The sequence below is a fragment of the Pseudomonas onubensis genome (genome assembly GCF_965653655.1).
In the GTDB taxonomy this organism is placed as follows: Bacteria; Pseudomonadota; Gammaproteobacteria; order Pseudomonadales; family Pseudomonadaceae; genus Aquipseudomonas.
Genome location: NZ_CBFHAZ010000018.1, coordinates 1 through 57,671, shown reverse-complemented (window position 1 = coordinate 57,671; position 57,671 = coordinate 1). Strand labels below are relative to the sequence as shown.

The following is a 57,671-nucleotide window of genomic DNA, read 5'->3' as shown; positions in this document are numbered from 1 at the left end:
AGCGGCCATAACGGCATGCGATACGGATGCTCGCGATCACGCAGCAGCACCCGGCTCATCAGCGCGCTCAACGCCACCACCAGGTACACCAGGATGATCAGCAATACACTGAAGGTCGTCAGGTCCGCCAGGTTCGAGCTGAAACTCAACAGCGCCGAAGGCACCGCCAAAAACAGCGTGGCCAACCACGGTGAATCCCAGCGTGGGTGAATGCGCGTAAACAGCGCGTTGATGCGCGGCGTCCACAGTGCATCACGGCCGCTGCTGAAGACCACGCGGCCAATCTGGATGACGATGGCGACAATCGCGTTGAACACCGACAGGAAGATCCCGGCGCTGACCAGGCGTGACAGGGTTTCATTGCCGTGGCTGCTCAGCAGATAGCCAATCGGGTCGGGGCTGCTGATCATCTCGCTCAGCGACGGCGCGCCGATCAACAGCGCGGTGATCGGCACCAACTCGATCACCACCACCAGCCCCAGCGACCACAGCACCGCCTTGTGCACGCCTTTACCCCCACACTTCATGTCTTCGGCCAGCAATACCGCAGGACCATACCCGTTGAACGAGAACAGGCCGATGCCCACGGCGCCAATCACCAGTGCCCAGGGCGCCAGGTGCAGCACACCGTTTTCGACGATCTGCGGCTGGAACAGCACGCTGGCCGGCTGTACCGGGTTGCCAAAGCCGATAAACACGATCACCAGCAACGCCGCCACTTCCAACAGCAGGCAGGTGCCGGTAATCCAGGCATTGAGCTTGATATTGAGGACGCCCAGGGCGTAGCTGCACACCACGATGACCAGGGCGACGGTTTGCGAGTCGAATTTTGTGCCCAGGGCATTATTCAGGTACGTCGCGGCGCCGGTGGCCAAGACCGGCGGTATAAACAACAGCATCACCAGCACCGTCAGAAACGTCGCATAACCGGCCATGCCGCCAAACACCCGTTTGGCATACACATATTCACCACCGGCGCTGTTATGGGCACGACCCAGTTCGGCGTAACAGAAGGCGAACATCAGCGCGAGCAAGGCGGCCATCACAAACGCCAGGAACACACCACTGCCCGCCTGCTGGATGGCAAACGGTGCAATCACGAATACGGAGCTGGCCGGCGTGACCGCCGAAACCGTGATGGCCACCACATCAAAAACACTCAGCGTTGGCTTGAGCACGCCGTCTGGCGCGGGGGAAGCACTCATATCGTTATCCTCTGTGGTTATTTTTGGTAGGAGGCAGAAACGAAAAAAGTCGGGCGGTTGCGAGATATGTTTCCCGCTGGATGACGGCAAAGTAAACGCTGTGTTTATGCAGGCCAATGCCCCTATTGGCGTACTCCCCTTGACGATACCCGGCAAAAGCCGAACCCTTGGCCGATCTATTGAGGGCTGGAGCCGTGTTTATGAGCCTGTTCAGAGAGGTCGGCATGCATGCTGGCCTGGGCCGCACCGTCGCACACCTGGGCACTGAGCGCTTCTGGAAGCAGTTGGTGCTGTTGCTGCACCAATGCCTGCCGTTCGATAACGCCCTGGCGATTTTTTACCCCGTCGATGGCCCGCCCCTGGCCCTGGAAGAATACGACGCCCAGCCCAGCAGCAAACCAGCCTCGATGCTGGTGTACCTTAATGGCCTATACCTGATCGACCCGTTTTACCAGGCCTACCGCGAAGGGTATGCCAGCGGCGTGTATCGCCTGGAGGAAGTGGCACCGGACCATTTTCGCCAGAGTGAATACTTCCTCAACTACTTCCACGACAACGTGCTCGAAGACGAGGTGCAGTTCATTCTGCAATTGCCGGGTACGGGAACACTGTCGTTATCGCTGGGCATGCAGCGGCGCTTTAACTTCGAAGAAACCGGTTTGATGACCACTCTGGCGGCCTGGGTGCTGCCGTTGATGCAGCAGCACTGGCAGCAAAGCACCCAGCGTGCGCCGGCGATGGACACGCAAATTCGCGATGCACTCAGCCATTTTGGCAGCGGTGTGCTGTCGGAGCGCGAGCTGGAAGTGGCGCGCCTGGTGTTGCGAGGGTTCTCGTCCAAGGCCATGGCCGAGCGCTTGAAGATCTCGCCGGATACCGTGAAGGTGCACCGGCGACACCTGTACGCCAAGCTGGATATTTCTTCGCAGCCAGAGCTGTTTTCGTTGTTTATCCAGTCGTTGGGGCATGATCTGGAAAACCCCTGAGAACCGGGACGCAGAGCGTCCCTTGCTGCATTCCCACGCAGAGCGTGGGAACGATCAAAGCCAGCTCCCACAGGGGCTCGGTGTAACCCCTAGCGCCCGGTACGAATAGTGTTCCATACCCGCGTACGAATCCGGTCGATGTTCAGCGGCATGGCTTCAAGCGCAAACAACTTGCCCATCATTTCCGCGCTTGGGTACACCTTGGTGTCGGCCTTGATCACCGGGTCTACCAGGCTGTCTGCAGCGGTGTTGCCGTTGGCGTAATGCACGTAGTTGGTGATGCTGGCCATCACTTCCGGGCGCAGCAGGTAGTTCATGAACGCGTAACCGGCTTTTTCATCGGGGGCATCGGCAGGCATGGCGACCATGTCGAACCAGATGGCGGCGCCTTCCTTGGGAATGTTGTAGCCGATGTTCACGCCGTTCCTGGCTTCCTTGGCGCGGCTTTCAGCTTGCAGGATGTCGCCGGAGAAGCCGACGGCCACGCAAATGTCGCCATTGGCCAGGTCTGCGGTGTATTTCGAGGAATGGAAGTAAGCCACATACGGGCGCACTTTCATCAGCAGGTCTTCAGCTTTTTTGTAGTCTTCGGCCTTCTTGCTGTGGGGCGGCAGGCCCAGGTAATTAAGCGCCGCCGGCAGCAGTTCCGGGCCGTTGTCGAGAATCGCCACGCCGCATTTTTGCAGCTTGGCCATGTTCTCGGGTTTGAAGATCAGGTCCCAGGAGTCCACGGGCGCGTTATCGCCGAGCACCGCCTTGACCTTGTCGATGTTGTAGCCGATGCCGGTGCTGCCCCACAGGTAGGGGAAACCATGCTCGTTGCCCGGGTCGTTGTTTTGCAGGGCCTTGAGCAGCACCGGGTTGAGGTTTTTCCAGTTGGGCAGCTGGCTCTTGTCGAGTTTTTTAAGCGCGCCGCCCTGGATCTGCCGGGCCATGAAGTGGTTGGACGGAAACACCACGTCATAGCCGGATTTTCCGGTCATCAACTTGCCGTCGAGGGTTTCGTTGCTGTCGTACACGTCGTAGGTGAAACCGATGCCGGTTTCTTTCTGGAAGTTCTTGGTGGTGTCCGGCGCGATGTAGTCCGACCAGTTGTAGATCTTCACCGTCTCGGCGGCCTGGCTGATAGCGGCCACCAACATCAAGGGCAACAGGGCAATGGCTTTCATGGTTCGATTTCCTGGCGGTTTTAGGGCTGTTTTTATGGCAGGCGATCAAGGATCAAAGCGTTACAGGATCAATACGTAGGTCTTGCGCACGGTTTCGTGGATATCCCAGATACCGGTGCTGTTCGCCGGCAACATCAGTGCATCGCCGGCTTGTAGGTGAACGACTTCACCGCTGTCGGGGGTGAAGGTGCAGCGGCCCTGGATAAAGTGGCAAAACTCCTGGGATTTGATCTGTCGGCGCCAGCGGCCTGGGGTGCATTGCCAGATGCCGGTTTCGACGCCATCGTTGCGCTCAACGCTTAAGGTCGAGGCCACGGCGATGGGCTCGCCCAAGGGCACGGCCACCGGTGACGAGTCCGGCAGGTGGGCGTTCAGCGCGTCTTTGAAATGAGTAATGCTCATGGGTTTTCCCGTGTGAGTGAAACGTCTCAGTGCATGAAACCTTCCATGAACCCGGCCACGCCGGTCGCCAATTTGCGCCGCCAAGGCGCGGTGTTGGGGTTGGCCAACACCTGGTCTTCATGGACAAAACTGCGAATGATCGCGTTGTAACCCAGCCAGCGGCACGGCTCGGGCTCCCAGGCCGTGAGCGCGTCCAGGCCACGCTCGCGAATCACCCAGGGCTGCGTGGTCAGCGGCGTATCGAGGCCCAGAATCATGTCGGCCAGCGTACGGCCCCCGAGGTTGGTGGCGCCGACGCCCTCCCCGCCATAACCACCGGACAGCGCGATGCCGGTTTTGTGATCGCAGAGCATGTGCGGCCGGAAGTTGCGCGACATGCCGAGGTTGCCGCCCCAGGAGTGGGTAATCCTGGTGTGTTTGAGCTGCGGGAAGAGTTCGCTGAACAGGTAGCGACGCAGCTCCACCTCGTCGGTGGTCAGGTCAAAGTTGTGGCGCAGCTTGCCGGCAAACTGATAGCCGCCACGGGCGCCGAATATCAGGCGGTCATCGGCCGAACGCTGGCCGTAGGTGACCTGGCGGCTGCTTTCGCCAAAGGCCTGGCCTCGGTTCAGGCCAATCTCATCCCAGGTGCTGGCCGGCAACGGCTCAGTGGCGACAATCAGGCTTTGCACCGGTAACTGATAGCGCCCCAACGGCGGCAACGTGGTGGCGTAACCCTCAACCGCCGGTACTACCCACGCGGCGCGCACGCTGGCATTGGCCGTGCGCACGCTGCCGGACTGCCAATGGGCCACGGGGCTGTTCTCATAGATTGTCACGCCCATGTTCTCCACCACCCGCGCCAGGCCACGCACCAGTTTGGCGGGGTTGATGGTCGCGACATGGGGTGCATAGATACCGCCATATGGCTTGGCGATGCGGATTTGCTCGGCCAGCTGTTGCGGGCTCAGCCAGCGGTAATCCTCTTCGGTGAGGCCCTGGGCGTGGAGCGTGGCCAGGTAACGGCGCAGGCTGCCTTCCTGCTCCGGATAGCGCGCCGCGCAGTACAGCACGCCGCCCTTGCGGTAGTCGCAGTCGATGCCTTCACGGGCCAGTACCTGGGCGACTTCGTCGGGGATGCCATGCAGCAGGTCAAACGAGGCGCGCCGTTGTTGCGGTGACAGGCTGGCCAGCAGGCGGTCTTCACCCAACAGGTTGCCCATCAACCAGCCGCCATTGCGGCCCGATGCCCCGAAGCCTGCGGTCTGCGCTTCGATAATCGCGATGTTCAGCTCAGGAGCCTGGCGCTTGAGGTAGTAGGCGGTCCATAGCCCGGTGTAGCCGGCGCCGATAATCGCGACATTGACGTCCAGGTCGTGCGCAAGGGACGGCCGCGCGACCAGCGGGTCGTCCAGCTGGTCCATCCATAAACTGATGTTGCGCCATGCCGGCATGCCAAGCTCCCCACCCTCATTTCGATAGGCTGGATCCTAGAGCGTGGTGTTATTGGCTGTCTTGCGCGCGTGCACGCAGAGAAATTTGTTTGACGTAAGCCTTGGGCGATTGCCCGGTGTGCTGGCGGAACGCGCTGTAAAACGCCGACAAGGAGTTGAAACCCGCAGCAAACGCCAGGTCATCGACCTTTATCGGCGGCACAGCCTTATCCAGCGCGGCCAGCAGGTGCTGGAGCCGAGCCTGGTTGACGTAGCGGTAGAAGCTCTGCCCCAGCACCTGGTTAAGCAGGTACGAAATCTGGTTGCGGCTGTACCCGCATTCCGTGGCTACCCGTTGCAGGTCCAGGTCCGGGTCGAGATAGGCTTGCTTGAGTTCGAAGTACTGCTGAAGATCCTTGGCCATATGCCCCAATTGCTGGGGCGACAGGCCCAGGCGGCTGACCGTCGGGCGCAGGGCCTGGGCCGGCTGCTCATGCACCAGGGAGGCGTACTCGTTGACGCGCCAGATCAACCCATCGCGCACGGTGATCGCCTCACTGGTGCGAAATGACACCAGGCCCTGCCCGCCGCGCAGGGTAATGCGGTACTGGATAAACGCGGTGTCGCCGTCGGCGCGAATGCGGTCAATGTGCTCGATCGCCTCGTCGGCGCCACGCGGCATGCTGGCTTGCAGGTACTCACGCAGCTCGGCGTAGCCCACAACGCGGTTTTGAAAGAAATCGTGGTACTGAATATCGGGGTGGTAGTAGGACATCACGCCATCCAGGTCACGATGGCGCCAGCACAGGTGATGGCGCAGCACCAGATCGCCGGTGGCTTGGGTTTGTTCGCACTCTTCGCTCAAGACGGGTTGCATGGAAGGCTCTGCGGCGGGAATGCCTGGGAGATTGCCGAATTTGCCGGCGGCATTCAATGGTCAATTGGAACTTCTGACTAATGGCCTTTTGCCTAGTTTTGGGTAAGACATGACCTACGTCATATAACCGCAAAAGAACTGCCGAACGGCCGCTAAAAAGTCACCGCGCGCTTGCGAACGAATGCTATTTTGAACTTCTTGATGCCACGACCAGTGAAGGTCATGGCCCCTGCCGCGAGCTAAAGGAAGCGCTCAATGAACAAGGTGGGCAACATGAACAAAGTGACATTTCCCAATGCCTGCCAGCTGATGCGCTGGCATTTCCATCCGATGGGCTTCGAGGGCAGTATGGACGCCCCAGGCAGCATGGTCGCGCGCCTGTTCGACCGGGCCAGCGGCGAGACGCTGATCGCGATTGCCGGCATTCCTTGCTCCACGGTGATGAATGCGGCCGATGTGGAACGCATCATCGAGGCGGTGGAGGATGAGCTGGAGTGTTTTGTGCCGCCGCTGTCGTTGCGGGCGTGAACCCGGCTCTGCCGGCATAGGTGTTCAGTGTGGGAGCGGGCTTGCTGTGGCGAGGGAGCTTGCTCCCGTTCGACAGCGCAGCTGGAGCCGGCTTTTTGGGGGCGCTTCGCACCCCAGCGCAAGTAAGCTTGCTCGCCACACTTATAGAGCTGTGCTTAGCTGCTAGCTGCGCCGATCATCAAAAAATGCCTTTCGCCCATCGACCCGCTCCGAAGCCCTCGGCACATTCACGCCCTGGCCTTCCGGCTTCTCCACATACCAGTAGCAATGGCCCACCGCCCGGGTGATGCCGACATAGGCCAGGCGCAGCACTTCGTCTTTCTGCGCGCTGTCGTAAGGCTCGCTGTCGCCGTCCTTGCCCAGTCCCGCCATGCGGTAAGCCTGGTTTTTGTAAGGCGAGCTGGTGACGTGCTGGCAATCCCCAAGCAGGAATACCGCGTCAGCTTGCAGGCCCTTGGCACTGTGATAAGTCAGCTGTTTGAGCCGGCGTTCCGGTGGCGCCAAGCTAGAATCAACATTAACTACAGACTGAATATGCTCCTGAATCAATAACTTATCGCTACTTTTTCGATAAAGCATTAGCACCGTCTCACCGCGTTGGTAGTGCTCAAGCAATTGCCGCCCCAGCGCGGCGTCGTCCCGTTCCAGTACCACTACGGGCTGCAAAGCCTTGGGCTCGCCACTGGCCTTGGCCTTCTTGCCGGGGATCGCGGAGGCCGTGCGTACCACATGCTCGGCAGCGTCGATGATGTGCTGGTGGCTGCGGTAGTTTTCGCTGAGCATCACGCGTGTGGTGCTGGGCGACGGGAACTCCTGGTTAAACGCCATAAAGTACTTGGGCGAACTGCCGCGCCAGCCATAGATCGACTGCCAGTCATCACCCACGCACAGCAAGGACGAGCGTTGCGCGCCACGCCCCACATGCATCGCCGGACCACGGCTGCGAATCTCGCGCAGGCTGGCGCGAATCCACGACACAATCTGCGGCGATACGTCCTGGAACTCGTCGATCATCAGGTGCGACATCGGCCGTAGCAATGGATCACTGAGCAGCTTGAGGTTTTCCGGAGTGTTCTCACCGAACAGCGAGAACATGCGGTTATAGGTCATGATGGGCGGCGATTGATCAAGCAAGTGATCTTCCAGCGCCTTCCAGAAAATGCTCAAGGCTTCGAAGTAGCCCCGGTCCGGGTCGTCCTTGGCGAAGCTCATTTGCCCCACAGCCGTGGGCACATCCAGCCCCAGGTTTTCGATAAACCCGGCAGCCATCACGAAGCTGTCCAGCAGCGGCGCCGAAGCCAGCTCGCCCTTGACCTTGTAATCAAAGCCAGGCCCGGCACTGGCATCGCCTGCCAGACTGCTTAAAAGGCGTTTTGATGATTCGTAGTTATCTATCCATATCAGCGGCTTGCGACAGAAAGCTTGAAACAGGGTGCGCTTTACTGCCCACTCGGCGCGCACGGAAAGCTTTGAATTCGGCCGGCTGATTTGCGCGTTTTCCCGCGGATCAAAACCCAGCACCACCCAGGCATCCAGTTCCGGGATATAACCGTGACAGTGAAATTGCGCACCATTGATTTCGAAGGTCTGGCGACTGGGCTCTATGCCCTTGATCGGCCAGGCGCCGGCGCGAAACCACAGATCCTCGATCACGTCGCAGAGTTCTTCATCGCGCTTGGCCGCCAGTTCGGTGACAGCGATGCGTTTTTGCACGTCCGGGTGGTCGCGCTCCAGTTCCTTGAGTTGCAGGCCATGGCGTGCCAGTGGTGCGATCAGCTCGCGAAAGCGCGCATGACGGCCATGCAGCCGGTGATAACAGCTGTTCATCTGTTGGCGCTGGGCGTCGCTGATACGCAGGTCGAAGGGGTTGCTGTCCGCGTCCTCGACACCGCTGCTGAGGTTTTCAAACGCCTGCAGCCGTTCGAAGCCTGGCAAGCTACGTACCATCGGCAGGATGCGTGAATGGAAGGTACGCACCACGGCCTGAGCTTCTTTGAAACCAAGGGGCTGGCCCCACAGGCTGAGAACTTCCATGAGCTTGTTGATGAAGTCTTTGCGCGATTCGCGGGTGAAGGTCACCACGGTTATCGAACTCAGCTCAAAGCCCAGGTAGTGGGTCAGTAAGAGAATGCGCAGCACCAGCGAGGTGGATTTGCCCGCGCCGGCACCGGCAATCACCGAGGTCGAGGGCGTGTCACTGAAGATCATCTTCCACTGCGCAGTACTGGGCTGAGCGTAGGCCGGCAGCAGGCGTGCTACGTCAGCCTTCATGCGCTTCTTCACGTCGGCCGTGAGGGGCAGGCGCCAATCGTCGAACAGGCTGTCATCCACTCCCGGTGCGCGGTGCTCATCGGGGCGCAAGTCGCGGATCAGCAACACTTGCCGACCTTCCTCGAGGCCGTCGGCCTTGCCTTCGCGGTAGCCATATTCCACACCCGCTTCGTGCCCGCTGCGAAAGCCGTCAGCCTGGCCGTGCAGCCAGGAAAACCGATGCTGAGCACGCAGACGTGTCAGGCCATGGCCAAACAAACGGGCGGCGAGCCGTTTCAGCAGGGGCATTTCTGCCAGGGGACGCAGTTCGGGGGGCAGATCAGGTGTTTGTTGCGGCACGCGGACTCCAGCGATGAGGATGGTTTTGGCGAAGCTGCCATGGTCGCCGGAATCGGCGCGCAGTTCCAGCCAATTGCTTTGTTGTCATGCAGTTAGACGGTGAAGTAAAAGTCAAAACACCAGCAATCAATCGAATGAATAGATGGGAATCAGGCACTTTTTACGCTTTTTATCGATTATCTGCTGCTGGATGATAACCACCATCCACAGGAGACCCATCATGCTTGAACTTCGACCTTTCAATACCCTGGGCGGCGCCCATCATGGCTGGCTCGATGCCCATCATCACTTTTCCTTCGCCGAGTACCACGACCCCAAGCGTATGCACTGGGGCAACCTGCGGGTGTGGAACGACGACATCATTGCGCCCGGCACGGGCTTCCCGCAGCACGCGCACCGCGACATGGAAATCATCACGTATGTGCGTGAGGGCGCCATCAGCCATGCCGACAACCTCGGCAATAAAGGCCGCACCGAAGCAGGCGACGTGCAGGTCATGAGCGCCGGCACCGGGATTGCCCACAGTGAATACAACCTGGAAGCCACGCCGGCCAAGATCTTCCAGATCTGGATCATCCCGAATGAAGCCGGGCTGCCGCCTTCCTGGGGTGCCAAGCCGTTTCCCAAAGGTAATCGCGAGGGTTTTGTGACCCTGGCCAGCGGCAAGGCCGGTGACACTGAAAGCTTGCGCATTCGGGCAGATGCACGTCTGGTGGCGGCTAATTTGAAGGCTGGGGAAAGTGCCGAGTATCGGCTGGACAGCGGGCGTCGGGCGTATCTGGTGCCGGCAACCGGGGTGATAGAAGTCAATGGCTTGCGCGCACAAGCTCGAGACGGGGTAGCGGTTGAAGATGAGCAGGTTTTGCGGGTGACGGCGGTTGAGGACAGCGAAATCGTCTTGGTAGATCTGGCTTAACACAAAGCAATGTGGGAGCGGGCTTGCTCGCGAATACGGTGGTTCAGTCAATATATCCAGCGACTGACACGCCGTATTCGCGAGCAAGCCCGCTCCCACATGTTTGGATCTGCGGTGTTACTGGGAGATGGCGCCGTCTACCAGCACTTGCGCCTCTTCCACCAACTGCTTGAGGTGGTCTTCACCCACAAAGCTTTCGGCGTAGATCTTGTAGATGTCCTCGGTGCCCGATGGCCGCGCGGCGAACCAGCCGTTTTCGGTCATCACTTTCAAGCCGCCGATTGCCTGGTTATTACCTGGCGCGTGGCTGAGGATCTGCTGGATGCTCTCTCCTGCCAGTTGCGTGGAGGTGACCTGCTCCGGCGACAGCTTGCCCAGCAGCGCTTTCTGCGCCGGGGTCGCCTTGGCGTCGACACGAATCGCGAACGGCTCGCCCAGCGCATCCGTCAGGCCACGGTAGATCTGGCTGGGGTCCTGGCCTTTGCGCGAGGTCATTTCAGCGGCCAGCAAGGCCGGGATCAGGCCGTCTTTGTCGGTGCTCCACACCGTGCCGTCCTTGCGCAGGAACGAGGCGCCGGCACTTTCTTCGCCGCCAAAGCCCAGCGAGCCTTCGAACAGGCCATCGGCAAACCACTTGAAGCCCACCGGCACCTCATACAGGCGCCGGCCGATACGCGCCGCAACGCGATCAATCAAGCCGCTGCTGACCACGGTCTTGCCTACGGCGGCATCGGCGCGCCACTGCGGACGGTTCTGGAACAGGTAATCAATCGACACGGCGAGGTAGTTGTTCGGTGCCAGCAGGCCACCGGAGGGCGTAACAATGCCGTGGCGGTCGTGGTCCGGGTCGCAGGCGAAGGCGACGTCGAAACGTTCCTTGAGGCCGATCAAGCCTTGCATCGCATAGCTGGAGGACGGGTCCATGCGGATCTGACCGTCCCAATCGACGCTCATGAAGCGGAACGTCGAGTCGACCTCGGTGTTCACCACGTCCAGGTTCAAACGGTAGTGTTCGGCAATCGCCGACCAGTAGCGCACCCCTGCTCCGCCCAACGGATCCACGCCCAGGCGCAGGTCGGCGCTGCGGATGGCGTCCATGTCGATCACATTGACCAGGTCGGCCACGTAGCTGTTGAGGTAGTCATGGCGATGGGTAGTGTCGGCCTTGAGCGCCTGGGCATGGGTAATGCGTTTAACCCCGGCCAGCTGGTTGGCCAGCAACTCGTTGGCCTTGGCTTCGATCCACTTGGTTACGTGGGTATCGGCCGGGCCACCATTGGGCGGGTTGTACTTGTAGCCGCCGCTTTGTGGCGGGTTGTGCGACGGCGTAATCACAATGCCGTCTGCCAGGCCGCTGGTACGGCCACGGTTGTAGCAAATGATAGCGTGGGAAATGGCCGGGGTCGGCGTGTATTCATCGCCTTCAGCCAGCATTACGTGCACGCCGTTGGCGGCCAACACTTCCAGGGCGCTGGCGCCCGCCGGGGTCGACAGCGCGTGGGTGTCCAGGCCGACGAACAAGGGGCCGTTGATGCCCTGGGCTTCACGGTACAGGCAAATGGCCTGGCTGATGGCAAGCACGTGCCATTCGTTGAAACTCAGCTCGAACGAGCTGCCACGGTGCCCGGAAGTACCAAAGGCCACGCGCTGGGTGGAGATCGCTGCATCAGGCTGGCCGGTGTAATAGGCCGTGACCAGTCGCGGGATATCCACCAGCAACTGGGCTGGCGCCGGCTTGCCCGCAAAAGGACTGATTGTCATGCATAAACCTCGAAAAAGAAGGATTCGGAAAAAATGACAGTTTACTGAGAGTTGGACTACTGCGCGACGGTATTGATCCTACAAACCACAGAGAAGTTTCATGAATCTAGCTGATCTGTGCATCACGCAACGCCTCGCCCACCAATGCCAAGGCGATGTTCAGGTTGGGCTGCCCGTGGAAGGTGTTGCTCAGCCGCAGATGCTGGTGGTGCAGGCCGCACACGCTGAACAACTCACCCGGCGCTACGACGACCTGACGCGCCAGCAAGTAGTGGAAAGCCTTGCGCATGTCCACCGCCCGGGAGGCGCCCAACCAAAAGGTGGCCCCGCCCGCCGGCATCCGGTAAGTCACTTGATCACCCAGGTGCTGGCCCAGAAGTTCGCTCATTTCGCCCGCCTGGTCACGCAGCAGCCCGCGCAAGTGGTGCAGGTGCTGGTCGATTTTGCCGCTGTGGTACAAGCGCGCAATCGCGCGCTGGCGAATGGAGGACAGCCGGAACGAGCGCAGCAGGAACTGGCGCTGCAATTCAGCGCTCAAGTGCCGCGACAGCGCGTAGCCAAACGGTGCCTCTGGGCCGAGTATTTTCTCGAACGAGGCAAACACCACCAAACGCTCAGGGTTGACCAGATCGCGCAGGGCAGTCGATGCCGGCTTGAATCCCAATTCGCCGCAGGTGTCGTTTTCCAATAGCCAGCAATCGTACCGATCGAGCAGTTGTGCCACCTCCAGACGGTCCTGGGCCTGCAAGGCAAAGGCTGACGGCAGGCTGATAGACGACGACAGCAAAACCAATTGCACCGACTCGTTACGCAGCATCTCTTCGAGCACTGCCAGTTCCAGGCGGCCATCACCACTCCAGGGCAGCTCAAGGATACGTACCCCGGCATCCTGCAGAAGGCGCAGAATCGACCACTCGCAAGGCGACTCGACCACCACCGTGGTACCGCGCAAACCCAATACTTCGACCAGGATGTCGAGTACACCGCGCAAGTCTGCGCCGATGTACACGTCATCAGCATGCCAGTAACGAGTCGGTGATGAGGTGTAGCGAGCCGCCAGCGCCGCCCTCAGCTCCCATACCCCGCAGGGCTGGGACCAAGGCTGCAGGTGCCCTGGATACTGACGCACCAGCTCGCGCTCAAGACGTAGCAAGGCGCCGTCCAGAGAGGCCAGCAAGGCGGGCTCATCACCGCTGAGGACTGTCATGCCCGGGCGCCGGGACGCCACATAGAGGCGCTCGAGCAAATCTCCGCTGGGACAGGTCACTGGGCCACCGGCAAGCGGCCAAGCGTAATACCCCGACTTGGCCACCGAATACACCCTGCCCTCCTTTTCCAGTAGCGAATACGCATACTGAATGGTGGAGATCGACACCTTGAGTCGCTGAGATAACTGGCGCAACGACGGCAGCTTTACGCGCGTATCCGTGCTGACCTCGTTAATCAGGTTGATCATGTAGCGATAGACCGCCTGATACGCAAAGTCAGCCTGTCGCGCGCCCCGCAGCGTCATCGTCCAGACAGCTGAAAGGCCATGCCATCACGGGCTTGAGACCTTTGCACAGGCGCATTGCGGGCACCGCCGGGGGACAGGTTCATCGGCCGCTTGCGGTACAGATGCTGGAGCAAAGGCAACGGCAACCCACTGGCATCGGCGACCCATTGTTGCAACATCTCGGCGGCAGGCTTGCCCTGCAATACCTTGTGCAGCTCGGGCAACGCCACCAGCATGCCAGGGTGGCACTGACGCAAGTAACCTTCCAGCCGTTCGCCGTGATGAATGAAGGGTGAAAACAACAGACAGATCAGCTGGTTTTCGTCCAGGCCGAAGAACTGCTGAGCATAATTGCTCGACAATGCACGCTCTTCGCGACTGGCCACCTGGTTCACCAGCTCTTCGGGCACCTGCCGGCGACGCAGGTAATTGCGCGCCTGCCCCAGGAACTCCTCGACGCCCTCCTCGTAATGCAACTCGCGCAGGCACTCAGCCTGCAGGCCGCGCAGGTGCGCCATCAAAGGTGGGTTGGCAAAGCTTGGGTGGCTGAAGTGAAAGCCCAGCGGATCCGGCGTATAAGCCATGAAATCGATGAGCAATGGCGCGCTGGCGCGGTCAATGCCTTCGAGCAAGTCGGCAATCCCGATATAGGCCAGGTGGCGATACCCACCCGGGCTGACGTCAGCCTTGGGCACATAGTGCTCGCCATACAGGTCACGGTAGAAGTCGCCGCTCCACTCATCCATGCGCGTAAACAAGCCGCCGAGCGATGTCGGCTTGCCTTTGGCAGCCTTGACGCTTTTGGCCTGGGCAGCCTTTTTCAGCCAGGCCAGCAACTGGCTCTGTTTGCGCGCGGAGTCGCCACTGACCAATGCGTGCACGCCACCGTTCCAGGCGGTGACACGCTGATAGAAATCCCCCAGTGCCAGGTAGGCATCGTTGCACAGCGTGGCGCGAACATCGCCGGAGGTCAGATGCCCCACCATCAACATGTTGCGCTGGTGAGCTTCACAGCCGCGGCTGGAGGCCGGGCGCTGATGATTGAAGGGCAACACCTGTTCGTTTTCGACCATCAACAACTCGACCCGGTCGTCATCATGGAAAAACAGCCGGCTGTAACCGCGATGAATCGCCTCAAGGGTGTCCTGCGTCATGCCGGCGTGGCGCAACGTCGCCACCCGTAGCTGGAACGTCTTGGGCGCACGCGCGGCAATACTCAACTGTGCCGCACGCAGTAACGCCAAGGTGTAGGTGCTGACCTCACCACCGCCATGGGCCACCAGCACTTTGTAATCGCCCACTTGCTCCATGCCGCCGGCGGCCACGACAATACGCTGAATCAACAATTGAAGTGCGGTGCGCTCTGCGCGTGTGAAATACCCCACCAAGCGTTGTTGAACTTGCTGGTAAACATAATTCATGGCCTGTTCGTGAATAGCGCTCATAGTTCTACTACCTGAGTTGAAATATCAGTTCAAAACAACTACCGAGCGTAGTTGCCCGACCTATTGCATGTGTAAGAACGTTGCCTGCGGCGCAGTGTGTGCGACAGATAAACACTAGCACCCGGTAACAAATCGATAAGAGCTGCTTAATGGGCTCTCCCCCGGAGCGTTCGTGGCACCGGATGGCCGTACCGCAAGCATCCTGACGATTGGCAGCAATGCTCCTAGGAATATTCAGACAGGCTCCTACAGCCGTTTAACCTTGAATTCAAAGATCCATCTGACAAATAAAAATTGTCAAACTTCAATCTCCATCCATGCATCGCTTGAAACCCGCCCTTGGAGTGCACACCGCCTCGCGTCCTGGCAGAGGTCGCGCCACTCGTAGTTGCAGGAAGTACCCGCCAATGAATCAAAACGTCATTCATTACTCAGTCCTTGAGTTGAAAGTGAAGTGGCAATTATCAGGGCAGAAATAATGATTAACAGATACAGAAGTTGGCCGAAAAGCAGTTCAGATAGTTACCGGGCCAAATACGCAGGGCGCAGACACAACAACGCCGCGCTGAATTTCAGGGCGGCGACGGGAAAAAGGGCATCGTTTGTGGGGCCGGACGGCCGTTGCGCGTTTCAGACAACGCGCGGATTCAACCCTGTCAAATGGCGCATTTGCCCCATGCGCCCAGGGTTTGCAAGACTCATTTACGAATCTTCCTACACCTCAAACAGCCTCAACCTGCAACGCTACGCGCTCGCGGCACGGGCATTCGTCCATGTAACGGTGTGCTTCTACAAACTGGCTGAACGCAAACACTGTGGTTTTCAGTGGCACCAGCACGCGGTCGGCCGTCAGTTGGTTGATGTCACGCAAGGCGCGTTGCAAGGCAACGTGGTCCTGAATGATGCCCAGCTCCGGCTTACCGGTGAAGTTACCGATACAGTGCACAAAGAACTGGATGTTCTTCTGGAACGCTGCACAGGCCGGGAATGGCGTCTGGTTGCCACCTTGCAAGCCGTAGAGCACCAGGCTGCCACGTGGCGCCAGCACATCACCGAGCAACGACATCTGCGGGCCGCCCAAGCCATCGAACACCACATCCACGCCGCGGTTATCGGTGAACTTGTTGATTTGCATCAGCAGGTCCTGCTCTTCGGTGACGATGACCTTTTCCGCCCCCAGCGACAGCAGGTATTCACGCTCGGAACTGTCTTTGGTCGCGGCGATCACCCGCACGCCCAGCGCCTTGCCCAATTGCACAAACGAAGGGCCTGCACAGTGGCTGGCGTCCGTCACCAGGGCAAACTGGCCGGGTTTGACCCGCGCCAGATCCATATAGGCAAAGTAGGCGATCAGCAGCGGCGTGTAATGCACGCTGGCTTCAATCGGGCTCAGCACATCCGGATAACGGGTCAGCGCCGAACGCGGCAACACGATTTGCTCGCCATATACCGGGTAATCATTGGGGCTTTCGGCCGGAAAACTGGCGACTTTATCGCCTACCGCCAAGTCATCCACGCCCTCACCGAGGGCCACCACCACACCGGCCATCTCATGGCCAAGGCCGGACGGCAGACGTGCATGGGAAGACGCCAGGTTCTGGCGCCACAGAATGTCATACCAGCTGATGCCAATCGCTTCGACACGCACCTGCACTTCGCCCGGTGCGGGCTGCGCGGCTGCATGCTCTTCGCATTTGAGCACCTCGGCCGGACCAAACTTGTGAAAACGGATCGTGCGGGACATCGCAAACCTCGTCAAAGTAACCTCTAATGCCATGAACTCTATCTGGGCTTTCCGGGTAAGACCACCGGTCGCCATTAATAGTCGACATGCCTGTCATTGATTCCGCAAGTGAGGCATTGGCCTCAAGTATCGTAGGAAAACTGAATTATCCGGTGCAGAGTACCAGCCTTTCCCCGTAAGATTCATGCCGGTCATTGTTTACATGTGGCCGCTCACGTCAAGTTTGCTGACTCTTCCAGGACACAAGATGAACCGTAACGACCTGCGTCGTGTCGACCTTAACCTCTTGATCGTATTCGAAACCTTGATGCATGAGCGCAGTGTGACCCGCGCTGCCGAGAAATTGTTCCTTGGCCAGCCGGCCATCAGCGCGGCGTTGTCGCGCCTGCGCGGGCTGTTCGATGACCCGTTGTTCGTGCGCACCGGGCGCAGCATGGAGCCGACCGCACGCGCGGTGGAAATCTTCGCCCTGCTCTCCCCGGCCCTGGACTCGATTTCCACCGCCGTCAGCCGCGCCGCCGAGTTCGACCCGGCCACCAGCACCGCCGTGTTCCGTATCGGCCTGTCCGACGACGTTGAATTTGCCCTGCTGCCGCAACTGCTCAAGCGCCTGCGTGCCGAGGCGCCAGGCATTGTGCTGGTGGTGCGCCGCGTCAACTACATCCTGATGCCAGGCCTGCTCGCTTCCGGGGAAATTTCCATCGGCGTCAGCTACACCGCCGACCTGCCGGCCAACGCCAAACGCAAGGTGCTGCGCCGCAGCCTGCCGAAACTGCTGCGTGCCGACAGCGTGCCCGGCTCCCTGAGCCTGGACGACTTCTGCGCCCGCCCTCACGCCCTCGTGTCCTTCGCGGGCGACCTGAGCGGGTTTATTGATGAAGAACTGGAAAAACTCGACCGCAAACGCCACGTGGTACTGGCCGTGCCGCAATTCAACGGTCTGGGCACACTGCTGGCCGGCACCGACATCCTCGCCACCGTACCGGATTACGCCGCCGAGGCACTGACCGCAGCGGGCGGTTTGCGCGCCGAAGACCCACCGTTGCCGGTGCGCACGTTTGAGCTGCATATGGCGTGGCGTGGGTCGCAGGATAATGATCCGGGGGAGCGGTGGTTGCGGTCGCGGATTCAGATGTTTTTTGGCGACCCCGATAGCTTGTAACTGAATTTCACAAAGATCCAAAAAACGTTTATTAACAGCTGGTTACCACGACTTTTAGTCCACTGCCATCTGTCTAAATCCAATGGATTCCAGGGTGTTTGGGGGCATAATTGGGGGCAAAATTTTGGTTTTGAAAAATTATGCCCCCACCGATGGCAACTGCTAATGCTGCTGTTTTCAGACGAAAACTCAGCGATGCTTTCATCCGCACCTTGGCCGAACCCGGTAAGCACGCCGACGGCGAAGTCCCTGGCCTCTACTTGGAGGTAAGGGCGTCGAGCAAGCCAGGAAAAGCCCCTTCCAAGGTCTGGCGCTTTAAGTATCGGCTGCACGGCAAGGAAAACCGGTTCTCCATCGGTGCTTATCCCGACATCGGATTGAAAGAGGCGCGCGACATTGCTCGCAGCGCACGCCGAGACGTGGCCAACCACATCGCTCCGCTCAAGGCCAAGACGACCAGGATCAAGGCACAGTTGCTCAATGAAGAGCGCACCTTCGCTTACGTGGCCGATCAATGGTTGGCGTTCAAGTCTGCCGAACTGGTGACCAAATCCATGGCGGGGTTTCGCGGGGCGCTGAATAACCACATCTTGCCAGCCATTGGCAAACAGCCCGTCAGCGAGATCAAGCTGGAACACATCACCACAATCATTACCGAGTTGCGTCGCCAGCGCACCATGGCCATGGCCCGGCGCGTGCGTACCATCATCCGTGCCGTCCTGGGCTTTGCCGAAGGGCGCGGATGGGTGGAACGTAATGTGGCACTTAGCAACATTGAGGAGTTGAAGATCCACCATGTCGTGACCAACAACCCAGCGATCGAAAGGCCAGCGGACCTAGGCCGGTTTCTTCTACGCCTCGATGACTGCAACGAAGTGTGTCACTCGGCGTCCGTGGCTAGTGGCCACTATTGTTTTGTCGGCGGATCATAGCCAGATCGGAAACCGGGCGGCAAGGGGGTGAACTGGAAAATAAAAAATATTTTTGAAAACACAGGATAGGACGAGGCGTTTGGGGGAGATTTAGATTAAGGCCTTGCGCGCCTTGTTTTAGCAGTTAATGGCGCGCTTGACAGCATGGTTAATTCACACCTTTGGCCTTCAATTTATCGATGACTTTAGCCTTCCATTGCGCTCCATCCGGATTAGGATATGCATTAACTAAATTTACGATTTTTTCGAGCTTTGGAAGGTCATAGTTATAACCCTGTTCCAACAGCCAAAACACCACGTCGAAATTCCCTGTGGTGGCTGCGCCCCTTGCCGCCGATAGACCGTTAGCGTCGTGAAAATTTACATCTGCGCCTGCTTCCACCAATAATTTTACGTTCTCTAATCGTCCCTGAGTGGCAGCCAGATATAAAGGTTTTCCTTTTATGCCAGTGGCTCGAGTGCCATTAGCGTCCCCTCCATAACGCAATAGTAGCTTTAACAACCCAATGTCATCTCCTCCAGAAACGAGCGCCATGGGTGAGAAGGGTTTAAATTGCGGCGTTACCTTTTCAGTGTCAGCTCCTGCTATTAACAATGACTCAACGCCTACAGTATTCCGTGATTTGAGAGCCCAAAATAACGGCAAACTACCGTCTTGCCCTACTGCGTTCAAATCCACACCGCTTGCTGCTATTCTCTTTACTTCGTCTGCTCTCCCATCCATAGCGGCGCTTACTAAACCAACTACCTTGGAGTCCTCATACACCTGCTCGACAGTACGCCCCGCCATCGTCACCGCTGCTTGCGCCATTGACACACTCATTACTATAGTAAAAATAAATAGGCTTATCTTTCTATACATACTCAACTATCACCTCCACCCCCTACCCACCAATACGCACCCAATAAAAAGCACAATCCAAACAATGAACATATCGTTATAAAAACACCCTCTCTTAAAGTAACCGCACGCCTATCACAATAGCTCAACAATGATTGCGCGCACCTTAATCATTGCTCAACCCTCCCCTGCAGACAAGTTTTCATAACAACTCTAGCGCGCCCTATTTTCTCTTTCGCATATTCAATTCGACGACATAAATCTCAATCGATGAAGCGCGTTTGACATTACGAGTTAATTCACACCCTTGGCCTTCAGCTTATCAATGACTTTTGCCTTCCAAGCCGGGCCTTCAGCTATTGAGAATGCTTTAACAATATGGGTATCTTTAGCAAGGCCACTCAAGTCGTAGGTATATCCTCGATCTAAAAGAAAAGCGACAATTTCAAAGTTACCCATGGCTGCTGCAACTGTCGCAGCAGACAATCCGGTGTCATCATGGACATTAACATCCGCCCCCGCATCCAGAATCAATTTAACATTCTGTAAACGACCCTGCGCCGCCGCCAGGTACAGAGGTTTTGTCTTTATTGTCGCGGCATTAACGCCGTTAGCGTCAGCCTTGTAGCGCAGCATCAGCGCTAATAAGTCGGGATTATTGCCGCCCGAAACGAGAGCCATTGGAGAAAAGCCCCGTGATTGTGGCGTTACTTTTTCTGTATCGGCGCCAGCGTTGAGCAACGCTTCAACACCAGAAGCACTCTTTGAATTCAAGGCCCAAAAGAGTGGTGTTGTGCCGTCCTTACCCACAGTATTCGGGTTTGCTCCTGAGGCGACGAGCCTTTCAACTTCGGCCACGCGACCATCAATTGCAGCGTTGACCAAGCTCGCGACCTTAGGGTCTTCGTAGACCTGTTCCACAGTTTTCCCTGCCAACTGCAATCCGGCATAGGCAATGGAATCCAACAAAAGCAACGGCAAACACATTACGTAGACAAGGCTGATGACTTTCATTTGCCACCTGACTGTATTTTTATGAAAACAGTATGTCAGTAGCTACAACACCCTAAAATCAAGGAAGAACACATATCCACTCCCTCTACCACCGCCACGCGTGAGCGCTAGAGCCTGAATAATTAAGGTATTTCAAAACAGCACCCAGCCTATAATCAACTATAAGTCCGTTATCCAGCCCTCCGCCTTCAACCTCATACCCATTGGTATAAAATGCATCCCCTGCGCGCTGCCGATAAAGATCGTCAGCCTCGTCGACTAAACCACTCACATCTTCCTTCACCTCGCCACCGCTCAATATATCCAAGTAGAGTTGGTAGCTTTTCGCAGCAAGTACCGATCTATTCGTTGCGAACAACTTACCCAGATCAACATTGATAGCATCATTCAGTGAGCTCAACGGATGCCCCGTCAAAATCATCCCCAACAGGTAATCTAAATTTCGATCTGGGGATTCAATCGACTGCCACTCTTCCTTTGTTTTCACCTCTCGATCAATCAAAAATGCAACCATCCGTAATTTCTCGACAGGAAAAGCGTTCGCTACATTAGCTTCAGGTTTTAGCTCACACAAAGCGTTCAGACTTTCCAGACCTCGGTCTACGACTTCCTCAATGAGCGCATGAGGGTTCTCTCTCATTCGCCATGTAATTAACGCCTGCATGAGTCGATTCAGAAAAACTTGCCGAGCATTAAGCGAAAGCAAGTGGTAATTACCACTTTTTCTGGCGTGCGCAAATCCGTCTTCAAAAGTAGCGGTTTGTTTTGCGAAAAACTGAACACTTTCTGTAGAATTCATTTTCATCTCTTAATTGCTGGAACACTTGGGTCCGGCCACCCGACAGGTAACTCATAGGTAGAACGGGTTTTATAGAGTGATGTAAAGCTTTCAAGCTGCCCCTTCGACCCGTCGATGATCAGCTTGTTAACAAACGCATCATGCCCACCATCACCATAGCGCAAATAACGACTTAATCGGCTTAGATTATAATCCAGGCTTCCCTGACGCAACCCGCCCGCATCAGTCTTCAAGCTGGATAGGTACTTACTCGCCTTGGCCTCTACTATCGCAAATTTATCCTCTTGAGAGAACACCAAATCGACACCCTGGTTGCCCTTGTAATGAAGTGAAACGTCTTCCAATTCATAGCCTAGCCGCCTCATCTCTTTTGTTGCGAAAACCACGCCTTTGGCCTCGCTTAAGGTTTGCGTCGCAGAAACCTGTTTTAGCAAGATTTCCCGCCGCATATCGGTAACAACAACGGGGACTTCATCGTCAATCTTAAAGGCAAACCGCGCAAGGGTTTGTGCGCGTGAGGCCAGCAGGTCGGCTCGAGAAGTGAATGCACCCAGCGTGGCGAGGCCTCCTCCAACCCGGCCGGCATTGCCAAACATCTGCATTCCCATAACCATGATATCGGTAGCCGCTTGGTCGAAGCTACGGTCGCCGATCTCAGCCAATGAGATCGGCGCCACATTCAACCCTGCCCACAGCGTATTCACACCCAACGCGACGCTGTTATGAATGATTGCATTCAGACCATAGGCCGAATCGCGTATAGCATCACCTGTATCGAAATGAGTAGTGTATGTACTCATCAGGTCAGTATCCGCATATATACCGGCCGAAAATAAGGGCTGAGATTCTTTGAATACGAGACGCCGCAAGTCACTGGGCAACACTCCACCATTTTCATCAGCCTTACGAGACAGGTATTTTAGTTCCGCGCTTGTAAGTGTGTCGGGAAGTTCTCCCCTGTCTAGCATTTGTTGGAATTGGTTAGTCGCCAGTGACGCCGTTAAAGCAGTAGGTTTCTGAGTGACGCCAACCTGATTTAGCATATAGCCGCCGAGTGTGTTCCCAAACGCATCAGCGGCCACTTGCCCGAAATCAACTCGCCCGCCACCAAACCACTTATCTCTCAAAACCGCTGAAGCATAAGCACTGATTTGCCCACGCACCGTTGAACTCACTAATCCCGAGCCGTTACCACCGACGTATCCGGCAACGGCAGCCCCGACCGCAGACGCTGCAACATTGCGCCAACTGAACGAGTTATCCAGCCCCACCACTCGGCTGGCAATCTGGCTGTTGGCATAGTTGAACGTTCCCAGTGCCGCGTAGCCAGTGCCGTAGGCACCTCCAGACTTCATGGCTTCTGCCGCAGTGCCAGCCCATGAGCCCAAAGTGCCAGCCTGCGCCAACGTGCCAAACCCTGCGGTTAACCCCGATGTCAGCCCACCAACAGCAACTTGCTTCCAGGAAAACTCATCGACTACTCCCAAGGCTCTACCAGCCAGTTGCGATGCAGCGCTTCCGACAACGCCACCAAGCACTGCAGCCCCTAAACCCGCCCATCCAGCAGCCCCCGAAAGTACTGCCGCGCCGGTCAACGCAAGGCTGCCGACAGTGGTTGAACTTGCAACGGCAGCGGCCACAGGGGCGGCTGCACCAGCGGTTAGGACAGTGGCTACGACTGCCACCACAACCATGACAACACTCGCCAAGCCGCTACTTTTCTTTTTCTTGGGCTTCGGCGGGGGCGGGAGTGTGGGACTTGGCGTAGTATTACCAATAATATCGTCAACACTATAGGGTTTAAATGTTTGTGAATTATTATGCGTACTGCCGACGACGTTAGGTATTCTTAGGGTGTCTCCTGTCAGCAAAGGCTTATTTGAATCCAAGCCGTTGGCATCTGCAATGAGATACCACATCCCTGGATCACCCCATACCGTTTGGGCGATACGCTCAAGGGTATCGCCCTGATTGACGATATAAACGGTTGGGTTCAATCCTGGGTAGTCGGTAGATATTGGCGTAAACGTATCACTGACTTCTGCAACGCTTGCAGTGCCTATGTTAGCCAGTGCCTTTCCATCATAATAATAATAATTCTGGCCAATTTTATTGTTCTCATAGCCTGGCTCATACCGCGCTATAATTTGGCCATCACGATTTGACGTAAACGTACGATATCCCACACCGTTAAATATACTGTCCAGCGTACCTCGTTGGGTGTAAAGGAACGAGTTAGTGCCTGGCTGCCCGCCCAAGCTCCATGTCGCAACTGTTTCACGCTCTTTATATGAGTCAGCCAGGTAATAGGACTTGGTATAAGCCCCCGTATAACTCACGCTTGCACCGTCACCATTATAAACTACGTAGCGATAGGATCTTTGATTACCCGCAGCATCCATCATGGCGGCTTCACCATAATAGGTCGCTTGGGATAACCTTTGCACGCCCCCTGTGACCTTGTAATTGGTCTGCGCCAAAATCTTCCCATCGCCACGATAGGTGTAAGAGATCACGCTTGAAACCGCGCCACCCGCAAAAGCAATTTGGTTGGTGCGATTTTGTTGCAGGTCATAAAGATTCGAAAAATCAAGCGTCGCATTCCCTTGAGAAATAATAGCCTTGGACGTGTCCGCTGCCGCCGCACGATAGAGGCTTCTACTACTCGAACTATTTACCTGACCTATATCGTTGTAGGCATATTCATCACGACGAAAGACCTCATTGGCACCATTGGTACTGCTCCACTGCTCGGAAGCAATCCGACGCCCGCCACCGTCATATATATTGGCGTAGCCCTTGGCTTTTACACCTTGCTTACCAGCAACTATTTGCCCGCCGGATAGAAAACCATCGCCCACCAAGACCCGATCTTCAAGATCGAATCTATTCCAATTATCAATGACTGTCCGAGCCCCTGCCTGGTTGGTTGCATCCATGTACGTACGGCGACGATTGCCGTACTCATCAAAGTCGTAGCGCAGAGAATCAATACGTGCGGTATAGGCCGGTGACGGCATCACACCATACAAAGTCGTACCGACTGGCGACCGTGTTTCTTTCAGCCTGGATCGCTCATCAATAAAATAGCGTGTTTCTGTGCTTGCACTGTAATCCCAAACAAATACTAATGCACTTTTCGACCTGCGAGTCTCTATAGAGCGAACTTTCTCTCCAGTCAAATTATATTCACTGGATGAAATCGAAGAGTCAATTTCGTTTGGCCCCCACCCCTCGGATGTATCCTCCACCGATTTCGACAGACCGTTAGCGTAATATTTATAGTTTACGATCTGCGAAAGCCCCGTGTCTTGATAAACGCCTGGACTTATTTCAAATAGCCAAGGAGTGACTTCTCTGACAACCTGACCGAATGAGTTGTACGTATAGTTATAATTAGCCCCCGCCAAATTTTTCCGACTGACCAGGCGGCCATAGGTACCTTCATCAAACACCCAAGACAGAGCGTTGCCCAGCCCATCTATCTCTTTGGTTTTACGATTGCTCTCACTGTACTCATATACTTTTTCGATTTTAGACTCGTTTCGAGTTCTAACCGTATTCCCCCGCTCATCAAACAACGTATACCGCACATTCCCCGCCACACCCGTCGTCACACCGGACCCACTGGCACTCGCCAACGTCTCCTCAACCGCACTGCTCCCACTGATCTCCCCGACCAACCGCCCTGCCTGGTCATACTGGTTAGTCAACAACGTCACAGCGGCGCCATTGCGCACAATCCCATGGCTGACCTGACGATTCATCGCGTCATAACCGTCCACCAGCACCACGCCCAGTGCATCCTGGGTGGCCACACGGTTGCCGTGTACGTCCATCAGGTAGGTGCGCATGTACCCCAGCGCGTCGAAATCACGCAGCAACTCACCGACTTGGTTGTACTGATGCTGGCGCGTACGCAAAACCGTGCTGGTAGGCACACCGGCATACGGCCCCACCAGGTCGACTTCCTGGATCAGTAGCCCATTGAGGTCATAACGCTTTTCATGGATCAGGCTGGCACGGTAGCTGGTGCCGTTTTCACGCAGGATGTCGGTGACAGGCAAGGTTTCCGTCAGTTGCTTGTTGTTGTGATCGTAGGTGTAGGTGGTGACGTAGCCGCGCGCGTCGGTGCGGGTCAGCAGGTTGCCCCAGCGGTCATAGCTCTGGCGAATGATCGGCGTGGCCAGTGTGAGGTTGATGTTGTTGAGGGTGTCGGCGTTGATGTTGGCTTCAAACGCCGGCAGGTGTTGTTCCAGTGCTCGCCCGAGCACGTCGTAGCGGGTGTAGGTAATGCGATCATCGGCGGCGGTATTGACGTCGCCGAGTTGGTTGCTGCGGCTGGCCTTGGCATTAAGGTCGTAGTCGACCTGGGTGATGCCTTGGGCATTTTGCTGCTGGGTCACGCGCCCGGCCTGGTCGTAGTAATAGGCCGCTTGCAGGTGGCCATTCAACAACTGGCTGGTCACTTCGCCAAAACGGTTGTACACCGCTGAGTTGATGGTGGTTTTCTGGGAGTTGTCGGCGGCGGTGTACCAGTCGGTGGTGGACAGTTGCTGGCCCAGCGCATCGTAGGTGTAGCCACGGCGAATGGTCTGGATGCGCGTGACGGCCGCGCCGCCCACCGTCCAGCCACTGAGTGTGATGTTGATCTGGCGGCTTTCCTCCACGCGCCGGCCCGCCGCGTCGACCTTGTAGGATTGCGCCGAGCCGTTGGCGTCGATGTTTTGCACCTCGTAACCCGCCGCGTCAAAGCGTGTGCGGGTGACACGGGTGGCACCGGCTTGCTGGTTGCCCGTTGAATCCACACCAGCACTTTCGGTTTCGCTCACGACCTGGCCGAACGCATTGAGGGCGTAGGTGGTGGTGGGTGACGCATAGACGATCCCGGCCGCAAAAGGGTCCACTGCGCCGTTTTTCGCCGTGGCGCGGGCGGGTTCGACCAGCCGCACGGTTTGCCCCAGGGCGTTGTATTCCGTGGAAGTGACGTTGCCTGCCGCGTCCACCACTGCACGTACGTTGCCCACGCCGTCGTAGTGCATCTGGCTGACCATCAGGTTGCCCACCACCGCCACGGCCGACGCCGCGCCGGACTGGCCATTGATGATCTGCTGCCAGTACCGCACGCCCTCCTGGGTCACTTGGTTCAAGCGGCCCATGGCGTCGTATTCAAAACGTGTGCTGCGGTCGTTGGCGCTGGCCGGCGGCGGGCTTGGCGGGGTGCTGTCGTCCCAGCCGCTCAGGCCGTTGGCGTACTCGACCTGGCGGCTGACCTTGCCCAGGATGTTGTATTCCAGGCGGGTGTAGTTGCCCTGGCCATCGACGCTGCCAATGCGTTGGCCGGCCTGGTCATAGTAGTACACATTGCTGGCGCCGATCTGTACGGTCACGCCGTTGGCGTTGCGCGCGATCAGGGTTTCACGCACCAATTGGCCCAGGGCGTTGTAGCTGTACAGCGTGGTGGGCGATGCGGTGATCAGGCTCGACGTGGCACTGTTGCCGGTGAAGGTGTAAATGCCTACCGCATCCTGCTGCACCGCAGTTTTGCGGCCCAAGGCGTCGTAGGTGGTGGTCAGCGTGCGGTCTTGTGCGGGGCTGGCTGTCAGGGTGGCGCTGGTGAGGTCGCTGGCCGTGTAAAACCCGACCGCCGGCTCCGCGGCTGCCAAGGCATTGGCATAGCGTTTAGTGGTCAGGCGATTGCCTTGGGCATCGTAGGTGTAGGCCGTCACGCCCTTGAGCGGATCAACGTCATGGGTCAGCCGCCCGAGGCTGTCGTAGACCTTGTAGCTGTCCACAAAGTCAGTGCCCGGCGCGCCGGTGTTGTTGACCCGCACGCGATTGCGCACGGCATTGCCCAAGGCATCGTAGGTCACGTCCGTGGTGACCTGCAGTGTATTGCCGGTGCCGTCCCAGGCTTGCTGATAGGCCCCGGTGACTTTGTTGTACCAGCCCGGCGCGGTGACCTGCACCTGGTGGCCGACCGCATCGTAGGCATACCCGGTGGTCCTGGCCTGGCTCAGGTCATCCGCCGCCGGGTCGGCCGCCAATGCACCGCGCAAGCGCCCTACGGTGCGACTGGTGACATTACTCAACGCGTCATAGGTGATACGCGTGACTTGCAGTACCGAGCGGGTGCTGACCACCCCGTTGATATCGATGCTCGACACCGCAACGGCCGGGGTTATTTCCTCGACCAGACGGTTCACGCTGTCGTAGCGATAGTTCCACACCGCGCCATTCTTGTTGGTCAAGGTGGCGCGATTGCCCACCGCATCGTAGGTGTAGGACTCGGTCTTGCCGGCCACATCGGTCACGCTGCTCAGTTGCCCGGCGGCGTCGTAGACCGAACGTGTCGCGTAGGCCAGCGCCCCCAGGCTGGTCAGCGCCGCTGTCACGCCGTCGAAGGTGCGGGGCGTGCCAGTGGGCATGGCCTTGTCGTAAATGCGGCTTTCGGTGATACGCCCCTGTTGGTCATACAGGGTTTCGGTGACCTGGTTGAGTGCGTCAATGGTAGCCCGCACCCGGCCCATCTGGTCATAGAGATAGCTGGTGACCTGGTCCTTGGCGCTGGCGCCGACTGGAATACTGGCCGGCGCGTTGCCCAGGGCGGCCAAGGTGGCAGGGCTCAGCGCGGTGGCGAAGCGAGTGGTGCTGGCCAGCCGGCCATCGGGGTCATAAGTGTTGCGGGTGACGCCGCCAAGGGCATCCACGGTGTCTGTCAAATGCCCGGCACTGTCATACACATACCAAGTGCTGTTGCCACCGGCATCCAGCTTGCGCGTGACTTGGTCATTGGCGTTGTAGAGGTACTGCGTGGTGAGGTTGTAGCCGTTGGGATCGATGCGCTCGGCCGTGCGGCGGCCGAGGTTATCGAACACATACAGGATGACTTGCTGGTACGGATTGGCAGTGGTGCCACGTGCCACCTGGATCTGCCGACCAAAGCCGTCATAGGTATAGGTGGTGGTCAGTTTGAGGCCGTTGGGGTCTTGCACCACCGTCAGCAACTGCCCCTTGCGGTCGTAGGCATAGTCGGTGATACGTTGACCGGCCTCGATCATGCGCACTTTGCGCCCCTGGCCATCAAACACATACTGCGTCGCCACCCCAGCGGCATCGGTGCGGCTGATCATGCGGTTCGCCGCGTCGTAGCCGTAGGACGTCACCCGGCCCGCCGCATCCGTTACGCTCAACAAATGCCCGACACCATCGTAAGCACTGCTGGTGGTACGACCGAGGCCGTCGGTACTGGTGAGCTGTTGGCCGTTTTTGTCGTAGCTGAAGGCCTGGGTGATGCCTTGGCTGTCGGTGACGGTCAGGGTTTGGCCGTGACGATTGCGCACGGTGGTCATGGCCAGGCCGTCCGGCGTGGTCACCACCAGTGTGCGGGTGCTGTCGTTGTATCTGTAAGTGGTGATCAACCCGCGCGCGTCCTGCTCGCGCAGCACTCGCCCAAAGGCGTCATATTCACGGCCCTGGGTCTGGCCGAGAGGGTCGCGTTCAACGATCACACGGCCGTTGTCGAGGTAGTCGGTGCTGCTGATCTGCCCTCGCGCATCCATGCGGTGGATGACGTGCCCAAAGGCGTCGTAGACGCTGCCGGTGCCGCGCGATAAGCCGTCGACATCTTCTGCGCGCCAGATCATTTCACCGCGCTTGTTGTAGGAGCGGTTTTCAACGATCGTCGCGCCGCTGGCGCTGATGCGCAGGCTGCCGGTCTGTTCGCCAAACAGGTTGTAGCCGTAGCCAACGGCATTGCCCAGCGCATCGATGCTGCCTGCCAGCAAACCGGAGGTGGTGTAGGCGTAAAAGCTGCGGTTATCGTTGTTGGCATCGCGAATGGCCTGCACCAGTGCATTCACTTGCAGCGTCAACAAGCCGCCCGACAGTGACGCAGTGGTGGCCGCACTGAGCCGGTTGGTGAGGGTCGAGCGTTCGCTGGCATCGCCGAAGGCGGTGTAGCGGGTTTCACTGACTTCGCCCAAAGCGTTGATCACGTGGGTCAGGCGCCCCGCCGCGTCGTAATAGGACAGCGTGCGGTTGCCCAATGCATCACTGGCGCTGGCCACCCGGCCGGCAGCGTCATAGCGATAGGTCAGGCCGTATTGCGCGTAAACCGCAGCCACTTGGGCATCGGTCATGCCGACTGTGATACGGCCAGACGCCTCGCCCAGCAGCTTGCCAAGGGTTTGCCCAAAGGCGTCATAACGCGTGAACGTGCTGCGCGCTTCGGGTGTGCCCTGCGCCTGGGTTTCGCGCACCAGGCGCCCGGCGCCGTCATACTCGTAGGCCGTTACCGTGCCGTCGATGGCCGTGCGCTGGGCCACGCGCCCCTGGCCGTCAAACGCGGTGGTAGTGGTTTGCCGCGCGCTGCCGGACACGGCGGCCTTGAGCGTGGAGAACCCGGTGTTGTCGGTGACCGTCGCGGTATAGACGGCCGCATAGCGGAAGGTTTGCTGGGTATTGGCGGCTTCGTCGAAGACTGTTTCGGTGACGAACTGCTGTTCATCGAGGCTGCCGATCTGCCGGCCACCCGCATCATAGAAATACCAGCTCGACAGGCCGCCACCGTCACCCGGCCTTAGTTGGTCGAGCGTGCCGGTGTCGCGGCTGGCGGCAGCGGTGGCGGTGGCGTAACGAACGGTCTGAACCAGCCGGCCAGCGGCGTCATAGCGGTTCTCCCGCAGGTAGCCTTCGGCATCCAACTGCCCGGTCTGGCGCCCGCCGGCATCATAGAAAAACCGCGTGATGCGATCTGCGCTCTGCTGCTTCACCAACTGGCCAAGGCCGTCGTAGCTCAGGGTTGTCACCAAGCCCGACGGCGCGGTGGTGGTGCTCAAACGCCCGGCGGAGTCGTAGGTGAATGTGGTGATTCGATCATCACCATGGGCCGCAGGCCGCACTTGCGCCACCAGGGTCACAAAGACATACGTACCGTCGTACCCGCCGGTGGTGTCGATCAAAGTAGCGTAGCGTTTTTCCTGAATCCGCTGCCCGGCTTCGTTGTAGACAAACTCTGTGACGGCCCCCAGGCCATTGATCTGTGCGCTGACCCGCCCCGCTTCGTCGTACAGCACGTAAGAGCGTACGCCCGTGGCGTCCTGGACCATGGTTTGCCGGCCGGCTGCGTCGTACACATACAGCGTCGAGCGCGGCGTCGCATTGGCGGCGGTCTCGCTTTGGGTGATCAGCCGGCCCAGGGTGTCGTAGGACTGGCTGACGGTCAGCCCTGCGCTGTTAGTAGTGGTGACCGTGCGATTGAGGCCGTTATACACCGTGGTACGCGTACCGGTTGCATCGGTCTGGCTGAGCACACGGCCCATGCCGTCATACACAAGCGAGGTCAACTGCGCCTTGGCGTTTCGATCCGCCCCACGCACTGCCAGCGTCTGCAGTAATTGACCGTATTCGCTGTAAATGAACTCGGTCACGTTCGCGGCACCGTCGAGCAGGCCCGCGCCATTGGCGGCGACAGCGGCATACACCACGCGGCGGCTGAGGTTGCCGCGATAGTCGTAACTGAGCTCGGTCAGCGTCGAACGGGTTTTATCGCGTGCCGCCGCCCAGGTGTTCAACGCAGACTCGGACAGCCCATCGGTGGGCGCCAGCCCCGACAGCACGAACGACGCATCCGCGTAGCTGATTTCCTGGGTACGCAGACCATTGGCGTTATAGCGGTATTCCACCACCTGGCCCGCGCCATCCACGGTAAAGCGCAGACGGTTGCTGCTGTCATAGGCGTAACGCGTGACCTGGGCGCTGCTCGCTGGCGGTTCGGTCCAGCCGCTGCCATTCCAGACGGCCGGCACGCGATAGCGCACCTCGTTGAGCAGTTGGTTGTCGGCGCTGTAGCTGCGCGTGAGGGTGTTGCCTGCGCTGTCGCGCTCCAGGATCCGGTTGCCATTGGCATCGTAGCCATAGCTCACCGAGTTGCCACGCCCATCGACGACCTGGGTAACATTGCCGTCGGCGTCGTAGCTGTAGCGCGTGGACAGACGCTGGCCATTGATGGCCGGCGTGCGTACCTCGATCAGTTGGTCCTCAGAGTCGTAGTAATAGCTCCACTGCTGCCCCAGCCCGTTGAGCACATCGGTGCGACGATTGGCCGTGTCATAGCTCAAACGTGTAATGCCGGAAGCGTCACTGACGATGCTGACGCGGTAATCAGAACCCACTTGTTCATAGCCGAAGTTAACAGTGGTTCCATCGCTCTGTGTGATACCAGCAATGTAGAAGCTCGACTCAAAGTACGTATACGACGTGGTATAGACATTGCCATCGGCGATGCTGTTGTCTTGCGGGCTCAGGTCGGTGCTGACACTGGTCAGGCGGCCCAGGCCGTCATAGGTGTAATACACCTGGCGCGTCAATGCCTCACCGGTCGAACGCCGCGTGTCCAGGCGCTCCAGCTTGCCGGCGGCGTTATAGTTGAGCACCAGCTCCTGACCGGAGCTGTCCTTGACGTTGTTCAAACGTCCCTGGGGGTCATAGCTGTAACTGATGCGGGTGCCATTTGCATCGGTGGTGGATACCAGTTGGCCGTTCCAGTTGTAACGCTCAGTGGTGCGCCGTGAACCATCGGTCCATACCACCTGCCCTGCTGGGTCGTCCCACGTGAGGGTGTCATGCGCACCATCACCCTCGGTCGACTGATAACGCGTCCCGTCCCAGCGATAGAGCGTTTTGTGGCCATCGCCGGTGACGCGGACCATTTGACTGCCGGCCGTGTTCAACGCACCTACCAACTTCACGCCGCGCTCGGCATCCCACCGCCAGCCATCGCCATCTCCGTCGCTGAAATCGCCTCGGGTGTTGTAGGTCCGGGTATGCAGCAGGTCCTGGCCAAGGCCCGATAATTGCTCATCGGTAAATCGCAGGACCAAGTTACCGTTGCTGATATTGACAAGTGCCTGTCCACTCGCCTGACCGAGGCTGCCCTGACCCAGCGAACCGCCGCCCAGCAAGTTGAGCGAGGTGTTGAACAGACCCAATCCATTGCCGGCAACGATCGCTACCATTTCCCTGACTCCCCGACCCAACTGAACCGACGTGGCGGTTCCAAGACAATTTGGCTGTCCGCGAACGCGGTAAATCAGCCCCTCTGTCAGTACTTATGCGTCGATTTCGAGAAATGTTTAGGGCTAATGGAATTTTTTTATTTCAATCCAAAATCGCCTTTTAACCCATGACATTGAGTAAACGCTGAGGCAATAATCCGGGGTAATACCACGCATGCCCCAGGGAAGAATTGATCGATGAGCACAGACAGCGCACTCGCCTTGCAACAACGCTTGGTACGTCTATTGACGTTTCTGGGGCACGACCCAGGCAACCTGACCTTGCTCTGCGATGCCATGGGCCTGGCCATCGCGTTGGACGACCAGGTTTCGGGGCGAAAGTTGATCGAGCATGTGAACAACCACCGTATAGAAGACCCTAGAGTCTTCGCCCATGGCGCCCACCTATTGCTCCAGGCAGGCGACTATTCGGCAGCAGGCGCCTTTGGAGATAAGGCCATAACGGCGGGAATAAGCGATCCCGCAGTGATGTACAACACTGCGCTCGGTCACTTCTATAGCGCTGATTTTGAAGCTGCGACCACCCTACTGGCGCATCTGACCCAGCACGCCGATTGCCCCGCCGCAACGCTGCTGATGCACGCTCGCGCCTTGCACCAACTGGAGCAGACAGAAGAGGCCGAGGTCCTGGTTACTCGTGCTCAACAGCTCGAACCCGACAACCTCAACATTCGCGGCCTCCTGGCACTTTTACGCTATGAAAACGACAACCTTCCTCAGGCATTGAGTACGGCCCATGAAACGCTGGCCGTTGACCCGGATCAGAGGGATGCATTGATTGCATGCGCTACGGTTCAGTTTGAGCAGCACAATGTAGCGGCCGCCCGCAAAGCCTGGCACCACACCCTCAAGGTCTATCCGGACTGCGGTCGAGCGTGGTCGGGACTGGGCCTGTTAGAGTTCAGCGAACTCCAATTCGAATTGGCAGAAAATCATCTGAAGACTGCCGTCCAATGGATGCCCAACCATATCGGGACCTGGCATCTGTTGGCCTGGATTTACATCTTGCGCAAAGACTGCGCTCAAGCCCGTGCTGCGCTGGATAAGTCCTACGCGCTGGACCGCAGTTTTGGAGATACCCATGGTGGGTTGGCGGTCGTCGATATCATGGAGGGGCATTCAGACCTGGCTCGCAAGGGTATCCGTCGAGCGCTCATGCTCAAGCCCGACAGCTTGGCCGCTCATTACGCACAAGCACTACTACTGCAACAGGCCGGTCGAGCCGAGGAAGCTCAGCGACTGATCAGCGGGCTTCTGGAGAACAATCGTCCGGGCACCAACATCACCGGGCGCATGCTGGTCATTCAATGGCTACAGCTTCACCAGCAAGGTACCGCGCCTCCCAACCCCGGCCAACATTGAAGTCATAGCCCCAGGAGACCCACGCTATGCTGGATGCAACTGAATACCTGCACTTGGCAATTCACGCCAGCCAGGACGGTAATCACCACGCCGCCCTGAACTATCTCAATACCGCATTGGAACAACAGCCGGACAATGCGGCCGTTCGCTACTTCCTGGCAGCCGAACACGCCGAACTTGGGTTAATGGATCGTGCCCATGCAGGTATGACCCAAGCATTAGAGCTGGATCCGCGCATGGATATCGCTCGCTTCCAACTGGGCCTCTTGAACCTGCAACTGCAAAAAGTCGAAGAGGCTCGCGCTGCGTTCGACCAACTGCAGAGCCATGCACAAGACCCTGGCCTCAAATGGTTTGCCACCGCCTACCTGGATTTGCTCAATGAACAGCCTGAGGGCGCCATTGATAAGCTGACACGTGGCCTGGCCGAATGCGTGAATCCTGCCTTGAAGGCCGACATGACTCGCGTGCTGGCCAGTCTGACGAATGCAACCGTTCCCGCAAAAGACGATACCATCACCAAGCCCAGCGTATTTCTTGGCGCCTACCGTGACAATCTCGAGACTCCGTAACAATGAGCAAGATCGATCCCACTCGCCTCTCCTACGTCCTGGCTGCTTTGGCCAAACCCAAAGAGCGAGTGACATCGAGCGCAAGCAACCCAGCGTCTCCCAGCAAAAACCAAAAGTCCGGCAAAAACATGGAGACGCTGCGCACCCGCCTGCACAGCCGCCTAAATAGTTTGAATCAACACGCAGAAGGCTTTCGTGACGCTGCGCCTGTCGTCACAGTTCAGGAGATTCTGTGCTGGGAGTTTGGGGATGGGATTCTTGAGCATGGCGAATTCAAGCACATTGCGCAGAAGGTAACGGAGACAATGATGGGTGACCCAAAAGTGGAAAAAGCGATGCATGCCATTGTTGATCAGGCCCTATCTGAAAAATAAGACCGTTTTTTGAAGTGACCGACTACTGGTAAGACACCGTCCACAGTTCATTCAGTCTGGTCGTATAGCTTTGACTCATCATCTCCCGTCGCATGCCCCAGTCCAGGTTCAGTGGGACAGCCCAGCGTCCCCAGCCCGCACAGCACCAGGCTTCCCTGCAGCAATGCCGTCCAACCCGACCGGCGCGGTGTACAGCTAGGAAGAACTGCACGCCCTGGCCGGGGTGTTGTTGGCTCACCCTCACGTGCTGATTCTGGCCGATGACATCTACGAGCATCTGATTTTTGATGACCAAGCGTTCCATACCCTGCCCCAGGTTGAACCACGAATGGCACCGCGCACCCTGACCATGAACTGGGTGTCCAAGGCCTATGCCATGACCGGCTGGCGAATCGGTTTCGCCACAGGGCCGCGCTGGTTGCTGGACGCCATGGAAAAACTGCAAGGTCAGCAAACCTCTGGCGCCAGCGCTGTGGCGCAACAGGCCGCGCTCGCGGCACTTGAAGGTCCCAAGGGTTTCATCCGTGAAAGCCGGGTAGCATTCCAGAGTCGTCGCTATTTGATGGTGGCGCTGCTGAACGACACCCCAGGCCTTGAATGCGTCAGTCCAGCCGGGGCGTTCTACGCGTTTGCGTCTTGTGCCGGATTGATCGGGCGTACCCCAGCGGGTGGCCGGGTACTGCACACCGACGAAGATGTCGCGCATGCACTGCTCGAAGAAGCGGATGTGGCCGTAATGCATGGTAGCGCCTTTGGTCTTGGCCCTTACATTCGGATCGCCTACGCACTGGATGACGCCTCATTGCGCCGGGCGTGCGAGGCGATCCGTACCTTCTGCACCTCGCTACGTTAATCAGTCCCTTCCCATAGTGATGCGAGAAGTTTTGCGTTTACTGGAGCAGCGCATCGCCGAAGACACTGCCAAAATTGAGGCGCTGCGTCAGGCAACCTCGATCGGCATCATGGATCTTGAACACGGGCGCTTTACTCAACTGAACGAAGGTAATCTAGCGCAGTTCGGCAGCAGGCCAAACATCCCAATGGGACGGTCAAAATCCCACGCCATATCGTCTTCTATCGTATGGTAAACGACGATCTGATCGAGGTTGTCCGACTTCTTCATGACTGGCCAGGAATAACGTAGGACAGACGCTCCCTCTAGCCCCCAACGCTGCCAGCCGACTCGACGGCCGATTGAAGCACGAGGTTTTAGGCCCGACTGGACCATCGAGATCCACGACCACAAACACGATGCTCAACTTTGCCGCGCACTTCTAACGCCGATTGCGTATCTAGACGCCTGGCATTGGGCCTCAACTTCCGATGGGCACGTGGATTGACCCCTCTGGCGACCAGCGCCGTTGCAACATCGCGCAGAGCATGAGTATTTGGCGATGCCAATTTCAGGACAGGTGCTGAAAGACATCCCGGACAACTCCGATTAAGGATATCGACTCATCGAACCACCAAGGATTTGCCGGATTCGAGTTGGTCATCGAGTATACGGGGGAGCACTGAATACCAGCCACGACCACCCAGATCCGCGTCAGAAATCGCCATTCGCGATCGCTCGCGAACCCGGTGCGAATGGGGGCAAAATTGGGGGCACAATTATTTTTTTTGTGGCTGTAAACACCGTCCTAGAGCCTAGTCAAAATGTTTTTTGGGGATCCTGAGAGTCTCTAAGTTGCGTCTGGCAGGCTGTTTGGCCCGTCGACGTAGTCCGACACCGCGAAGGCATCGGCACGCTGGAGGTAGTGTCGGGCGTTCTGCGCCAGGGTTTCAGCGGTGCGCTCGGGGACCTAGCGATACCCCCGCGCCTGAACATCGAACAACTCGGCATAGCGCCCACCCGCCGCCATCAGTTGGTGATGGCTGCCCTCCTCCAGGATTCCGCCGCCGTCCAGCACGATGATATGGTCGGCATTGCGCACGCTGGAGAATCGATGGGAAATCAACAACGTCATGCGGCCCTTGGCGTGTTCGCGAAAGTGCTCGAACACTGCCGCCTCGGCGCCGGCGTCCAGCGCAGCCGTCGGCTCATCAAGTATCAGCAGGTCCGCCTCCTGGCGCATATATGCGCGTGACAAGGCGACTTTCTGCCATTGCCCACCCGACAACTCCTGACCGCCAAGCCAGCGCCCTAACTGGGTGCCGTAGGCCCTGCTCAGGCGCTCGATAAATTCGGCGGCCACCCCCTGGGCTGCGGCAGTGCGCCAGCGCGCCTCGTCGTTCAGCGCATCGACGTCACCCACGCCAAGGTTCTCGCCGACGGTCATCTGGTAGCGGATGTAGTCCTGGAAAATCACCCCAATGCGCTGTCGCAGTGTCTGTTCATCCCAGTCTTGCAAGTCGCTGCCGTCCAGCAGAATGCGCCCCTCGTGCGGGGTATACAGGCGCGTGAGCAGTTTGATCAGGCTGGTTTTGCCCGAGCCATTCTCGCCCACCAGGGCCAGGCTTCGCCCCGGCGCCAAGTGCAGGTTGATGTCAGTCAATGCCGGCCGCTCAGCGCCGGGGTAACTGAACCCCACGTGCTCGCAGCGCAGACCGTCGCCGGGACGCGCGCCCTGGGTAAGCCGGCCACGCGGCACGACTACAGGGGTCAGCAGGTACTCATAAAGGTCCGACAGAAACAGGCTGTCGTCATACAGGCCGGCAATCGCGCTGAGGCTGGCGGTGATCGCGCTTTGCCCCTGCTTGAACAGCACGATGTACATGGTCATCTGGCCCAGGCTGGTCTGGCCACGCACGGTGTCCAGCACCACCCAGGCGTAAGCCACATAAAACGCCGCAGTGCCCAGCAGGCCCAGGGCAAAGCCCCAGGCATCCCGGCGCACCGTCAACTGGCGGTCTTCGGTGTACAAGCGCCGGGCGTTGTCGCGGTAGCGCTTGAGGAACAGCGGCGCCAGGCCGAACAGCTTGACCTCTTTGGCGTGGGTCTCGTGGGACAGCAGCGATTCCAGGTAATTCTGCTGCCGGGTCTCGGGCGCGCGCCGGTGGAACAGGCGAAACGCATTGCCCGAGAAATGCGTCTCGGCGAAGAACACCGGTAACGCGCCGACCACCAGAATCACCAGCGCCCACGGCGAAAAGTGCACTAACAGCACGGCGAAGCTGATCAGCGAGATCAGGTTCTGCACCAGGCCCAGGCCCTTGGTGACCAGGCTCAGCGGCCGTGTCGACGCGCCCTGGCGCACGCGCACCAGCTTGTCGTGGAACTCGGCGTCTTCAAATTGCAGGAGTGAGAGGGTCTGGGCTTTCTCCAGAATCATCAGGTTGACCTTCACCCCCAACTGCACCCGCAGCAACGATTGCTGCATGGACAACGCGCGCTGGGCGGCGGCCAGCAGCGCCAACACGCCCGCCTCGGCCAGCACGTACTGCATCACCGGCCACACGGGCGCCTGGCTGCCGGCTGCATGAGCCTGCATCGCATGCACCACGCCATCGACAATACGCTGGCCGATCCAGGCCGCCAGCGCAGGCAACAGACCGGCAACGATGGTGGCCAGCAGCAGGCCTATGAATAAGGGCCGCGACGTACCCCACACCAGCTTCAGTGCCCGGCGCGCCTGGATGGAAAACGCGCTCAATCGATTCAACAGCACCATGAATGGCATGGACTCCGTGTGGGGGGCTGGGGTGAGACGGGTGGATTATGGCAGGCGATGGCGTTGCGCACATCTAAAGGCGAGGCAACGGGAGATTGATTAAAACAGAATAAAGAAAGGCGCTCCGCAGATCGCCTTGAACACAATTATTGCAGGCTTACTTGACGCTGGTCTGGCTTGCCGGCAGTACCGATCTCGATACGTTTTGGCTTGGCTTCTTCGGGTATAACCCGAAGCAGCTCGATGGCTAACAGACCATGGGTGAGCGATGCACCTTGCACTTCGATATGGTCAGCCAGCCGGAACGACAAGCGGAAGGCGCGTTGCGCTATCCCTTGATGAAGGTAAGTCACCTCCTCGCCGTTTTCACGCTTTCCACCAGAAACGCTCAATACGCCATTTTCAACCTGAATGTCTATGTCCTCCTCAGTAAGACCTGCCACTGCAATCACAATGCGGTATTGATCATCACCATGCTTCTCCACGTTATGCGGTGGATAGGTATTACCGGCCTCACTACGAAGCGCCGATTCAAACAGGTCGTTGAAGCGATCAAAACCCACAGACTGACGGAACAGAGGGGCCAAAGAAAGAGTAGTAGCCATAGTAAATCTCCTGAGTGTTCTCCAAGTGATTTAAGACGCGACCCGGTTGCGGCATCGCGTAGAACCGAAAATAGGTACTACCAAAACGTTTTCAAGAGTCTCTCGAAAAAATTTTTCAACTCGATGTTCGGGCTAGCGGAGCCCGATCCCACGTGGCTCCGGGCAGGTACATGCAGTGCTCACTGATCAGAGGCTAGTAGCCTTTTAACTTCGGCAATGATCAAGTCGATGTTGAATGGCTTCGCCAACACTGCATCAAACAGATCCGATCTCTGCATACCGATGTGTGCCTGAGCACCGCTCATCAAGATGATCGGCAATTGATTAGCGCAAGGGAGGGCTCGAACGGCTGTTGCGAATTCCAGGCCGTCCATAACGGGCATCATAAAGTCGGTGATAATCAAGGCTGGCCTTTCTCTGTCCAGCACTTCCAGTCCTTTTCGACCATTGCTGGCAGTCACCACCATGAACCCCTCATCCTCCAGTGCGAAGCTGAGAATGTCAGCGATCAAATACTCGTCATCGACGACCAGGATGGTGGTCATGTTAATTCAACCCACTCAAAAGCTTAAGAAAGTGAACCCGGCGATGTCTCAGTGGGGACTGAAGGTTCATGTCTCGAAGCCTTTTTCAGGAAAACATCTCGATCTTGAATGACCACCTCAAATCTGGAGGGGTCATAAGAGCTATCTCGTACCTTAAGAATGGAAAGTGTCCTGCTTAGTTCAGAGGAATTCTCAGAGAACCGCATCAGCATCAAGTTATCGACGATGCTGGACAGGTCAGAGTTTGGCGCGCTGACCTCGGAGCCAAATAGATCACGCATTTCCCAGGATGCGAATACGGTCACGCCCCGGCACCGCAGCTCATTCATCAGCGCACTCAAGAAGTCAGTAATTCGCGCCGGGTTTGTAGAGACTCGGGTCATACCGCTGAGGCTATCGATGAACAGGCGCTTGATGCCCTTTTCTTCTACAAGACTCAACAGGCGTGCGCCCAACCCATCCAGTAAACCCTCAGTCGTCGGCTGCCAGGCGATGCTCAGGGCGCCGCTGTCCTCCATACCCTGGATATCGATACCCAATGATTGGCCTTTGAGTCGCAACCGTTGTGGGCTTTCATAAAAGCCAAAATGCAGTCCCGGAGCCTCCACCGTCGACTCGGCCAGAAACTTCAGGCCCAGCGTCGTTTTACCAATGCCGGAGGGGCCCATGACCAGAGACACGCTGGAACTGTAAAGGCCGCCACCCAGTATGCCGTCCAGCGAACCAATGCCACTGGGAATACGCGTCATGTCGGCGCTGTCGGGGGCGGATGGGTGGCTATAAAGGCTTTCGAGACGAGGGTAAACCACCAAACCATTGTCGGTAATCTCACACTCATGAAGGCCTGTCAGGGCTCCACTGCCGCGAGTTTTACGCAGTTGAATACGACGTACCGAGCGAGTACCAAATAGCTCTTCGCCCATTTCAATGACGCCATCAACCATGGTGTGCTCAGGGCTGCCGTCGTCGAGACGCGAGCTGGTGAGAAACAGCACCGTGCAACCCGCGAAAGCAGCGTGCCCTTGCAACTCGGAAATGAATTTCTTGGTGTCGATGTGCGAGTCGGCTTTTGAGCGAGCATTAAGCAGGCCGTCTACCACCATCACTGTAGCTTTTTGGCGACTTATCTCGCGCCGCAGCAGTTTCACCACCTCGTCCAGCCCTTCGTTTTCCAACGTATCAAACGCGCTGACAAACTGAATGTCGGCGCCCACTTTGGAAGCGTCGAAAAAGCTCAGGGTAGAAAGAAACTGAAACAGACGGTCGTGTGACTCGGCCAGCAGTGTGGCGACCAGAACCCGGCCTCCATTGTTCGCATGATGGAACCCAAGCTGGTTGGCCAGGATCGTTTTGCCAGACCCCGGCCGCCCCTGGATTATGTAGGAGGCGCCCGCAACCAGCCCTCCCTTGAGCAGAGCGTCGAGCCCTTCGATTCCACTTTGGAGGCGTTTTAGCTTTTCCACAATGCGACCCTGATCTGAAAAACAGGCTGTTTAAGCCGAGTGATGGGAATGCTAACGCCATTTACGCTTTAGAGCCATTCAGACCTGGAGCACGGTGGGCTAATCAACGGGGGTTTGGCAATCCGGCTCAAAGGTGCAACGCGGGCTTGGACTGGCGAATGCCATGGGCAGAAGGCACGCGAACACGCAGCGCAATCAGCAACGCGGCCAGCAGCATCAACACGGCCGCGGCTACAAATACGCCTGCGCTGCCACCGAGGCTGAACACCGCACCGCCAGCGGCGGCGCCCGTCGCGATGGCGGACTGCACCGAGGCCACCACCATGCCCCCGGCGCTTTCCGCCTGGTCAGGTACTGCGCTGGCGACCCAGTTCGACCACGCCACCGGCACGCCACCAAAGGCCAGGCCCCAGATCGCCAGCAGGGCCGCCTGCCCCGGCACCGAGGCCGGCAACAGCACCAACGCCAGTGCGGCGACGCCGACCAGTGCGGGCATCAACACCAGCGTGGCCAGCGGGTAGCGCTCCAGCAGCCTTCCGGCCAACAGCGTGCCGACGAAGTTGGCGACACCGAACCCCAGCAGCATCAGTGACAGCCCTTGGGCGCCGATACCCGTAGTCCCTTCGAGGAATGGCCGAACATAGGTGAACATCGCGAAGTGCCCGCTGTGCACCAGCACACAACCGAACATGCCCATGGCGATGCCTGGGCGCAGCAACACCTCGAGCACCGTGCGCAGGCGTGCCGGCCGGCGCGGCGCTAGGCGCGGCAGAGTGAACGCCTGGAAAGCCAGAGTGACCATGCCTACCGCCGCCGCCGCAAAGAACGCGCTGCGCCAGCCATACAGCCCACCCAAGTAGCTGCCCAGCGGTACCGCAACGACCGTGCCGATGGCGATGCCGCTGAAGATGATCGACAGCGCCCGGGGCAACAAGGCACTCGGCACCAGGCGCATCGCTACTGCCGCCGCCATGCTCCAGAACCCGCCAAGGGCAATGCCCAGCAAGATACGCATCAACAACAGCACTGCGAAGCTGGAGGAAACGGCGACCAACAGATTGGAGGCAACCATCAACGTGGAAAAACCCAGCAACACCCAACGTCGGTCGATGCCACGGGTCAGGCCTGGTACCAACAAGCCGGCAAACAGCGCCACCACCGCCGTCACGGTGACTGCCTGGCCAGCCAGCGCCTCGGACACGCCCAGGTCAGTCGCCATCAGCGTCAACAAACTGGCCGGAAGGTACTCAGCAGTCAGTAATCCGAACACACCCATGGCCAGGGAAAATACTGCCATCCACGCAGGAGTTGCAGATTCTACGTCCGCGTCGACGCCAACATGGCGGTCGGAAACGGTATTACAAACACAGTCAGTCATTGCACGGATCTCCCAATCTTCATTGCGAGCCGCAGTCTAGGCGCGGGAATCCGGATGATCTATGATCCAAAGTCTCTAGTTTTTGACTAAAACACCTGAACGATGCCTACAGATCAGTTTGCGCTCTCCTCGGATCTCATCAACGAACTGCTACGCGGCATGCGCTTGCGCGGGGTCGAATACCGGCGTATCCAAACGGGCCCGACCTTCGGTTTGGGCTTCGCGGAAAAAACCGGGCACGCGTGGTTCCACTTCATGGCCGTCGGCACTGCGGTGTTGCGGATGGAGGACGGGACCACGTACGCGCTGTCTGCCGGCAACGCCGTGTTTATTTCCCATGGCGCGGCCCATCAACTGCTTTCCCATACGGACGTGGCTGTTCAAGACATCGACCGTTTAGACGGCGCGCCAATCGGTGACACCGTCAGCGCGGTGGATACCGGCACCCATGGCAGCTCCACGCCGAGCACGATTGTGTTCAGTGGCTGCATGGAGTTTGAACTGGGCAGCATTCATGGTCTCGGTCGGCTGATGCCGGGCCTGATGCTGATTGATGCCGGTGGCCAGCGTTACCCCGGACTGGTGCCGATCCTGACCACCATGGAACGCGAGGTCAGCGCCGCCCGTGTGGGCTTCGCCGGCATCCTCGCGCGGCTGGCCGATGTGGTGGCAGCCATGGTCGTTCGTGGCTGGGTCGAGTGCGCCTGCGGCAATGCCTCTGGCCTGGTCGCCGCCTTGCGCGATCCACGCTTGGCCGGTGCATTGCTTGCGCTCCACCAACAACCGGGTCGCGACTGGACCGTTGCGCAGTTGGCAGAGCACTGCAATACCTCGCGCTCGGTCTTCGCGGACCGCTTTCAAGTGACTATCGGCATGAGCCCGCTGCGCTATGTAACCGAACTGCGAATGCGCCTTGCAAGCCAGTGGCTGACCCTCGAAAGGCTGCCGATTGAAGAGGTGGCGCAGCGCCTGGGCTACACCTCCCAGGCCGCCTTCAGTCGTGCATTCAAGCGCATTACCGGCCAGACACCGGGCTTGAGTCGCAAAGTGAGGCAGCCCGGTGTGAGTTGAACCCGAGCGCAGTAGCCGTTGATCCGTGCCTCTGGCTCATTTACCGCCCGTCACGTCGAGAAACGTACCGGTAACGAAGGATGCCTCCGCGCTCGCCAGCCAAAGAATCGCGCGCGCCACCTCCTCCGGCTGACCTCCACGCCCCATGGGGATCGAGTCCTTGACCCGATCGACCCGCCCCGGCTCACCGCCACTGGCATGCATCTCGGTATAGATATGCCCGGGGCGAATACAGTTGACGCGTATGCCTTCGCGCGCCACCTCCTTGGCAAACCCGATGGTGAACGTCTCCAACGCGCCTTTTGACGCCGCATAGTCGACATACTCGTTGGGGCTGCCGAGGCGCGCCGAAGTTGAAGAGACATTGATCACCACGCCGCCCGGGCCGTTGTGGCGGTAAGCCATACGCTTCACCGCCTGTTGGGCACAGAGTATCGGCCCGATGGCATTGACCGCAAAGATGCGCTGCATCCGCTCCATGCCAAGGTCTTCCAGGCGAGACTGATGCCCCAGCATCCCGGCGTTATTGACCAGCACGTCGATACGTCCGAACCTGCGGTCGATGGCCGCGAACAAGTCGGCCACCTGTTGCGGGTCCGCACTGTCGGCCCGCATCGCCAACGCCCGGCGCCCCAGTGCTTCTACATCCGCAGCCACGGCCAGCGCTGCGGATTCGTTGGCAACGTAGCTGATAGCCACGTCATAACCCCTTTCGGCGGCCAGCCGGGCAGTGGCGGCCCCCACTCCACGACTGCCACCCGTGATTAGAATCAGCGGTGCCTGCGAGACATTGACCATTGAACATAGCTCCTGAGCTGTTGGCTGTATCAGCCGATGATGAGAGTACCGCCGGCGATCACCACGCACGCCAGTATCCGGCGTGCACTGAGCGTCTCGCCGAGAAACGCATAGCCGATCAACGCCGCGAACAGCACGCTGGTTTCGCGCAGTGCCGATACCGCGCCCAGGGGCGCTTCGTTCATGGCGTAGATGATCATTCCATACGCGAGCAATGAGACCAGGCCGCCGACCAGCGCGGTCACTGTTCCGGGCCGGACGCAGAACAAGCTGCGGCTGTCGCGCAGGCCGATGTAGACCAGCGGCATCAGCACGCCCCACAGGGCGCACATCCACACCGTGTAGGCAAGCGGCGCACCGGAGAGCCTCGCACCGATGCCGTCGACCACACTGTAGACCGCGATAAAGCCGCCCGTTCCCAGCGCATAGGGCAAGCTGGGAACCGACAGACTGCGGCCTCTGAAGGCCAGCGAAATGATCCCGCCCGACACCAGCGCAATACCGACGAGCTCGCCGGGGGTGATGCTTTCTCCGGCAAACACGGCGGCACCAAAGGTGATCAGCACCGGCGATGATCCACGTGAAATCGGATAGACCTGCCCCAGGTCGCCGACCCGGTAACTGCGCACCAGAAACAGGTTGTAGCCCACATGCAGCAACCCCGACACCACCGCGTAGCCCCAACTTTCAATCGCCGGGGGCGCCATGAATGTCGCAGCAACCACACTGGTGATGGCGATGGCGACGCACATCACCGTCATCGACCACAGCCGATCGGCGCCGCTACGCAGCAGCGCGTTCCAACTGGCATGCAGGAGCGCGGCGAACAGCACAAGGAACACGAGATGAATAGGCATGCGCCACTGTAGGCAATGCGGCGCCGGGGCTAAAGCGAAGTCTCCTCATTGCGCCATGAGTAGATGTTCATAACTCGCTTGTCTACGCCTGTACTTTCAGCGCCTCACTGACCAGCCATTGGCGAAAGCTGGCGATGTGCGGCTGCGATTCGATGCCCTTGGGGCAGACGAAGTAGTAAGCCAGCGGCGATGGCAGCGGTATGTCGAACAGCCGCACCAAACGGCCATCGCTGATTTCATTCTCGACATGCCCGCTGCGCACCAATGCAACGCCCTGGCCGAGCAAGGCCGCCTCGACCGTCATGTTGGTATCGCCAAACCTGACGCTTTCCTTGAGCGGCAAATAGGCCAGGCCGACGGTTTGAAACCACACCTCCCACTTAGGCACCAACTCGGCGCCATCGCGCGTCAGCAGCGGGAGGTGCAGCAAGTCTGCGGGGCTCTGCGGCGTCCCCACGCGTCGCAGCAGTTCGGGGCTGGCCACAGGGAATACCTGCTCCCCAAACAGGAACTCCGAATGCAGACCTGGGTAATTGCCCTTGCCGAGCCTGATCGCAACATCCGCCTGGCCGTGCGAGAAATGGATGATTTTATCCGTGGTGTCCAGCGAGACCAACAGCTCGGGGTGCTGACGAGCCAGACGTGGCAAACGTGGCAGCAGCCATTTGAGCGCGAAGGAATAGGTGGTGCTGACGCTGAGTCGCACCCTGCCCTTTTGCTCGCGCAAGTCACCCAACGTCGCTTCCAGACTGATGAAGAACTCCCGCACGATGGGCGCCAGCGTAGCTCCCGCTGCCGTGAGGCGTAACGCCTTGCCACGCTCAAACAACTGCACGCCCCAAAGCGCCTCCAGGTGCTTGAGCTGGTGACTGACCGCGCTTTGAGTCACATGCAACTCCTGCGCGGCGGCTGTAAACGTCGGATGGCGGGTCGCAACTTCAAAAGCACGCAAGGTCGCGGTGGGCGGCAAATCTCTCATAAGGGCGGTATCCAGCGAGTTTTCGCAAAAGTACGTGCATGAACGTTAGCTCATGCCGAAGCGACGCTCACTGTAAACGTCGTCTCCCTGGCGGGACAGTGGCTCAATTGAAGCCTTTACTCCTTCGCCCTCAGCACAACAATCCCCGGCGTGTTGGCCACATACGCCAGAAACGGCGAATCCACCACCTTCTGGCTGCCTGAATGCGAGGACGCATTGCGCAGTACGGGGCCTTTGTCCGTCATGATAAAGAACCCCACATGGGTCACATCCAGCCCGGCCAAGGGCGTATAGATGCCAATAAAATCGCCCTCGTGCAGGCGATTGATGACCGTCTTGTCGATAAAACCGGCAGGAATGTAGGTGACCGTACGCTGGACCACCGGCAGGCCAGGCAAGTAGGCACTGCCGTCGGCTTTTTGGTTGAGGCGTTTTTCGCGGCGAACAGCATGGGCGCTTAGCTGCGCGGTGATGTCTTGCGCCGGTTTATACGTGCCGCTGTAGGCCCAATCGGTGTAGAAGTGCTTACGGCTGAGAAAATCGAGATCGCCATCAACATAACGCGTGCGCAACAGGTTTTTCATAAAGTCGGGTTGTGCTGCTGATTGTCGCAGGGCCTCGACGTAATCCAGGTAGGTAAAGCAATCCAGGCCTCGAAAATCGACCACCAGTTGTTCGGGGGTGCTCAGTGAGCCCTGTAACTTGTTGGCAACATAGGGCGTGCCTAAAAAGGCCTCCGAGATGAGGCCGATCTGTTGGCCCGCGGGAAGCGACCGGTAGTTTGGACGCTCTTGGAGAATCGCATTAAGCTTCTCAACGGTGTAAGGATCCAGCGGAGCATCGGACGTCAGCGGCGCATTTTGCTGACGTTCGAACGCAGGATTTCCAGTAGTTGCCCCCGACGAACCACAACCCGCCAACAGCATCGACATCAAGATAAAAACATAGGGTGTGCGCATCTGACTCTTCACTTATTCAAGGGGCATCCGATCATACCGGCCAGCGCCGGTCAGCCGCGACCGGCGCTCAAGCGCTCCCACAAAAAGCCGTAGACCAGCGCTTTCATGTACGCGCTCTGGGCGTTGTCCGCCGCGCCGCCGTGGCCGCCTTCGATGTTTTCGTAGTAGGTCACGTCCTGGCCGGCGTCGATCATCCTGGCCGCAAGCTTGCGGGCATGGGCCGGGTGTACGCGGTCATCGCGGGTCGAGGTGGTGAACAGCACCGGCGGGTAGGTCTTGGCCGGGTCGAACAGGTGGTAGGGTGAAAACGTCTGGATGTAGGCCCATTCTTCGGGCACGTCCGGGTTGCCGTACTCTTCCATCCACGAGGCGCCTGCCAGCAAATGGTGATAGCGCTGCATGTCGAGCAACGGCACCTGGACGACCACGGCCCCGAACAGCTCGGGGTATTGGGTGAGCATATTGCCGGTCAACAGGCCGCCATTGCTGCCACCTTGCACGGCCAGGTGCCGCGGCGAGGTGATGTTGCGGCTGATCAGGTCTTGTGCCACTGCGGCAAAATCCTCATAGGCGCGCGAGCGCTTGTGTTTGAGCGCCGCCTGATGCCAGCGCGGGCCGTATTCGCCGCCGCCGCGAATATTCGCCACCGCGTACACACCGCCTTTGGACAGCCAGGCGCGACCCAGCCCGCCGGAGTATTCCGGGCACAGCGAGACTTCAAAGCCGCCATAACCGTAGAGCAAGGTCGGCGCGTTGGCGTTGTATTGCAAGCCCTGTTCGTGCACCAGGAAATACGGCACGCGGGTGCCATCTTTGGACACGGCAAAATGCTGTTCAACTATATGCCGGCTCGCATCGAAAAACGCCGGCATGGCTTTGAGCACTTCGGGTTGGGCGCCAAGCTCGGCCAGTGACAGCGTGACCGGCGTGAGGAAGCCGCGCGTGACCATCCACACGGCGTCGCTGTCATCGCTGTCGACGGCACTCACGTCCACGGTCGCCATCGCCGGCGCGCCGATAAATGCGCTGTGTGCCCAGCCATGTGCGCCGGGCGTCAGCACGCTGAGGCGGTTTCTGACGTCCTCCAGCACGTTGAGCACCAAGTGGTTGCGGGTCCAGTCCATGCCGGCCAGCGAAGTAGTCTGCGATGGCTCGAACAACACGTCGAAATCCCGCGCACCGGCCATGAACCGTGCAAAGTCGATGGCCAGCAACGCGCCGGCCGCATAGCCGTCACCCACCGTCCAATCATCCCGCAATTGCACGAGCAACCAGTCTTTGTGTACCGACTTGTCGGCCGAGTTCGGCGCGTCAATTTTGCTCAGCGTGCCATCCTGGGCGCGCAGGTACAGTTCATTGTTGTAGAACGCCAGGGTGCGGCTGACAAAATCACGCTCATAGCCCGGCGTACTGTCGTGCATCGCGGCGATATACATATCGTCCTGCGCGCCTTCGTAAACAACGCTGGCGGCACTCAATGGCGTACCGCGCTGCCATTGCTTGACGATGCGCGGGTAACCCGAGCGGGTCATGCTGCCAGCCCCAAAATCGGTAAACACATACACGTTGTCGTGGTCGATCCAACCCAGCCCGCCCTTGGATTCGGGCAACTCGAAGCCGGCATTGACCCAGGCTTTTTCGACCAGGTCGAATTCGCGCGTGACACTCGCGTCTGCGCCGCCACGGGAGAGTGCGACCAAGGCGCGTTTATAGCCTGGGTACAGGCAGTCGGCGCCGTGCCAGACCCAATTTTCGTCTTCCAGTGCATTCAACGCGTCGATATCCAGCACGGTTTCCCAGGCCGGTTGCGCCTTGCGATATTCCGCCAGCGTGGTGCGCCGCCACAGGCCGCGAGGGTGGGCGGCGTCGACCCAGAAGTTGTAATAGTGAGCGCCGATGTTCTCCACGTAGGGGATATTGCTGTCCGAATCGAGCACCGCCAGCAGGTCAGCTTGCAACGCTTTGAAGGGCGTGGATTCGGCGAGCCGTGCATGGGTCTTGAGGTTCTGCGCGCGCACCCAGTCCAGCGCTTGTGGGCTGTCGACTTGTTCAAGCCAAAGGTAAGGATCGTCGCCCGTGGAAGGCGGTGTCGGGAGGTTTGGCATGGTCGAATCCTGTGAAAAATCGGTGCACAAAATCGATGAGTGTCACTCAGCCGCGCCCAACCCTGCAACCAGCACCTCCACTAGCGCGCGCACCCTGGGCAGCGCGTAGCGGTTTTTGACCCAGGCCACGCTGATGCCCATGCCGACACTGGCCAAGTGCGGCAAGACTTGCACCAGCGACCCGTCCTGCAAGTGGTGCTCAACCAGCCACGACGGCAGTTGCGCGATACCGCAGCCGGCCAGCGCGGCCATCTTAAGCCCGTCGCCATGGCCAATCACCAGTTGCGGTTGCATATGGCTGTGCAGTGTCGCGCCGTGTTCGCCAGCGTGCCGCCAGGGGCTGACACGGCCATCGACCCAGCCGTAGGCAATGCACTGATGCTGCTCAAGGTCACGCTCGGACTGCGGCATGCCATGGCGGGCGAGATACGCGGGGGATGCACACAGCACATGCCACTCACGCGTAAGTAACCGGTGCGCTACGGTCTCCGGCCAGGCCGGGGCGTCGCCGATGTGTACCACGATATCCACGCCTTCCTTGAACGGATCGACAAAGCCATCGGAGAAGGAAATGTGCGGGGTCAGTAATGGATGCGTGTGCAGCCACGGCAGCAGGATCGGCAGCACCTGCGCCTGGCCAAAGGCGCCGGGCAGGTCAATGCGTACACGCCCACGCAGTTCCGTGGTTTCGGCCTGCAATGCCCATTCGGCTTCTTCCAGGTCGGCTAATACGCCGGTGCAGGTGCGCAGATACCCAACACCTGCATCCGTCAGTGCTAACCTGCGGGTGGTGCGCTGGAACAGTCGCGCACCCAGGCGAGCCTCCAGGCGCGCAATGCTTTTACTGACGGCCGAAGCGGTCAGGTTCATTTTCTCGGCGGTCGCCGTAAAGCTGCCGTACTGCGCGACGCAGACAAATACATCGATGCCCTTGAGGCGCTCTGAGGAAAACATGCACAGTCCTTATTCATGAATTGAGTTCCTGTATCTCAATAAAAACCATCCTAAATCAGAATTCAGTTCAAACGTAAGCTGCTTCCCTGCTTATAAATGGATTATGAGGCTCGAATGCTGGCCACGCTGAAACACTACCCCGCCACCCTCAAACTGCTATTGAGTGCCTCGCTGATACTGACACTCGCCCGCGCTATCACCCTGCCCTACCTGGTCATTTACTTATCAGGCCAGTTTGGCTTGAGCATCGCCGACATCGGCCTGGTGATCGGCAGCACGCTGATCATCGGCTCGCTGCTGAGCCTGTATGGCGGTTTCCTGGTGGACCGGATGAGCAATCATCGGCTTATCCTGACCTTCTGCGGCGTGTTCACCCTGGGCTTTCTCGGTGCGTCTATCGCGCCCGCGCTCTGGCTGTTCTATCTGTGCCTGGTATCGGTGAACCTGGCGTATGCGGTGATCGATATCGCGGTAAAAGCCGCCTTTGGCAGCCTGCTTCCCGTCGAACAGCGCAGTGAAGCGTTTTCGATCAAATACACGCTGACCAATATCGGTTATGCCGTCGGGCCGTTCCTTGGCGCGGGATTGGCCGCCGTAGATTCGAGCCTGCCGTTTCTAATGTCAGCCGGGCTTGGCGCCGGGTTCTGGTTGACCTACTGCGTATGGGGCGACAAGCGTTTGCAGACGGCCCAGGCAAACCAGCCAGCCGCAGCGTTCCTGGCCGTAGGTACACTGTTGCTGCGCGATTACCGCCTGGTGTGTTTTACCCTCGGCGGACTGCTCAGTGCCGTGGTATTCGGCCAGTTCACGGCCTACCTCTCGCAATACCTGATCGTCACCACCACGCCTGAGGAGACCTATCGGATCATCAGCACGATTGTGGCCACCAATGCCCTGACGGTAATCAGCTTGCAATACAGCCTCGGCAAACGGATTTCCCCGCGTTACCTGAACCGATGGCTGGCCGCAGGGCTCAGCCTGTTTGTCGTCGGCCTGGGCGGGTTTGCGCTGTCGACCACGCTGCTGATGTGGGTGCTGTCGATGGCGATTTTCACCCTCGGGGAAATTATCGTGTTCCCGGCCGAATACATGTTCATCGACAACATCGCACCCAACCACCTGCGCGGCATGTATTACGCCGCGCAGAACCTGAGTAATGTCGGCGCGGCGCTGGGGCCGGTGTTGTGTGGGTGGGTGCTGGCGACGCAGCCGGCTTACAGCATGTTTTATATGTTGGTGGTTTTTGTTGTGGCGGGCGGGTTGATGTATTTTTTGGGCGGTCTGATTGGCAGGCCGCGTGGCAACCTGGCGTCACCGGCAGACGGTTGAGCCTGCTGCAGGGCACAGGCAGCGGCCTGTGAGCGTGGTTCCTTGCAGGCTACGCAATACACTTTTGCCATCAGGCCCATTGATAGCGCCCTAACGAAACCGCCATTCTAGAGGGCTCATCTGCCGCTTATATCATTCCGAATGATAGTTACCTTTGTTTCATTCGATTCGTGACATAGCACCTCGCCGCGCATGATCCGCCCATCTCAAATACATTGGCGGATGCACCTCATGGAACAGTCACTCAAACACTTGCGCTTCCCCTTGGCGATTTTGGCCGTGGTGGTGATGAGCGCCTGCGGCAAGACCCCGGATCAAGCGGCCGCCATGCCCCCGGCGAAAATCAGTGTGGCCAAGGTGCTGGAACAACCGGTCAACGAGTGGGACGAATTCACCGGTCGCCTGGAAGCGCCAGAAACCGTGCAGATTCGTCCGCGCGTGTCCGGCCAGATCGATCAGGTGGCTTTCACCGAAGGCGCGCTGGTTAAGAAAGGTGACCTGCTGTTCCAGATCGATCCGCGTCCGTTCCAGGCTGAGGTGCGCCGCCTCGAAGCCCAGCTTGCACAAACCAAAGCCGCCGCCAGCCGTAGCGATAATGAAGCGCAACGTGGCGAACGCCTGCGCCAGAGCAATGCGATCTCCGCTGAACTGGCCGACTCGCGCACCACTGCCGCCCAGGAAGCCCGCGCCGCTGTCGCCGGGATCCAGGCGCAGTTGGACCTGGCCAAGCTGAACCTGAGCTTCACCCGCGTGACTTCGCCGATCAGTGGCCGCGTCAGCCGTGCCGAGATCACTGCCGGTAACCTGGTGACCGCCGACACCACGCCGCTGACCAGCGTGGTTTCCACCGACAAGGTTTACGCCTACTTCGACGCCGATGAGCGCGTGTACCTCAAGTACACCGAGCTGGCCCGTGAAGGCCGCCGTGGCGCGACCACGCCTGTGTACCTGGGCCTGTCGAATGAAACCGGCAACCCGCACCTGGGCCAGATGAACTTTGTCGACAACCAGGTCAACCCGGCCACCGGCACCATTCGCGGCCGCGCCGTGTTCGATAACAGCAAGGGCGAATACACCCCGGGCCTGTATGCCCGCTTGAAGTTGGTCGGCAGCGGCACTTACTCCGCCGTGTTGATTAACGACGAAGCGGTCGGCACCGACCTTGGCAAGAAGTTCGTGCTGGTGATGGACGGCGACAAGCCGGCTTATCGCTCGGTGGAACTGGGGCCGAAGATCGAAGGCCTGCGCATCGTGCGCAGCGGTTTGAACAAGGACGACACCATCGTCGTGAAGGGCTTGCAGCGCATTCGTCCGGGTTCGCCGGTTGCGCCGGAAACGATCCCGATGGCCAGCAAGGAAACCCTCGCCGCCTTGGCACAACAACGACAAGCGCTTGAAGCCAGCAACCTGGAGCAAGTGGCGCCGGATAAAGCCGCGCCCAAGCTCGCAGCCGTCGCGACTCCACGCGGTTAAGGGATACAACTCAAGATGAATTTTTCCAAGTTCTTCATTTCGCGGCCGATCTTCGCAGCGGTGCTTTCGCTGTTGATCTTGATCGCCGGTGCGATCTCGCTGTTCCAACTGCCGATCAGCGAATACCCGGAAGTGGTGCCGCCTACCGTGGTAGTACGTGCCAACTTCCCGGGCGCCAACCCTAAAGTCATCGGTGAAACCGTGGCCGCTCCCTTGGAGCAAGCCATCACCGGCGTCGAGAACATGCTGTATATGTCCTCGCAGTCGACCGCCGACGGCAAGCTGACCCTGACCATCACCTTCGCCCTGGGCACCGACCTGGACAACGCGCAGGTGCAGGTACAGAACCGTGTGACCCGCACGCAGCCAAAGCTGCCTGAGGAAGTGACGCGTATCGGTATCACCGTGGACAAGGCCTCCCCTGACCTGACCATGGTGGTGCACTTGACCTCGCCGGACAAGCGTTACGACATGCTCTACCTGTCCAACTACGCCTTGCTCAACGTCAAGGATGAGTTGGCCCGTTTGGGCGGTGTGGGTGACGTGCAGTTGTTCGGCATGGGCGACTACTCCCTGCGAGTATGGCTGGACCCGAACAAAACCGCTTCGCGCAACCTGACCGCCACCGATGTGGTCAACGCAATCCGCGAGCAGAACCGTCAAGTGGCCGCCGGTGCCCTGGGTGCGCAACCTGCACCGAATGCCACCAGCTTCCAGTTGTCGGTGAATACTCAGGGCCGTCTGGTCACTGAAGAAGAGTTCGAGAACATCATCATTCGCTCAGGCGATAACGGTGAAATCACCCGCCTCAAAGACATCGCACGGGTAGAGTTGGGTTCCAGCCAATACGCGCTGCGCTCGTTGCTCAACAACCAGCCGGCGGTGGCTATTCCAATCTTCCAGCGCCCAGGCTCCAACGCGATCGAGATCTCCAACGAAGTACGCGCCAAGATGGCGGAGCTGAAAAAGAGCTTCCCGGAAGGCATGGATTTCAGCATCGTCTATGACCCCACTATCTTCGTGCGCGGCTCTATCGAAGCGGTGGTTCACACCCTGTTCGAAGCGCTGATCCTGGTTGTATTGGTGGTAATTCTGTTCCTGCAAACCTGGCGCGCCTCGATCATTCCGTTGGTGGCGGTCCCGGTATCGTTGATCGGTACCTTTGCAGTGATGCACCTGTTTGGCTTCTCGCTCAACGCGCTGTCGCTGTTCGGATTGGTGCTGGCCATCGGTATCGTGGTGGACGACGCCATCGTGGTGGTGGAGAACGTCGAGCGAAATATCGAGTTGGGACTCGAACCGTTCCCGGCCACTGAAAAAGCCATGAGCGAAGTGACCGGCCCGATCATCGCGACCGCGTTGGTACTGTGTGCGGTGTTCATCCCAGCGGCCTTTATCAGCGGCTTGACCGGGCAGTTCTATAAGCAGTTTGCGTTGACCATTGCCATTTCCACGGTAATCTCGGCGTTCAACTCGCTGACCTTGTCCCCTGCCCTGGCCGCCGTGTTGCTGCGCAGCCATGACGCGCCGAAGGATCGCTTTTCCAAGGTGCTCGACAAGCTGTTGGGTGGCTGGTTGTTCCGCCCGTTCAACCGCTTCTTCGAGAAAGCCAGCCATGGTTATGTGGGCACTGTACGCCGGGTGATTCGCGGCAGTGGTATCGCGCTGTTCCTGTACGCCGGCCTGATGGTCCTGACCTGGCTGGGCTTTGCCCACACACCAACCGGTTTCGTACCGGCCCAGGACAAACAGTACCTGGTGGCCTTCGCGCAATTGCCGGACGCCGCGAGCCTGGACCGCACCGAAGATGTGATCAAGCGCATGTCCGACATCGCGCTTAAACAACCCGGCGTGGAAGCCGCCGTCGCCTTCCCTGGTCTGTCGATCAACGGCTTCACCAACAGCCCGAACAGCGGCATTGTGTTCGTGACCTTAAAGCCCTTCGATGAACGTAATGACCCGAGCATGTCCGCCGGTGCAATTGCCGGGGCACTGAACGGTAAATACAGCAGCATCGAAGAAGCCTATATGGCGATCTTCCCACCGCCGCCGGTACAGGGCCTGGGTACGATCGGCGGGTTCCGTCTGCAAATCGAAGACCGTGGCAACCTGGGTTACGACGAGCTGTACAAAGAAGTGCAGAACATCATCACCAAGAGCCGCACCACGCCTGAATTGTTCGGCCTGTTCACCAGCTACACGGTCAACGTGCCCCAGGTCGATGCTGCTATCGACCGCGAGAAGGCCAAGACCCACGGCGTGGCGATCAGCGACATCTTCGACACTCTGCAGATCTACCTGGGCTCGTTGTATGCCAACGACTTCAACCGCTTCGGGCGTACTTATCAGGTCAACGTGCAGGCAGACCAGCAGTTCCGCCTGGATGAAGACCAGATCGGCCAGCTGAAAGTGCGCAACAACAAAGGCGAGATGATCCCGCTGGCGACCTTTATCAAGGTCAGCGACACCTCAGGGCCGGACCGCGTAATGCACTACAACGGCTTTATCACCGCAGAAATCAACGGCAACGCCGCACCGGGCTACAGCTCCGGCCAGGCACAGGCGGCGATTGAAAAGTTGCTGAAAGACGAACTGCCTAATGGCATGACCTACGAGTGGACCGACCTGACCTATCAGCAAATCCTCTCGGGCAACACTGCGCTGTTCGTGTTCCCGCTCTGCGTACTGCTGGCGTTCCTGGTACTGGCCGCCCAATACGAAAGCTGGAGCCTGCCATTGGCGGTGATCCTGATCGTACCGATGACGCTGCTGTCGGCCATCACCGGGGTGATTATCTCCGGCGGCGACAACAACATCTTCACCCAGATCGGCCTGATTGTACTGGTGGGCCTGGCGTGTAAAAACGCGATTCTGATCGTCGAGTTTGCCAAGGATAAACAGCAGGAAGGCCTCGATCCGCTGGCGGCGGTACTCGAAGCTTGCCGCTTGCGTCTGCGGCCGATCCTGATGACCTCGTTCGCCTTCATCATGGGTGTGGTGCCACTGGTGTTGTCCAGCGGTGCCGGTGCCGAGATGCGTCATGCCATGGGCGTGGCGGTGTTCTCCGGGATGATCGGGGTGACTTTCTTCGGTCTGTTGCTGACGCCCGTGTTCTACGTCCTGATCCGTCGTTATGTGGAGCGCGGCGAAGCACGCAAAGCGGCCAAGGCCTTGAAGCTGGAGACACAGCAATGAGCGTGAAAGTATTTTTACCGAGCTTGCTGGTACTGGCGCTGAGCGCCTGTGCCGTGGGCCCGGACTACAAAACCGAAAAATTGGAGGCGGCCAATATCACGGCCGCCGCCGACACCAAAAGCTATGACCACGCCAAGTACGAAGGCATTTGGTGGCAGCAGTTCGACGACCCGACCCTCAACCAACTGGTTACCCAGTCGTTGAGCGGTAACCGCGACCTGCGTGTGGCGTTCGCCCGTCTGCGGGCGGCACGTGCCATCCGGGATGACGCCGCCAACGACATCATGCCGGTCGTCACCTCTCGCGCCAGCAGTGATGTGGGCAAAGGCCAGATTCCCGGCCAGACCACCAAGCGTGTCAACAGCGAGCGCTACGACCTGGGCCTGGACATGGCTTGGGAAGTCGACTTGTTTGGACGTATCCGCCGCAACCTGGAGGCCAGCGACGCTGACCAACAAGTCGCCGAGGCCGACCTGTACCAACTGCAAGTCAGCATGATTGCCGAATTAGTCGACGCCTACGGTCAACTGCGTGGTGCGCAACTGCGTGAACGTATCGCCCTGGACAACCTGAAGAACCAGCAGGAATCGCGCACCATCACCGTGAGCCTGCGTGATGCCGGCGTGGGCGATCAGCTCGATGTGGAACGCGCCGACGCACGCCTGGCGGCCGTTGAAGCCAGCGTGCCGCAACTGCAAGCCGAGCAAGTGCGCGAGCGTAACCGCATCGCCACCCTCCTCGGCCAGCGCCCCGACAAGCTGAGCGTAGACCTGAGCCCCAAAGACCTGCCGGCGATTGCCAAGGCCTTGCCGATCGGCGACCCCGGCCAGTTGCTGCAACGTCGCCCGGACATCCTCAGCGCCGAACGCAAACTGGCTGCGGCCACTGCGCGTATCGGCGTGGCCAAGGCCGACCTGTTCCCCCGGGTCAGCCTCAGCGGCTTCCTGGGCTTTACCGCCGGGCGTGGTTCGCAGATTGGTTCGGCTGCCGCCAATGCCTGGTCCCTTGGCCCAAGCATTACCTGGGCCGCCTTTGACCTGGGCAGCGTGCGTGCACGGTTGCGCGGTGCGAATGCCGAAGCCGATGGCGCCCTGGCAACCTACGAGCAGCAGGTATTGCTGGCACTGGAGGAATCCGAAAATGCCTTCAGTGATTACGGCAAACGCCAGCAGCGCCTGGTCTCGCTGATTCGTCAGAGTGAGTCCAGCCGTGCTGCCGCTGACCTCGCCGCGATCCGTTATCGCGAAGGCACCGTGGACTTCCTGGTATTGCTCGACGCACAACGTGAGCGTCTGGCGGCAGAAGACTCCCAGGCCCAGGCCGAAGTGGACCTGTATCGCGGCATCGTCGCGATCTACAAGGCCCTGGGCGGTGGCTGGCAGCCGGACACGGTTGTAGCCAGCAGCAAGTGATGTAACGAGCTCCTTTGGTTGGTCGCATCCAGCCAATTTTTAGCCCTGCGGCTCATTCGGTCGTGGGGCTTTTTTTTGGTTCTTCACGGAATCCCGGGAAACACAGAAACAAGAACGCCGATTTGATTGATGATGTTCGTGCGAGCAAACACATCTAACAAACCGGCGTTCTTATGCGTGATATTAATACTTTCCTTCCTTTTTGGGAGGGCTTTTCTGTCGTCACGATCAAGCCTGATGGCGACGCACTACA

38 protein-coding genes and 3 pseudogenes (1 of these 41 running past the window's edge) are annotated in these 57,671 nt (G+C 58.8%); 15 read left to right on the top strand and 26 right to left on the bottom strand.

Annotated elements, in window-relative coordinates:
- On the bottom strand, positions 1-1,205 hold the 5' portion of the coding sequence (locus ACTD9P_RS09000; protein WP_438867442.1) for an APC family permease. 160 nt of this gene lie to the left of the window's left edge; only the first 1,205 of its 1,365 coding nucleotides appear in the window; the start codon lies at positions 1,203-1,205; its stop codon lies beyond the left edge, outside the window.
- Positions 1,206-1,405: 200 nt separating this feature from the next.
- On the opposite strand from ACTD9P_RS09000, the gene ACTD9P_RS08995 reads away from it, so the two are divergent.
- On the top strand, positions 1,406-2,191 hold the full coding sequence (locus tag ACTD9P_RS08995) for a helix-turn-helix transcriptional regulator (protein ID WP_219265728.1): 786 nt from the start codon (positions 1,406-1,408) through the stop codon (positions 2,189-2,191).
- 89 nt (positions 2,192-2,280) lie between these two features.
- On the opposite strand, the gene ACTD9P_RS08990 is transcribed toward ACTD9P_RS08995, so the two are convergent.
- From ACTD9P_RS08990 to ACTD9P_RS08975, 4 genes are read right to left on the bottom strand one after another with little or no spacing between them, the layout of a single operon-like run.
- Positions 2,281-3,360: a polyamine ABC transporter substrate-binding protein gene (locus ACTD9P_RS08990; RefSeq protein WP_438867441.1), complete on the bottom strand. Its 1,080-nt coding sequence runs from the start codon at positions 3,358-3,360 to the stop codon at positions 2,281-2,283.
- A 60-nt stretch (positions 3,361-3,420) separates the two neighbouring features.
- The gene (locus ACTD9P_RS08985; protein WP_438867440.1) at positions 3,421-3,762 is read right to left on the bottom strand and encodes a cupin domain-containing protein; all 342 of its coding nucleotides are present in this window, start codon (positions 3,760-3,762) and stop codon (positions 3,421-3,423) included.
- A gap of 26 nt (positions 3,763-3,788) precedes the next feature.
- Positions 3,789-5,195 carry an NAD(P)/FAD-dependent oxidoreductase gene (locus ACTD9P_RS08980; RefSeq protein ID WP_438867439.1) on the bottom strand — a complete coding sequence of 469 codons (1,407 nt, stop codon included), beginning with the start codon at positions 5,193-5,195 and terminating at the stop codon, positions 3,789-3,791.
- Between the two features lie 49 nt (positions 5,196-5,244).
- Positions 5,245-6,051, bottom strand: coding sequence for a helix-turn-helix transcriptional regulator (locus tag ACTD9P_RS08975; RefSeq protein WP_438867438.1), 807 nt, complete (start codon positions 6,049-6,051; stop codon positions 5,245-5,247).
- Between the two features lie 255 nt (positions 6,052-6,306).
- On the opposite strand from ACTD9P_RS08975, the gene ACTD9P_RS08970 reads away from it, so the two are divergent.
- Positions 6,307-6,579: a DUF1652 domain-containing protein gene (locus ACTD9P_RS08970; protein WP_219265708.1), complete on the top strand. Its 273-nt coding sequence runs from the start codon at positions 6,307-6,309 to the stop codon at positions 6,577-6,579.
- 162 nt (positions 6,580-6,741) lie between these two features.
- Here the strand turns inward: ACTD9P_RS08970 and ACTD9P_RS08965 are convergent, their stop codons facing one another.
- The gene (locus ACTD9P_RS08965; RefSeq protein WP_438867437.1) at positions 6,742-9,189 is read right to left on the bottom strand and encodes a UvrD-helicase domain-containing protein; all 2,448 of its coding nucleotides are present in this window, start codon (positions 9,187-9,189) and stop codon (positions 6,742-6,744) included.
- A gap of 220 nt (positions 9,190-9,409) precedes the next feature.
- On the opposite strand from ACTD9P_RS08965, the gene ACTD9P_RS08960 reads away from it, so the two are divergent.
- Complete coding sequence (locus tag ACTD9P_RS08960) at positions 9,410-10,105, top strand: pirin family protein (protein ID WP_438867436.1); 696 nt, start codon at positions 9,410-9,412, stop codon at positions 10,103-10,105.
- A 117-nt stretch (positions 10,106-10,222) separates the two neighbouring features.
- On the opposite strand, the gene pgm is transcribed toward ACTD9P_RS08960, so the two are convergent.
- From pgm to ACTD9P_RS08940, 4 genes are all read right to left on the bottom strand, one after another.
- On the bottom strand, positions 10,223-11,866 hold the full coding sequence (gene pgm, locus ACTD9P_RS08955) for a phosphoglucomutase (alpha-D-glucose-1,6-bisphosphate-dependent) (protein ID WP_138817608.1): 1,644 nt from the start codon (positions 11,864-11,866) through the stop codon (positions 10,223-10,225).
- Positions 11,867-11,972: 106 nt separating this feature from the next.
- Entirely contained in the window at positions 11,973-13,379 is a 1,407-nt protein-coding gene (locus tag ACTD9P_RS08950) for an aminotransferase-like domain-containing protein (protein ID WP_438867434.1), read from the bottom strand.
- Complete coding sequence (locus tag ACTD9P_RS08945; RefSeq protein WP_438867432.1) at positions 13,376-14,806, bottom strand: hypothetical protein; 1,431 nt, start codon at positions 14,804-14,806, stop codon at positions 13,376-13,378. The genes ACTD9P_RS08950 and ACTD9P_RS08945 overlap by 4 nt, the downstream gene beginning before the upstream one ends.
- A gap of 721 nt (positions 14,807-15,527) precedes the next feature.
- Positions 15,528-16,550, bottom strand: coding sequence for a zinc-dependent alcohol dehydrogenase family protein (locus ACTD9P_RS08940; RefSeq protein WP_438867431.1), 1,023 nt, complete (start codon positions 16,548-16,550; stop codon positions 15,528-15,530).
- A gap of 247 nt (positions 16,551-16,797) precedes the next feature.
- Between ACTD9P_RS08940 and ACTD9P_RS08935 the strand changes: the two genes are divergently transcribed.
- Together ACTD9P_RS08935 and ACTD9P_RS08930 are read left to right on the top strand one after the other, a co-directional pair.
- The gene (locus tag ACTD9P_RS08935) at positions 16,798-17,712 is read left to right on the top strand and encodes a LysR family transcriptional regulator (RefSeq protein ID WP_069787568.1); all 915 of its coding nucleotides are present in this window, start codon (positions 16,798-16,800) and stop codon (positions 17,710-17,712) included.
- A gap of 152 nt (positions 17,713-17,864) precedes the next feature.
- A pseudogene (locus tag ACTD9P_RS08930) lies at positions 17,865-18,578 on the top strand (tyrosine-type recombinase/integrase); the annotation flags it as partial.
- Positions 18,579-18,792: 214 nt separating this feature from the next.
- Here ACTD9P_RS08930 and ACTD9P_RS08925 read toward each other — a convergent pair.
- The 4 genes from ACTD9P_RS08925 to ACTD9P_RS08910 all read right to left on the bottom strand — a co-directional run bounded on the left by ACTD9P_RS08925 (position 18,793) and on the right by ACTD9P_RS08910 (position 32,316).
- Entirely contained in the window at positions 18,793-19,506 is a 714-nt protein-coding gene (locus tag ACTD9P_RS08925) for an ankyrin repeat domain-containing protein (protein ID WP_438867429.1), read from the bottom strand.
- Positions 19,507-19,779: 273 nt separating this feature from the next.
- Positions 19,780-20,499, bottom strand: a complete 720-nt coding sequence (locus tag ACTD9P_RS08920) for an ankyrin repeat domain-containing protein (protein ID WP_438867427.1) — start codon at positions 20,497-20,499, stop codon at positions 19,780-19,782.
- An 85-nt stretch (positions 20,500-20,584) separates the two neighbouring features.
- Positions 20,585-21,298: a hypothetical protein gene (locus ACTD9P_RS08915; RefSeq protein ID WP_438867425.1), complete on the bottom strand. Its 714-nt coding sequence runs from the start codon at positions 21,296-21,298 to the stop codon at positions 20,585-20,587.
- Between the two features lie 2 nt (positions 21,299-21,300).
- Positions 21,301-32,316, bottom strand: a complete 11,016-nt coding sequence (locus tag ACTD9P_RS08910; RefSeq protein ID WP_438867424.1) for a LysM peptidoglycan-binding domain-containing protein — start codon at positions 32,314-32,316, stop codon at positions 21,301-21,303.
- Between the two features lie 237 nt (positions 32,317-32,553).
- On the opposite strand from ACTD9P_RS08910, the gene ACTD9P_RS08905 reads away from it, so the two are divergent.
- From ACTD9P_RS08905 to ACTD9P_RS08895, 3 genes are read left to right on the top strand one after another with little or no spacing between them, the layout of a single operon-like run.
- Positions 32,554-33,738, top strand: a complete 1,185-nt coding sequence (locus ACTD9P_RS08905) for a tetratricopeptide repeat protein (RefSeq protein WP_438867423.1) — start codon at positions 32,554-32,556, stop codon at positions 33,736-33,738.
- A gap of 26 nt (positions 33,739-33,764) precedes the next feature.
- On the top strand, positions 33,765-34,310 hold the full coding sequence (locus ACTD9P_RS08900; protein ID WP_438867422.1) for a tetratricopeptide repeat protein: 546 nt from the start codon (positions 33,765-33,767) through the stop codon (positions 34,308-34,310).
- Between the two features lie 2 nt (positions 34,311-34,312).
- Positions 34,313-34,684, top strand: coding sequence for a hypothetical protein (locus ACTD9P_RS08895; protein ID WP_438867420.1), 372 nt, complete (start codon positions 34,313-34,315; stop codon positions 34,682-34,684).
- Positions 34,685-34,706: 22 nt separating this feature from the next.
- Here the strand turns inward: ACTD9P_RS08895 and ACTD9P_RS08890 are convergent.
- Positions 34,707-34,817: pseudogene (locus tag ACTD9P_RS08890) on the bottom strand (DUF4113 domain-containing protein); the annotation flags it as partial.
- Between the two features lie 33 nt (positions 34,818-34,850).
- Here ACTD9P_RS08890 and ACTD9P_RS08885 point away from each other — a divergent pair.
- Positions 34,851-35,537 (top strand): annotated as a pseudogene (locus ACTD9P_RS08885) (aminotransferase class I/II-fold pyridoxal phosphate-dependent enzyme); the annotation flags it as partial.
- Positions 35,476-35,772, top strand: coding sequence for a type II toxin-antitoxin system ParD family antitoxin (locus ACTD9P_RS08880; RefSeq protein ID WP_438867419.1), 297 nt, complete (start codon positions 35,476-35,478; stop codon positions 35,770-35,772). The pseudogene ACTD9P_RS08885 and the gene ACTD9P_RS08880, both read left to right, overlap by 62 nt.
- Before the next feature lie 714 nt (positions 35,773-36,486).
- Here ACTD9P_RS08880 and ACTD9P_RS08875 read toward each other — a convergent pair.
- From ACTD9P_RS08875 to ACTD9P_RS08855, 5 genes are all read right to left on the bottom strand, one after another.
- Positions 36,487-38,295 (bottom strand): ABC transporter ATP-binding protein, encoded by a 1,809-nt coding sequence (locus ACTD9P_RS08875; protein WP_438867418.1) that lies wholly within the window; start codon positions 38,293-38,295, stop codon positions 36,487-36,489.
- A 146-nt stretch (positions 38,296-38,441) separates the two neighbouring features.
- Positions 38,442-38,900 (bottom strand): Hsp20 family protein, encoded by a 459-nt coding sequence (locus ACTD9P_RS08870; protein ID WP_438867417.1) that lies wholly within the window; start codon positions 38,898-38,900, stop codon positions 38,442-38,444.
- 179 nt (positions 38,901-39,079) lie between these two features.
- A complete protein-coding gene (locus ACTD9P_RS08865) occupies positions 39,080-39,445 on the bottom strand; it encodes a response regulator (protein WP_017135562.1) in 366 nt (121 codons plus the stop codon).
- Positions 39,446-39,468: 23 nt separating this feature from the next.
- Positions 39,469-40,908: an ATPase domain-containing protein gene (locus ACTD9P_RS08860; protein WP_438867416.1), complete on the bottom strand. Its 1,440-nt coding sequence runs from the start codon at positions 40,906-40,908 to the stop codon at positions 39,469-39,471.
- A 127-nt stretch (positions 40,909-41,035) separates the two neighbouring features.
- Complete coding sequence (locus ACTD9P_RS08855) at positions 41,036-42,286, bottom strand: MFS transporter (RefSeq protein ID WP_438867415.1); 1,251 nt, start codon at positions 42,284-42,286, stop codon at positions 41,036-41,038.
- 102 nt (positions 42,287-42,388) lie between these two features.
- On the opposite strand from ACTD9P_RS08855, the gene ACTD9P_RS08850 reads away from it, so the two are divergent.
- On the top strand, positions 42,389-43,357 hold the full coding sequence (locus tag ACTD9P_RS08850; RefSeq protein WP_438867414.1) for an AraC family transcriptional regulator: 969 nt from the start codon (positions 42,389-42,391) through the stop codon (positions 43,355-43,357).
- A gap of 36 nt (positions 43,358-43,393) precedes the next feature.
- Here ACTD9P_RS08850 and ACTD9P_RS08845 read toward each other — a convergent pair whose 3' ends face one another.
- The 6 genes from ACTD9P_RS08845 to ACTD9P_RS08820 form a co-directional block, all read right to left on the bottom strand.
- Positions 43,394-44,155 carry an SDR family oxidoreductase gene (locus ACTD9P_RS08845; RefSeq protein WP_438867413.1) on the bottom strand — a complete coding sequence of 254 codons (762 nt, stop codon included), beginning with the start codon at positions 44,153-44,155 and terminating at the stop codon, positions 43,394-43,396.
- A gap of 29 nt (positions 44,156-44,184) precedes the next feature.
- Positions 44,185-45,012, bottom strand: coding sequence for an EamA family transporter (locus ACTD9P_RS08840; protein ID WP_438867412.1), 828 nt, complete (start codon positions 45,010-45,012; stop codon positions 44,185-44,187).
- Positions 45,013-45,094: 82 nt separating this feature from the next.
- Positions 45,095-45,991, bottom strand: coding sequence for a transcriptional regulator GcvA (gene gcvA, locus ACTD9P_RS08835; protein ID WP_438867410.1), 897 nt, complete (start codon positions 45,989-45,991; stop codon positions 45,095-45,097).
- Positions 45,992-46,107: 116 nt separating this feature from the next.
- Positions 46,108-46,950: a DUF1460 domain-containing protein gene (locus ACTD9P_RS08830; RefSeq protein ID WP_438867409.1), complete on the bottom strand. Its 843-nt coding sequence runs from the start codon at positions 46,948-46,950 to the stop codon at positions 46,108-46,110.
- Between the two features lie 50 nt (positions 46,951-47,000).
- On the bottom strand, positions 47,001-49,055 hold the full coding sequence (locus ACTD9P_RS08825; protein ID WP_438867408.1) for a prolyl oligopeptidase family serine peptidase: 2,055 nt from the start codon (positions 49,053-49,055) through the stop codon (positions 47,001-47,003).
- A 42-nt stretch (positions 49,056-49,097) separates the two neighbouring features.
- Positions 49,098-50,009: a LysR family transcriptional regulator gene (locus ACTD9P_RS08820; RefSeq protein WP_438867407.1), complete on the bottom strand. Its 912-nt coding sequence runs from the start codon at positions 50,007-50,009 to the stop codon at positions 49,098-49,100.
- Between the two features lie 114 nt (positions 50,010-50,123).
- On the opposite strand from ACTD9P_RS08820, the gene ACTD9P_RS08815 reads away from it, so the two are divergent.
- The 4 genes from ACTD9P_RS08815 to ACTD9P_RS08800 all read left to right on the top strand — a co-directional run bounded on the left by ACTD9P_RS08815 (position 50,124) and on the right by ACTD9P_RS08800 (position 57,418).
- The gene (locus tag ACTD9P_RS08815) at positions 50,124-51,338 is read left to right on the top strand and encodes an MFS transporter (protein WP_438867406.1); all 1,215 of its coding nucleotides are present in this window, start codon (positions 50,124-50,126) and stop codon (positions 51,336-51,338) included.
- 231 nt (positions 51,339-51,569) lie between these two features.
- Positions 51,570-52,811, top strand: coding sequence for a multidrug efflux RND transporter periplasmic adaptor subunit MexE (gene mexE, locus ACTD9P_RS08810; protein ID WP_176992254.1), 1,242 nt, complete (start codon positions 51,570-51,572; stop codon positions 52,809-52,811).
- A gap of 15 nt (positions 52,812-52,826) precedes the next feature.
- Positions 52,827-56,006 carry an efflux RND transporter permease subunit gene (locus ACTD9P_RS08805; protein ID WP_438867405.1) on the top strand — a complete coding sequence of 1,060 codons (3,180 nt, stop codon included), beginning with the start codon at positions 52,827-52,829 and terminating at the stop codon, positions 56,004-56,006.
- Positions 56,003-57,418 carry an efflux transporter outer membrane subunit gene (locus ACTD9P_RS08800; protein ID WP_438867404.1) on the top strand — a complete coding sequence of 472 codons (1,416 nt, stop codon included), beginning with the start codon at positions 56,003-56,005 and terminating at the stop codon, positions 57,416-57,418. The genes ACTD9P_RS08805 and ACTD9P_RS08800 overlap by 4 nt, the downstream gene beginning before the upstream one ends.
- Positions 57,419-57,671: the final 253 nt, after the last annotated feature.

Coding starts and splice junctions, on each gene's coding strand:
- ACTD9P_RS08985 (WP_438867440.1), bottom strand. CDS start 3,762: ATGAGCATTACTCATTTCAAAGACGCGCTGAACGCCCACCTGCCGGAC.
- ACTD9P_RS08935 (WP_069787568.1), top strand. CDS start 16,798: ATGAACCGTAACGACCTGCGTCGTGTCGACCTTAACCTCTTGATCGTA.
- ACTD9P_RS08960 (WP_438867436.1), top strand. CDS start 9,410: ATGCTTGAACTTCGACCTTTCAATACCCTGGGCGGCGCCCATCATGGC.
- ACTD9P_RS08990 (WP_438867441.1), bottom strand. CDS start 3,360: ATGAAAGCCATTGCCCTGTTGCCCTTGATGTTGGTGGCCGCTATCAGC.
- ACTD9P_RS08875 (WP_438867418.1), bottom strand. CDS start 38,295: ATGGTGCTGTTGAATCGATTGAGCGCGTTTTCCATCCAGGCGCGCCGG.
- ACTD9P_RS08840 (WP_438867412.1), bottom strand. CDS start 45,012: ATGCCTATTCATCTCGTGTTCCTTGTGCTGTTCGCCGCGCTCCTGCAT.
- ACTD9P_RS08915 (WP_438867425.1), bottom strand. CDS start 21,298: ATGAATTCTACAGAAAGTGTTCAGTTTTTCGCAAAACAAACCGCTACT.
- ACTD9P_RS08905 (WP_438867423.1), top strand. CDS start 32,554: ATGAGCACAGACAGCGCACTCGCCTTGCAACAACGCTTGGTACGTCTA.
- ACTD9P_RS08815 (WP_438867406.1), top strand. CDS start 50,124: ATGCTGGCCACGCTGAAACACTACCCCGCCACCCTCAAACTGCTATTG.
- ACTD9P_RS08850 (WP_438867414.1), top strand. CDS start 42,389: ATGCCTACAGATCAGTTTGCGCTCTCCTCGGATCTCATCAACGAACTG.
- ACTD9P_RS08900 (WP_438867422.1), top strand. CDS start 33,765: ATGCTGGATGCAACTGAATACCTGCACTTGGCAATTCACGCCAGCCAG.
- ACTD9P_RS08870 (WP_438867417.1), bottom strand. CDS start 38,900: ATGGCTACTACTCTTTCTTTGGCCCCTCTGTTCCGTCAGTCTGTGGGT.
- ACTD9P_RS08825 (WP_438867408.1), bottom strand. CDS start 49,055: ATGCCAAACCTCCCGACACCGCCTTCCACGGGCGACGATCCTTACCTT.
- ACTD9P_RS08940 (WP_438867431.1), bottom strand. CDS start 16,550: ATGTCCCGCACGATCCGTTTTCACAAGTTTGGTCCGGCCGAGGTGCTC.
- ACTD9P_RS08925 (WP_438867429.1), bottom strand. CDS start 19,506: ATGTATAGAAAGATAAGCCTATTTATTTTTACTATAGTAATGAGTGTG.
- pgm (WP_138817608.1), bottom strand. CDS start 11,866: ATGACAATCAGTCCTTTTGCGGGCAAGCCGGCGCCAGCCCAGTTGCTG.
- ACTD9P_RS08880 (WP_438867419.1), top strand. CDS start 35,476: ATGACGCCTCATTGCGCCGGGCGTGCGAGGCGATCCGTACCTTCTGCA.
- ACTD9P_RS08895 (WP_438867420.1), top strand. CDS start 34,313: ATGAGCAAGATCGATCCCACTCGCCTCTCCTACGTCCTGGCTGCTTTG.
- ACTD9P_RS08950 (WP_438867434.1), bottom strand. CDS start 13,379: ATGACGCTGCGGGGCGCGCGACAGGCTGACTTTGCGTATCAGGCGGTC.
- ACTD9P_RS08855 (WP_438867415.1), bottom strand. CDS start 42,286: ATGACTGACTGTGTTTGTAATACCGTTTCCGACCGCCATGTTGGCGTC.
- ACTD9P_RS08830 (WP_438867409.1), bottom strand. CDS start 46,950: ATGCGCACACCCTATGTTTTTATCTTGATGTCGATGCTGTTGGCGGGT.
- gcvA (WP_438867410.1), bottom strand. CDS start 45,991: ATGAGAGATTTGCCGCCCACCGCGACCTTGCGTGCTTTTGAAGTTGCG.
- ACTD9P_RS08845 (WP_438867413.1), bottom strand. CDS start 44,155: ATGGTCAATGTCTCGCAGGCACCGCTGATTCTAATCACGGGTGGCAGT.
- ACTD9P_RS08975 (WP_438867438.1), bottom strand. CDS start 6,051: ATGCAACCCGTCTTGAGCGAAGAGTGCGAACAAACCCAAGCCACCGGC.
- ACTD9P_RS08820 (WP_438867407.1), bottom strand. CDS start 50,009: ATGTTTTCCTCAGAGCGCCTCAAGGGCATCGATGTATTTGTCTGCGTC.
- ACTD9P_RS08970 (WP_219265708.1), top strand. CDS start 6,307: ATGAACAAGGTGGGCAACATGAACAAAGTGACATTTCCCAATGCCTGC.
- ACTD9P_RS08980 (WP_438867439.1), bottom strand. CDS start 5,195: ATGCCGGCATGGCGCAACATCAGTTTATGGATGGACCAGCTGGACGAC.
- ACTD9P_RS08800 (WP_438867404.1), top strand. CDS start 56,003: ATGAGCGTGAAAGTATTTTTACCGAGCTTGCTGGTACTGGCGCTGAGC.
- ACTD9P_RS08995 (WP_219265728.1), top strand. CDS start 1,406: ATGAGCCTGTTCAGAGAGGTCGGCATGCATGCTGGCCTGGGCCGCACC.
- ACTD9P_RS08805 (WP_438867405.1), top strand. CDS start 52,827: ATGAATTTTTCCAAGTTCTTCATTTCGCGGCCGATCTTCGCAGCGGTG.
- ACTD9P_RS08945 (WP_438867432.1), bottom strand. CDS start 14,806: ATGAGCGCTATTCACGAACAGGCCATGAATTATGTTTACCAGCAAGTT.
- ACTD9P_RS08920 (WP_438867427.1), bottom strand. CDS start 20,499: ATGAAAGTCATCAGCCTTGTCTACGTAATGTGTTTGCCGTTGCTTTTG.
- ACTD9P_RS08865 (WP_017135562.1), bottom strand. CDS start 39,445: ATGACCACCATCCTGGTCGTCGATGACGAGTATTTGATCGCTGACATT.
- mexE (WP_176992254.1), top strand. CDS start 51,570: ATGGAACAGTCACTCAAACACTTGCGCTTCCCCTTGGCGATTTTGGCC.
- ACTD9P_RS08910 (WP_438867424.1), bottom strand. CDS start 32,316: ATGGTAGCGATCGTTGCCGGCAATGGATTGGGTCTGTTCAACACCTCG.